Below are 57,671 nucleotides of genomic sequence, written 5' to 3' on the forward strand. Positions count from 1 at the left end.
CTTGCGAGGGGCGGCGTTTTTTTATGCCTGTCATTTCGATGCAAACTGAACCACCGCTATCGCGAGCAGGCTCGCTCCCACAGGGGATCTGTGCCTGACGCTGCTTCTATGCACACCTCGAAAAACTGTGGGAGCGAGCCTGCTCGCGATAGCGGTGGATCAGTCGACATCAATACTGCTGACTCGACGCCATCGCGAGCAAGCTCGCTCCCACAAGGATCGGGTCAGGCTGTCAGGGAATAGACCAGCGCGGTGATTGCCACCACCCCTACCAGCGTCACGAACACATTGGACGCCTGGCCGCGGTAACGGGCCATGGCCGGGACTTTCTGGATGGCGTACATCGGCATCAGGAACAGGATCGCCGCGATCACCGGGCCGCCCAGGGTTTCGATCATGCCCAGGATGCTGGGGTTAAGGGTGGCGACGATCCAGCACACCACCAGCATGAACGCCGCCGTCACACGGTCCAGGGTCTTGGCCGCCGGACGGCGACCGCTCTTGACGATCAACCCCTTGAGGCCTTCGCTGGCGCCAATGTAATGCCCCAGGAAGGATTTGGAGATCGCCACGAACGCAATCAACGGCGCGGCAAAAGCAATGGTCGGGTTACTGAAGTGGTTGGCCAGGTACGACAGGATCGACAGATTCTGCGCCTTGGCCTCAGCCAGTTGCGACGGGGAAAGCGTCAAAACGCAACTGAACACAAAAAACAGCACCATCACCACCATCAGCACATGGGCGCGCGACAGGATTTGCGAACTGCGCACTTCGGCGTTGTCACCATGGCGACGCTTCTGATCCACCGCAAACGCCGAGATGATCGGCGAGTGGTTGAACGAGAACACCATCACCGGAATCGCCAGCCACAAAGTGTGCAGCAACGCCGAAGGTTCAGGCAATGTGGACGCTGTGGTCAAGATGCCACCGTTCCAGTGCGGGATCAGAAACACCGCCAGGAACAGCAACGCTACGATAAACGGATAGACCATCAAGCTCATGGCCTTGACGATCGCCTGCTCACCGCATCGCACCACCGCCAGCAACCCCAGGATCAACACCAGCGACAGCACCACCCGAGGTGGCGGCTGGATATGCAATTGATGCGCAAGGAAACTGCCCACCGTATTGGTCAGCGCCACGCTGTAGATCAGCAGGATCGGAAAAATCGCAAAGAAGTACAGCAACGTGATCAGTGCACCGGCCTTAAGGCCGAAGTGCTCTTCCACCACTTCGGTGATGTCCGCGCCGTCACGGCCGGACAACACGAAACGGGTCAGCCCCCGGTGGGCGTAGAACGTCATGGGAAACGCCAGCAACGCCAGAATCAGCAGCGGCCAAAAGCCGCCCAGGCCCGCATTGATGGGTAAGAACAGAGTACCTGCACCGATGGCGGTGCCAAACAGGCCCAGCATCCAGGTGGTGTCATGGCGTCCCCATTGGCTAAGCGTCGTTGGGGCTGTCGTTTCAAAGCGTTCGTCGACGCCAGTGGCCTGATCATTCATCCGGTCGGATCTCCGCATTCCGGTCACATGCACCCGGCCGGGACGAGTCAGAAAACCCCGACAGGCAGCGCCCTGGCCGAAACAGGGGCGCGATTGTCCGGGATTCACGAGCAGAAGCAAAGACTTAGCTGAGGAGTGGTCGTGAAGGCGGCGCATCTGCCACAAATAATGCTGGGGAATGAAGCCGCCGGCCTATCGCCGTTTTGCGCCAGCTCCTACACTCAGAACAGATGAAACAACTGCCCGCGCACGCTAAGCCATAATGCACAAAACCCTGTGGGAGCGAGCCTGCTCGCGATAGCGATGGATCAGCCAGCCTTGGTATTGCCTGAGACACCGCTATCGCCAGCAGGCTCGCTCCCAACAGGGTTTCGTAGTCTTATAGCCCACAGGAGCACAGCATGACCGCAACCGTTCTTGTCCTGGTTGAAACCGTCAACGAGTACCTGCCCATTCTTGAGCGACAGGGCTATCACCTGGAGCTGGCTCCCACGCCTGCCGAACGCAGGACGGCGATTTATGAACATGGAGAACGGTTCAGCGCGGTATTGACCCGCGGCCCCCTGGGTCTGACGGCCGAAGAAATTGCCGCCCTGCCCAACCTGAAAATCATCTGCGTGATCGGCGCCGGCTACGAACAGGTGGACCTGCAGGCCGCCCACCAGAGCGGGGTGGTGGTGACCAACGGCGCCGGGGTCAACGCGTCGTCGGTAGCCGACCATGCCATGGCGCTGTTACTGGCGTTGGTGCGCGACATCCCCTATTGCGATGCCGCCCTGCGCCGGGGCGAATGGCCCAGGAGTGCGCGCCCTTCCCTGGCCGGTAAGCGGCTGGGTGTGCTGGGCCTTGGCGCGGTGGGCATGGCGATCGCCAAGCGGGCCGCCCTGGGCTTTGATATGAGTGTCAGCTATCACAATCGTCGGGTACGCAATGACGTGCCCTACACCTTCTGCGCCACGCCCACGGAACTGGCGCGGATCTCGGACTTCCTGATCGTCGCCACACCCGGCGGCCTGGATACCCGGCAGTTGATCAACAAGCAGACCCTCGATGCGCTCGGCCCAAAAGGATTTCTGGTGAACGTCGCCAGGGCCAGCGTGGTGGCTACCGACGATCTGGTCAGCGCCCTGGAGCAACGGCGAATTGCCGGAGCGGCTCTGGATGTGTTCGATCACGAGCCCGAGGTGCCGCAGGCGCTGAAAAACCTGCCCAACGTCGTCCTCACACCCCACGTGGCCGGTCTGTCGCCGGAAGCGACCCGCGCCATGGTAGAGCTGGTGGGCCAGAATCTGACTGCGTTCTTTTCCGGCAAACCGGTGCTGACGCCGGTGCGCTTGCCCGACTAGGAGCGTTAGAGAACGCCCAATAGCGTCCACAGACGCCTGGATTCGGCATCGGCACTGATCAGTTCGCCCAGCAGCTCGCTCAACGGTTTGTTGCCCCACTCCACGCCGCGCCGAATCAAATAGGGCACCGGGCTGTGGGGCTCGGTGCGGGCCAGGTAGCCGGCAATGACCAGTAACTGGCGATAGGCTTCTTCACGGCTGGCCGGTTCCTGAAAAACCTGGGCGACAGCGGCGCCCGCTTGCGCCGGGGCGGTTTGCGGCGTCACCGCAGGTGCCGGCACGACGGTGGGTTGCTGTGGGTTCATTGCAATGAACTCCTCTATCAATGTCAGCAAGGCCTGAATCACGTCCTGCAGGGAGGTATAGCCCGGGGCCTGATCGCCCAGGCATGCATCACTCCATGCTTCGAGTCGTTGCAGGTGTTGCAGACTCAGCATCAGGCTGCCCTGGCGATGCAGCCAGAACGACAAGGGTGTGGTGCGAATCAGTTCGCTGAGTTTTTTCTGGTCGTTGCGCGCAACTTCCGCCGAGGCCTTGGCGTTTTTACTGTCGTTGACCAACACCTGCTGGCGCTGCAAACGCTGCCAGTCGGCCAGGCAGAACCCTTCTAAATCAGGGTCCCGGCCATCGAACAAGGGCACCCGCGTCAGTAACACTTCGCTGTAGCGACGGGCCAGCCACTCCAGCGGAATCACCCGCCACGACGGGTCACCGTCATCGGCCCGGGGATACAACTGCTCGGGGTAGCGCTCACACAACCCCGCCACCAACGCCAGGCTGCCCGGCAATCCTTCCAGCCCTGTCAGGTGCAACCAGGCCTCCCCCAGCCAGGCGCTGATCATCAAATCCTTGCTGCGTTCGAGCAGCAGCGCAGTGGCAAGGCTTTCCAGTTCCGGCCATTGGGCACGCTTGATCGAGGATTGCCATACACCGGTGGGCAAGCTGGTATCGTCCTCACGGCGCAACTGGCGCAACCGGTCGAACTCCGGTTCGTAGCGCAGATCCTGGCCGCAGGGCGATTCGACGCTGATCGGCTCAAGCAACCGCGCGATGAGTTCGGGCAACGGGGATATCGGCAAGCTCACAAACCCTCCTCGCGGGTGGCGATGGCGGGGCTCGATGAGCTCGCCATGAAAGGTGAACGGGGTGCCTGGGTCGGCAGCGGCGGGATCGACAGCGGCAGCTTCGAACCCTGGCTCATCAGCGACAGACGCAGGAACATCAAAGTCTGTTGCGCCGTGGTCGCATGGGTCTGGGCCGTCACCGGCAGTTGCAGGGTCAGCGGGAAGTCGGTGTAGTCGGCATTCGGCTGGCGCTGGCTTGACACCAGTGAACGCATCAGGCGCAGCAACGACCATGGCCCCTGGTACTCCCAACCGGCCTCCAGATCGCGCACCACCAGGTCGGGTTGCAAGGGGTCGTTGGCCGGACGCTGGTAACCGTTACGGGCCCAACGCAAAGTCAAACTCACCGGCTGGCCGACCATCCAGCGCAGATTCTGTCCGGTTTCACCAGGGTAGCTGATCTGTTGATTGCCGGCGTTGAGCCCCCAGGCGATCACCTGATCCGCGCCGCGTTCCTGCTCGCGGTCGGTTCGCCAGCGCACGTCCATTTCCACGCCGAGCAGGCCGCTCTTGTCCCGCACGAACAACGGCCCGAGCCAGGCACCGGCCTGTTTCAAACGGTTGAGAAAATCCTCCGCCGCCAGTCGCTCCGGCGTTCGGCTCAGGGCCAGCCCGGCCTGTGCCTGGGGCAGCCGCGTGTCGATCAGCTCCAGCAGGCGTTGGACCCGCGCCGGGTCGGCATCGCTGGCCCGCACATCCTGGGAAAACGGAAAGCGCCCGGCGAGGTACTGATTGAAGTAATCGGCCAGGTCATTCCAGGCCATCGCCGCTTGGCTCTGTTGCAGATACAGGCACCGTTGCAAGGCGCCTTGTTGCAGGGAAACGGTGCGCACGGCCAGGTCGCCGCGCCCTCCGGGCAGGCTGGATGTTTGTAGAATCTGCGCGCAAGACGCGGTGTCCATTTCGATGAAATCGCGGCTTACCAACTGCTCCAGTTGGGCAGCCGCACTGGCCGGGTTCTGGTTTTTATATTTGAGCAGTTCGTCATTGAGCGCCATGAACCGGCTGACTTGATCGTGCTCCAGGGCCGACAGGTTATCCTGCTGGACAATCAGCCATTCCAGTGCGGGCATGCGTTGCTCGGCGATTTGCAGCATGGCGCCGAACTGCTGGTTCAGGCTCAGCTTCAGGTCTTGAGGATCAGTGGCGCCGTACAACTGCAAGCCGAAGTTCTTCGAGCCGTTCCATTGCTGGACAGCGGTGCGTTGAGTAAACAGTGGCTGGGCGTCGATTTCGTCCAGGCCACTCTGGATCTGCGCCAATGCGCGGCGGTTGAGCAGACGCTGAAAACGAATCGCCAGATCGCTGCGTTTCACGTCCATGAAGGCTTTTTGCAGGGCAACGGCCTGGGAGGTCTGCACATTGAAACTCATGCCCGGCAGCGGTTGCTCGCTTTCATCCAGACTCAGCCACATGGCCCGCGCCGCCGCGCTTTCAGCGGCCTCCATCAGCGCCCCCCGATAATCCGGCGGGATGCGCGGCAGTTCTTCATTGGCGTAGCTCTGGTAGCTGGCGAAGTAGTTCAGGGCAACGCTGAAATCGTCGCGGTCACCCCGGCCCATCGCATCGGCGCTACTGTCCGACGGTGCCTTCTGCATGGCCAACGCCACGAAGTCACGCTTGAACAGCGCTTGCACCGCGTTGTCCAGCGCCGTGACGTGCTCCTGCAGCACCAGCAACCCACTGCCCTGCTGGACCAACAGATTGTCCCTGGAGCCGGTCTGGACAACCCACTGGTCGCGAAAGCTCTGCTGCAGTTTTGCCGCCTGGCTCTCCAGATCCTGCTCAAGATCCGGCCCCAGCAGGGTGCTGTGGCCCACCTTGTCCAGCAACTGGGTGTAACCGGGCACCAGGTCCTGCCCCTTGCCTCGGCCCCAGGCCGAGTTAGTCAGGCTGACGAGCCTCTGCAGGTCATCGACCAACGCCATCAGCTCTTCAAGTTCACTCAAGGAATTGCCACCGCCGGCCTCAAGCCGTTGCAGATGCAGCTTCAGGTAACCGGCCTGGCGCACGAAGTTGTCCGCCAGGAAATACTGATCCAGCCAGCGCTGCATCAGGCCCATGAAATTATCGGTAATCACCGGGCGCGCGGCGTTCAGGTCCAGGCCCTTCAGATCGGTATTTTGGGCATCGAACAGCACCCGATTGTAGAAGCGTGCCCGACTCAAGGTTCCGGTGTTGAGGTTCAGCGACAGGGCGTTATTGCTCAGTTGCACCAGCTCGTCCAACGGCGCCTTGGGGTTGTTCACCGCCTGGCTGAACATCTGATTGTGCTGTTCCAGACGCACCGCACGTTCCACCAGATCCTTGGCCTTCACATAACTTTGCCATTGCGCCGGGTCTTCGCTTTCCACATTGCCCCGTCGCTCGGTATTGCGGATGCCTTTGAGCTGTTCGAGGTCCCAGGCCAGCAGGTCACGCAACGGCAATATCCAATGATGGCGGGCGGTCATGCGCAACCCGTTATCCAGTTGTGCGTCCACACCGGAGAACCATGACGTCGGAAACACCACCGAGACAAAACGCCAGCGCGGGGCCTTTTCCAGCACGTTCCAATAGTTCTGCACGTTCTGTCGGGTCGGCTCCAGTTGCGGTTTATCGGGGTCGACCACGACATGGTTTTTGTGCGCGCTGAGGATCAACCGCGACAACTCCTGAGCTTGCGCGACGGAATCGTGCCAGACCCAGACCATGCTCCCCAGCCAGACCACCCCGACCACCAGCGCCACTCCACCGGCCAGTCGATGCCAGCGTTGGCGCAAACGCAGCAGGCGCGGCACCGGCTGAGCCAGGCCTCGCTCGGCCACCAGCCGGCGTGACCACAATTGCCGGGCAAACACCGTTTGGCGCAACACGCGGTCGCTGGCGGACAAACCATCGCCGGTGACCGAGGGAGCCTGGCTGGCGGTGAAGTACACGCCGCGAAAGCGCGGCGCCTCGCCTTGCGCGTTGCCCTGAAAAACCGGCTCCAGCAGCAGTTGCATGGCGCGCCGCAATCCTTCGAAACGCTCCGGCAAACCATAGAGATCGCTGGTCAACTGCCCCGACAACGCGCCGATTTCGATGATCGACTGAGACAGCGCGGCGTTGACCTGATCCAGCGCCTGATCGCTCCATTGCGATTGCCACGCCGCATCGGGCGCGTAGGGCGACGACCAGCCCAGCGTCGATTCCCGGGCCTGGGCGGGCAATGCGCTGACCAGTTCCTGGAACCCCGGCAGTTCTTCCATCCCGGTGATCACCACATACACCGGCAAACTCAGGCCGAACCGTTGCAAGAGGTCGATGAAACAGCGGCGCACCTTGAGACTCAGCTCGGTCGTCTGTTCGAGGTCATCGAGCTTGCCGAACGGCACCGTCCAGATCACCGCGTCCAGCGGCCGTCTGCTGCGCAGGCGCAGTATCAGTCCCAACAGGCGCCACCAGTTGCCCCGTTGCATGTTCATGCCCTCATCGGGCAAAAACAGCGCCTGGGGCACCACCAGCACTGCGCCTTCGGCATCCGACCACCAGCGCCCGAACCACGCCGCCTTGTCTGTCGGTTGCAAGCGCCATTGAGCGCACAACTGTGCGCCATCGGCCTCGTTGCCCAGCATCAGCAACCAGGGCATCTGGTAACGGTCCCGGGTGCCCTGCTCCTGTTCCATGTGGCGCACCGCCCCATAGAAGCTGCGGATGGCCGCGCCGCCCTGGGTGCGGAGCCACCAGATCGCCGCCGCAATCAGCAGCACCGCAACCATCGCCAGCAACACCAGGGCGACGATGCTCAAGAGGCTCATGAGTCCTGCTCCTGAACCACCGACTCGTTCAGTTGCAGCACCGGCTCAAGCTCCGACCGAATGTCACGCCAGAACACCTGCCCCAACCCACTCAGCAACAACACCATCGCCAGGATCACCAGCCCCAGGCGCAACCCGTCCGGTAGCGACTGCTGGGCCGGGACGCGCACCGGCATGGCCGCCGATGGCAGCGCCAGGCGTTCGCTGACATCGACATAATCGGGCTCGTGCTGCCAAGCGTACGTGAACAGCGCCAGACGCCATTTTTCGTGCTGGACTTGACCGGGCTCGCCACGTAATCGGCCCTGAAAACCGAGAATCAGGCACTGCAGGTAAACGTTGGCCAGGTCCCGGGTGCCGGGCATCTGCTCATCCAGCAATTTCTTGATGGCAGCCGGCAACCGTTCGCCGGCCTGGCGGCTGGAATACATGCGCGATTCAAGGGGATGCTGCTGCCAGGCCAGTTGTCCCGGCCACGGGGTGAACAGCAAGGTCTCGTCCACCAGCGCCACGAACGCGTAGACCAACGCCTTGACCTGCTCGGTCGCCGCATCGCCCACGGTGGCGAATGCCACCCGCCACAAACGCTGGGCACTGCGCCCGGAGAACTCCACCACCCGGCTGACCAATACCGCGGGATCACTGTCCTTGGGCAAGTCCTGCCACTCCTGGGACCACTTCAGCCAGGCCTGACGAAACGCACTGCTCAGCGGTGCCTCATGCAGACTCCGAACCGCCCCGCCACTTCCGTCAGGCATACGACTCCCCTTTTACGATCAGGCGCTTTCACCGGCTTGCGCGACAAACAACACCACTTGCCACGGACTGCTGGCCTGATGCGAGGCCGGCGCTACGATGTGCAACGGCAATTGCCCATCGAACCATTGCCCACTGGCGGCCACGACGAACAGCCGGGTGTCGTCTCCCACGCTGTAGGCCACTTGCTCGTTGCGACTCATGGCCTGATGGGGCAGACCGCTCATGCGTTGGCGACTCAACAACGGGATGTGCGGCGCCGACGCGATGATCGCCCCGCGCAGCCACTCGGCCGCGGCTTGCTCACTGGCACCGTTGGGCATACGCAGGCCGATCACCAGGCGCTGGTTCGGCTGGTCGTCGGGCAACTGGATCGAGAACACTTGGTCATCGCGCTCGAAGGCCACGCTGCGATAACCGGCGCGGACCAGCTCCAGGGTGTTTTCCAGCCAGTCCAGCAGCGGTTCATAGCCGCGTTGCAACTCCAGAAAATCCAGCGGCGCGAAGGCCGGGACACCGGCCAGCGGATCGAGCGCCGACCAGCTTCCGGCCAGCCCCAATAACAGGCCGTGCAATGCCTGAGGCGTCGCGACTCGAGTGTTCAATGCGCCTTCGACTTCCGGCAATCGCGCCCACAACGCCGTCAATTGGCGGCGAATCTCCACTGCATCGTCCTGGTTGCCGGCCGCTTGGGCCTGCCGCAGACGCCCGGCCAGGAACAGGCACTTCTCCCGTGCCCGGGCACACAACCCGGCCACGCGCCGACCAAGAATCGATTCCGGCAACAGGATCGGCGTCGGTGGTGTGTAGGGCACTCGCAGGAATCCTCCGCCTTCCTTGCGGATACGCAACAGCGGCAAGCAGATAGAGTCGGCCTTGCTCAATTGCGTGCACAGCCGAGGGTTCGGCCGCCACACCGTAATGGACTCGGGGAATTCGCCACTGGTGAGGTCCGGCAAGGCGTCCCCCACGACCGATTGCAGGCGTCCCTTGAGCGGCAGCAATTGCCCGGCGCGCCAGAGCGGACTGATGGCCAGGAACACCGTCACCGTCGCGTCGTCGGTCTTGTTCACCGCCTCGGTGATGTCCAAATCCAGGGTCGGCCCGACCCCGGCTTGCACGTTGACCGGCAACCCGTCCGGCAAGGTGCCCTGCAGTTGCAAGAGCCGGACCTGGCCGGCGCTGAGAGCCGAGGGGTCGACTTCCAACTGGCTGACACCCCAAAACCATGGGTTGCAGGCACCGGCAAAATGCGCGGCCAGGGCCTCGGCGCGCAGCCCTTGCAATTGGAAGTGCTGGGGCAGTAGTTGCATGCCCTCGTGCCAGCAAACCGCGTCAGGTAACAGACTCATACGACTCCCTTCGACATCCCAATGACACCGCCCCAGGGCGGCCCGCGATCATTCAAGGCTGACGGGCGTTGAGCTGACCGTCATTGACGAGGGTCATCTCACGACTTTCGAACTTCAGCCAGGCCTTGCGCTGATCGTCCAGCCGAAGCCGGTGGGCTCCGGGAGTGTTATAGCTGGCGAAGACCAAAAGTCCAGCGGCGCGCCGGCCCTCCAATGGGAAGGGTTGGCGGTCGATGAATTGCCCTGGCACCAGCTCCAGGCCCCATACCGACATGAGTTGACGATAGTCGCGCTGGAACTGTTCGCGCTCGGCGAACCACTGGCGGGCGGTGATGCCCGCCAGTTGCTTGAGCAGATCCGGGTCGTTCACGGCGACAAAATCCACCGCGATGGGAGTGTCGTCATTGGCTCGCGGCGCGACATCCAGGGTCAGGCTGTCCAGGTCCACGCTAGGGGCAAAGAGCGAGCAACCGGTGAGCGCGAGGCTCAAAAAAAATCCGGAAAAAAAGACACGCAAAATGAATCTTCCTTTTCTCAGCGGTCAAAAATTGTTTTTGCTTGCTTTTTTATAGACCTGTTCTAGCGTCTTGGATAGTTCGACGCACACAGTCGAATGCACCAGGTTCGTCAAGGGAATGACAGGTCTACTGCCCTCCATTTGCAACCTGCGGATCAGCAAGGGAATGCGATGAGCGGGCCCCCCGATGCATTGCTCCCCTACATGCATCGGAGTCGGCCGCCATGGCAGAAAGTACCCAGCACAAGCTCGACAGAGTCCGTCCCCCCCGCGTCCAGATCACCTATGACGTGGAAATCGGCAATGCCATCGAAAAGAAAGAATTGCCACTGGTGGTCGGCATTCTGGCCGACCTTTCGGGCAAACCACTGGACCCACTGCCCAAGCTCAACGAGCGGCGTTTCACGGAGATCGATCGCGACAATTTCAACGAGGTACTCGCTTCCATCTCGCCTCGCGCCACCCTTCAGGTGAACAACACCCTCAGCGGTGACGACAGCAAGCTCAACATCGAACTCAACTTCCGCCACATCGACGACTTCGACCCGGTCAAGGTCGTGGAGCAGGTCACGCCCCTGCGCCGGTTGTTCGAGGCGCGCCAGCGCCTGCGCGACCTGCTGACCAAGCTTGACGGCAACGATGACCTGGACAAGCTGCTGCGCGACGTGATCGCCAACACCGAAGGCCTGCAAGAGATCAAGTCAGCCCGCCCTCAGGATGCGCAAGACCTGCCGACCGACGCCGCCAACGATGACCCAGCCCCGGCCGAACCACAGGCCTGATCGTGCTCACCACTCAAGGGAGATAAAGCCATGCCTGCTTCATCCAGCGCTCAAACCAGCGAGAGCACGACCCAGACCCTGTCCCTGCTGGACAAGATCATCGCCGAAGGCCGCATGGCCCACGACGACAGCCAGCAGGACTACGCCCGCGACATGCTGGCCGAATTCGCCACCCAGGTCCTCGACGAAGGCATGGCCATCGACAAGGACACTGTGGCCATGATCAACGACCGCATCAGCCAGATCGATCAGTTGATCAGCGCCCAGCTCAACGAAGTGCTGCACCACCCCGAGCTGCAAAAACTCGAAGCCTCCTGGCGCGGCCTGCACCTGCTGGTGCAAAACACCGAAACCAGCACGCGGCTTAAATTGCGCCTGCTCAACGTGACCCAGAAAGAACTGCAGAACGATCTGGAAAAAGCCGTCGAGTTCGACCAGAGCGCGCTGTTCAAGAAGATCTACGAGGAAGAATACGGCACCTTCGGCGGGCACCCGTTCAGCCTGCTGGTGGGCGACTACACGTTTGGTCGCCATCCCCAGGACATCGGGCTGCTGGAAAAACTGTCGAACGTCGCCGCCGCCGCGCACGCGCCGTTCATTGCCGCCGCCAGCCCCCGGTTGTTCGACATGACCAGTTTCACCGAACTGGCGGTGCCTCGGGACCTGTCGAAGATTTTCGAAAGCCAGGAACTGATCAAGTGGCGCTCGTTCCGCGAAAGCGAAGACTCGCGCTACGTGTCCCTGGTGCTGCCGCACTTTCTGCTGCGCCTGCCCTACGGCCCGGACACGCTGCCGGTGGAAGGCATCAATTACGTCGAGGACGTCAATGGCACCGACCACAGCAAATACCTGTGGGGCAACGCCGCCTGGGCGCTGTCGCAACGCATCACCGAAGCCTTCGCCAAATATGGCTGGTGCGCGGCGATCCGCGGGGCCGAAGGCGGCGGCGCGGTAGAAGGCCTGCCGGCCCATACCTTCCGCACCAGCTCAGGCGACCTGTCGCTCAAATGCCCGACCGAAGTGGCGATCACCGACCGGCGCGAAAAAGAACTCAATGACCTGGGCTTTATTTCCCTGTGCCACAAGAAAAACAGTGACGTGGCAGTGTTCTTCGGCGGCCAGACCACCAACAAGGCCAAGCTCTACAACACCAACGAGGCCAACGCGAACGCGCGAATCTCGGCGATGTTGCCGTATGTGCTCGCGGCTTCGCGTTTTGCCCATTACCTGAAGGTGATCATGCGCGACAAGGTCGGCAGCTTCATGACCCGCGACAACGTGCAGACCTACCTCAATAACTGGATCGCCGATTACGTGCTGATCAACGACAACGCGCCGCAAGAGATCAAGGCGCAGTACCCGTTGCGCGAAGCCCGGGTGGACGTGACGGAGGTGGCTGGCAAGCCCGGCGCCTACAAGGCCACGGTGTTCCTGCGCCCGCACTTCCAGCTTGAGGAACTGACCGCCTCGATCCGCCTGGTGGCGACCCTGCCGCCGCCGGTAGCGGCCTGACGGTTGAAACCTGTGGCGAGGGCGCTGTTGTGGCGAGGGGATTTATCCCCGCTGGGGCGCGAAGCGGCCCTGAATACCAGCAACCCGGTGTGTCAGGCAGATTGAGTTGACTGCTTGGAGGGCTGCTGCGCAGCCCAGCGGGGATAAATCCCCTCGCCACAGGTTCGGCGTTCGTTTTTAACGGTATCGGGCACTACCTCATTTGTCTTTTTCTGGAGTTCCACACAATGGATGCGATCATTCTCGACCTCGGCGGCGACATCAAGGGCGACAGCCTGCTTGAGGGCTTCACCGACAAAATCGAAGTCATGTCCTACAGCCACAACGTGGCGATGCAGGTCACCAACGACGTCAGCAACTCGGAACGCACCTCCGGCCGGCCCCACATTGGCGAATTCACCCTGACCAAATTCGTCGACAGTTCCACCCCCACCCTCAACGAATACTGCTGCGCCGGCAAACCGATCCCGCAAGCCGTCATTACCATCGGCCGCAACGCTGCCGAAGGCAGCGGCAAACTCATGCCCTTCATCATCTACACCCTGACCAACGTCGTGCTGTCCAATGTCAGCGTCAGTGGCGGCACCGGTGGCAAACCGGTGGAAACCCTGTCGCTGAACTTCACCAAGATCAAATGGGAACTCACCGCGCAGAAAGACGACGGCACCAAGGAAGGCACGGCGGGCACGACGTGGGACCTGGCGGCCAACAAGATGACCAAGTAAGGACGCCGCGCCCATGGCTGGTTTTGGGCTTCGCCCGCCCCTGTTCGATCGCCTGGCCAGCCCGGCGCACGACCCTGAGCGGGCGTTCGACCGGCAGGCGTTGCAGGACTCGGTGCATGCCGAACTGATGCGCCTGTTCAACACCCGACGCGGCCCAAAGGCGCTGACCGAGCCGCCGAGCATCCTGGATTACGGCATCGCTGACTGGACCGCGCTACAGCAGCAGCGCAGCGATGACCGTCGCCAACTGACCCGCGAGATCCGCCAGGCCATCAACCACTTCGAACCGCGCCTGCGGTTGGGCGAGGTTCAGGTCAACCCTGTGCCGGGTCATCCCCAGCAACTGAACATACGGCTATTGGGCGAGTTGCGCGGCGACCAGCACTCATGGCCCGTGGCATTTGTCATCGAGCCCGCCAGCGACGGCCTTGAGGTACGACATGAGCGACTCGATTGACCCGCAACTGCTGGATTATTACCAGCGTGAACTGACCTGGCTGCGGCATGCCGGGAGCCTGTTCGCCGAACGTTACCCCAAGGTCGCCAGGCGCCTGGAGCTGTCTCCCGGCGAATGCCCGGACCCGCATGTCGAGCGACTGCTGGAGGGCTTCGCGTTGCTGGCCGCCCGCTTGCAGCGAAGACTGGACGACGACTATGCCGAGTTCAGCGACGCCTTGCTCGAACAGCTTTACCCCCTGGCCCTGCGTCCTTTGCCGTCCTGCGCCATCGTGCAGTTCGAGCCCGACCCGAGCAAAGGCAACCTCAATGAAGGTTATCCCCTGCCCCGGGACACGCCCTTGTTCGTCACCACCGACAAGGGGCAGAGCATTCATTTTCGCACCACGGCCGCCGTGCGCCTGTGGCCGATCGAAGTCAGTGAAGCGTTGCTGCTGGGCAGCGATGAGGCTCAAGCGCTGACGGGAGTGGTTCAGGCGCGTTCGGCCTTGCGCCTGAACCTGCACTGCCTGGGGGAAAGCCAATGGTCGACGCTGGGGATCGATTCCCTGCGGGTACACCTGGCAGCCTCACCGATGATCAACGCCTGGCTGTATGACCTGCTAGGCGCCCATGCCGTGAAGGTCCTGGCCGGCCCACCGGGCAGCGTACCGGAACCGCTGACTGGTCTGCCTGAGATCGTCGGTTTCGCCAGTGATCAAGCCTTGCTGCCGGACGAGGACGGTGTGCATCCCGGCATGCGTCTGCTGGCGGAATACTTCGCTTTCCCCGACAAATTCGGTTTTTTCGACCTGCCACTGGCCGGGGCGACCAGCGACAACCAATCGTTGTACCTGTACATCGTGTTCGACCGTGCGCCCGTCAGCCGCCTGCCGCTCCAGGCCAGTGACATCGCCCTGGGCTGCGCGCCAGTGATCAACCTGTTCCCCAGAACATCCGAGCCGCTACGCCCCGACGGCACTCGCAGCGAATACCGCCTGGTGGCCGACAGTCATCGAGAAAACAGCGTCGAGATCCACAGCATCCGCGGCATGCGCGCGATGTCGAGCCAGGGGGTGCGCAAAGTCCCGGCCTATTACGGCAGCCAGCACGGCAATGACCAGGCCTGTTACTGGCATGCACGACGAGTCAACGGCATGAGCCCCAATCGTCTAGGGACCGACTTGATGGTCAGCCTGGTGGACACTCAGTTCGATCCCCTGGCTGACACGCGGGACTACAGCCTCACTGCGGAGTTGCTGTGCACCAACCGGCATCTGGCCCAGAGCCTGCCGTCCGGCACGGCACTGGGTTTTGAGCGTCCCGGACCGGTGGCCTGGGCTCGCCTGCGCAACCCGCCCAGCCCGCAAAGCCTGCCACGCCTGGATGGCGAATCGCGCTGGCGGCTCGTGTCGCAACTGACCCTCAATCACCTGTCGCTGGTGGAAGGTCCCCAGGCGCTGGACGCGCTGCGGGAAATTCTCGAATTGCACAACCTGCGGGACGAAGCCAGTGCCCGACGACAGATCGCCGGGGTGCTGGAACTGGCCTGTGACCGGGTCATCGCCCATGTCGGCGAAGACGCCTGGCGCGGGTGGCGCAACGGGTTGCAAGTGCGCCTGCAACTGGACCCGCAACACTTCGTCGGCAGCAGCGCCGTGCTGTTCTCCGGGGTGCTGGCACAGTTCTTTTCCCTCTATGCCACCGCCAATCGGTTCGTGCGCACCGTGCTGGTTCAATCGGACAGGGAGGTGAAAACATGGCAACCCCAAGCCGGCAAACCCCTGACGCTCTGAACCTGAGCCAACGCTTGCGCCGCGATCCGCATCGTTTCGAATGGCTTCAGGCATTGCTGGTGCTGGAACGCGAACAGCCCCAGGCCGAAACCCTGGGCAGCGGCACCGCGCCCCATGCCGAAGCCCTGCGCCTGCGTGGGCCGTTGACACCACTGTTCGCCGCCAGTGAAGTCGAAAGCCTGAAGCAGGAGCCCGGCACGGCGCCCGTTCTGACCACGCCGATCTTTGGCCTCGGCGGCCCCGACGGTCCCTTGCCCTACGCTTATCAGGAATGGCTGCAACAGCGGGCACGGGCGCGCGATCATGCGCCGGCGGAGTTTCTCGACCTGTTCCAGCATCGCCTGCTCAGCTTGCTCTACAAAGTGATGCGCAAACACCGCATCGCCCTGGGTTTTACTGCACCGGCGGCGTCTGCCGTGCAGGCACAACTGCGCGCGTTGACCGGCCTGCTGCCCAAGGCTTTGCAAGAACGCCAGGCCGCACCCGATGCTGGCGTGCTGGCGTGTACCGCGCTGTACGCCGATGGCCGGCGCTCTCTGGCCGGGTTTGCGGCAGTCGTGCGCGAACAGTTCGGGCTGCCGGTGGAACTGACCGCCTACGAAGGTGGCTGGCGTGAAATCCCCCCCGCCAGCCGCAGCCGTTTGCAGCCCGGCGGGCGCAACTTGCGCCTGGGCCACAGCGCGATAGCCGGCATCCGGGTCTGGGACGAACATGCCGGCGTGCGCATGACCCTCGGACCGCTGACCGCCGCCCAGGCCAATACCTTGTTGCCCACTGGCGAGACCCATCCGTTACTCGCCAGCCTTTACGCCTTGTACTTCGGCCCCGATCTGGACTGCACCCTGGTGCTGCTGATCCGTGGCGCCGGGCCCCTGCAACTGGTTCGCCAGGCGCCGCCACGCTTGAGCTGGAACGGTGGCCTGCAACACCAGCCGAACCTTGCCGTACAACGGATCGAAACTCGCCTTCGTCAGCCGGAGATCGCCTGAAATGGAACTGGCCAGCCTGATCGGACGCCTCAACCCGGACAACCGCCGCGCTCTGGAGCGCGCCGCGCAGCGCTGCCTGCAACGCAGCCACCACTATGTGGAGATCGAGCACCTGTTGCTGGAACTGCTGGACATTGAAGGCGGTGACTTCGCCTGTCTGCTGCCACGCTTCGGCCTGGAGCGCGACGCGGTGGCGGCAGAAATCAACAAGGCCCTGGAGCTGTTCAAATCCGGCAGTACCCGCACGCCGGCCCTGTCGACGCAAACCATCGGCCTGCTGGAAGACGCCGTGGTACAGGCCAGCGTGCTGGGCCTGGACAGCATCCGTTCCGGCTTGTTGTTGCTGGCACTGTTGGACCGAGATGAGCGTCGCAGCCTGTTGCTCAACAGTGCTTCGTCGCTGTTGCGCATTCCCCGGGAGGCCTTGCGCGCCCATTTGCTGGAATGGACCGAAAGCTCTCGGGAACAGGTCGGCGGCGTGCGCCCGGCAAAACCCGGTGAGGCACCACAGAAACAGGACCCGGTGCTCGACCAATACACCCAGGACCTGACCGCCGATGCTCGGGCCGGACGCATCGACCCCATCGTCGGGCGCGACGGTGAGATACGCCAATGCATCGATATCCTGCTCAGGCGCCGGCAGAACAACCCGATCCTGGTGGGTGCACCGGGCGTCGGCAAGACCGCCGTGGTGGAGGGCCTGGCCCTGCGCATCGCCGCAGGCGACGTGCCTCCTTCGTTGCAGGAAGTCACGTTGCGCGTGCTGGATCTGGGCCTGTTGCAGGCCGGCGCGGGCGTCAAGGGCGAGTTCGAACAGCGCCTCAAAGGCGTTATCGACGCGGTACGCAGCGCGGAAAAACCGATTATTTTGTTTATCGACGAAGCCCACACCCTGATCGGTGCCGGCGGTGCTGAAGGTGGCAGCGATGCGGCCAACCTGCTCAAGCCGGCCCTGGCCCGAGGCGAGCTGCGCACCCTGGCCGCCACTACCTGGCTGGAATACAAAAAATACTTCGAGAAAGACCCGGCCCTGGCCCGGCGCTTCCAGTTGGTGCAGGTCGAAGAACCGGACGAGCTCACCGCCGTGGAAATGCTCCGTGGCGTGGCGACCAAACTGGAACAACACCACGGCGTCCAAGTGCTGGACGCGGCCATTCACGAGGCGGTGAAACTGTCCCACCGCTACATTTCCGGGCGGCAATTGCCAGACAAAGCCATCAGCGTGCTCGACACCGCCTGCGCCCGGGTCGCCCTCGGCCAACACGATGTGCCGCCGCCGCTGGAAAGCCTGCGCCACCGGCAGAACAGCCTCAAGGACGAAGTCGAACGCTTGCGCCGTGAACAGGCCACAGGGCTGGATCACCGCGAGCGGATCACCCTCCTGGAAACCGAGTCGGGCGCCAACGTGCAGGCCATCCGCGAGTTGGAGACCCGCTGGGGCGAAGAGCGCGAAGCGGTGCGCGAACTGCTCGACACCCGTCGCGAACTGCTGGCCTTGAGCGAACGCGCCGACGGTGAAAAACCCGACACCGAGATCGATAACCGCATCGACCACCTGGCCGCCGAACTGCTGCGTCTGGAAGCCGGCCTGGATGCCATTCGCCAGGACGATCCGCTGGTACCGGAACAGGTCGACAGCAAGACCGTCGCCGCCGTGATCGCCGGCTGGACCGGCATTCCGGTGGGCAAGATGCTCGCCGATGAAGCCCACGCCGTGCGCACCCTCGGCCAGCGCATGGGCCTGCGGGTGATGGGCCAGGACACCGCGTTGAACACCATTGCCCAGCGCCTGCAGGCCTACCGCGCGGGCCTTACCGATCCGCAAAAACCGGTCGGTGTGTTCCTGCTGGTGGGCCCCACCGGCGTGGGCAAGACCGAAACCGCCTACGCCCTGGCCGATGCCCTGTATGGCGGCGAACGCAACCTGATCAGCATCAACCTTTCGGAGTACCAGGAAGCCCACACCGTCAGCCAACTCAAGGGCGCCCCACCCGGCTATGTCGGCTACGGCAGCGGTGGTGTGCTCACCGAAGCGGTCCGGCGCAAACCCTATTCGGTGGTGTTGCTGGATGAAATCGAAAAGGCCCACCCGGATGTGCTCGAAGCGTTCTACAACGTCTTCGACAAAGGCCTGATGGAAGACGGCACCGGCCTGGTGGTGGATTTCAAGAACACCGTGATGCTCGCCACCAGCAACGTCGGCGCCGAACTGTTGCTGGACACGCCGGTGGCGCAACTGGGCACCGACGCCTTCAACGAAGCCTTGCACAAGGTGCTGCTGCAAGCGTTCCGCCCGGCGTTTTTGGCGCGCATGACGGTGGTGGCGTACCGGCCGCTGGATGAAGCGACATTGGAAGGGATCGTGCTGGCAAAACTGGAAAAATTGCGCGGGCGCTACAAGGCCGCGACCGGCAAGGCGTTCGAATTCGATGCCGGGATCGTCAAGGCCGTGTTGGCCAAATGCAGCGCGGCGGGGGCACGGGATGTCGAGAATGTGTTGATGACACAGGTGACAGGGAAATTGGCGGAGTGGGTGCTGGAGTAAGGAGTACAGGGCTCATGAGAATCGCTAGCTTCAACGTTGAAAAAAATGGCAAGTCTTCCACCCTGGAAAAGCAAACCCAGGTGGACATCTTTCTCTACAACTGTTGCTCCAGCAGCTACTGGGATGCGGACATCGTTTTTTTGTGTGAGATACATTCGGCGCAAATCGACAACTACCGCTCGAACCTGGCTGCCATCTACAAGAACTACAGTGTTTATGCTTTTACTGGCGGCTATTCGAACGCCTACATCGTCATGGTCAAAAGCTTTGAGCAATTGCAAGTGATCAGCCAGGGCAGCCTGTTTACCCTGAACAGGGATTTGATTGCGGTGGAGGCCAACGGCGTGAAGGGTTATACGGGCTACGTATTCCTCGCACACTTCAAGTCCGGCCAGAATGGTGTGACCAAGAGCCAGCTCAAATCCTGTACGTCCCTGGGCGGTAAATGGGTCGCAACAGGTGACCTGAACCTGGAATATAAAAACGTAGGACAGCTCGATACGGCGGGGCTTGCCTATGAGTGTTGGAACGGCCAGCAGACCCAGAACAAGGGCGGCATTCTCGATTGGGTACTGGCATCGGTGGACGTGAAGGTCGTGCCGGTCGACATCACCGGCCTCGCCCACGTGTTCGATATGTCCGGCCCCGATCACCGCCCCATCCTTTTCGATGTGACGAGCTGAACGACAACGGTCGTCGTTTTCCACGCCCTGCCGAGGACGCTTGATGCCCCGCTCCACCGACAGCAATACCACCCTCTCCCTCGCCGCCAGCTCGCTGTCGGCGCTGTACCCCGATTCGATCTCCGGCGAAGAACGCCTCAATGCCTTGGGTTCGCACATTCTCAACGGCATCAACGACGGCGCCTCGCTGGACCTCACCACAGCCGTCGCCAGCCACGTGACCACCACGCTGCACAAGGACGCCCTGCTGCGCCCGCTGGATTGGCTGGTGGCCGAGATTCGCCAACTGCCGGCCGATGCCACCGCCGAGCGTTATCAGCTTTTGCTCCGGCCCTGGCTCTGGTGGTTGAGCCTGGCCAGCAACAACCGCGTCTTCCAGAACCTCGCCACGTCGGACATCGTCATCACGATATTCAAGGCCCATGGTTTCACCGACTTCCAGCTCAAGCTCAGTGGCAGCTACACCCCACGTGAATACTGCGTGCAATACGGCGAAACCGATCTGGCCTTCGTCTCGCGCCTGCTGGAGGAAGACGGGATTTTCTGGTTCTTCAGCCATGAAGACGGCAAGCACACGCTGGTCCTGGCCGACAGCAACGACGCCTTCTTGCCGATCCCCAATGGCCCTACGGTGAATTATCTCGGGCAGAAAATGGGTGAACGAGAACTGCACGGCATCCGCTCAGGGCAGGTGTGCCTGCAGGCGGTGGCCGGGGTTTACCAGGCCACCGATTATGAATTCACCACGCCGACCACATCGCTCTTCAGCCAGGCAGAAGCCGTGGCCGGGGCGAGTTCAATGTACGAACATCCGGGCGGCTATACCGCCAAGGCCCAGGGCGATGCACTGACCAAGCAGCGGGTGGATGGCCTGCGCAGCCAGGAGAAGCGTTTTGTCGGCGAAAGCGACTGCCGTTGGCTGGTGCCGGGGTATTGGTTCACCCTCGCCGGCCATGAAGACTCGACGCTGAATATCGATTGGGTGGTGACCTCGGTCAGCCACGAAGCCAGCCACGATAGCTACCGAAACCGCTTCGAGGCGATTCCCAAGGCCACGACTTATCGACCGACCCGCACCACGCCAAAACCGCGCATGCACACTCAGACCGCACGGGTGGTGGGCAAGGCCGGCGAGGAAATCTGGACCGACGAATACGGGCGGATCAAGTTGCAGTTTCCCTGGGACCGCACCGGCAAGAACGACGAGAGTTCATCCTGCTGGGTGCGGGTGGTGTTGCCCTGGAGCGGCAAGGGATTTGGCATGCAGTTCGTGCCGCGCATCGGCCAGGAAGTCATCGTCACCTTCATCGACGGCGATCCCGACCGACCCCTGGTGACCGGCTGCGTCTACAACGGCGACAACGCCCTGCCCTACGCGCTGCCGGCCAACCAGACCCAGTCCGGGATCAAGACCAATTCGTCCAAAGGCGGCGGTGGTTTCAACGAGTTACGCTTCGAGGACAAGAAAGACGCCGAGGAGGTTTTTCTCCAGGCTCAGAAAGACTTCAACATCAACGTGCTCAACGACACCACCGCCACGGTCGGTCACGATGAAACCCTCACGGTGCAGAACGCTCGCACTCGTACGGTCAAGGAAGGTGACGAGACCGTCACCCTGGAAAAGGGCAAACGCAGCGTGACCATCCAGACCGGCAGCGACAGCCTCGATGTGAAAGACACCCGCACGGTGACCGTGGGTTCAGACCAGAATCACAGCACCGGGGGCAACTACGCGCACAAGGTCAGCGGTAACTATGAGCTGACGGTGGACGGCAACCTGACCATCAAGGTCAGTGGCACCCTGACCCTGCAAAGCGGTGGCAGCTTCGCGATCAAGAGCGGCGCGGACCTGGCGGCCCAGGCCAGCACGTCCATCAGCCAGAAGGCTGGAACCGCCCTGAGCAACCAGGCCGGTACGTCATTGGAAAACAAGGCCGGCACCACCCTGACCAACGACGCCGGCGTCAGTCTGGTGAACAAGGCCGCCGCCGAACAGACCGTGGACGGTGGCGGCATGCTGACCATCAAGGGCGGCCTGGTGAAGGTCAACTGACAGGAGTGCGCCGATGGCCTCGAAAAAAAAACTCGACCTTGAGCGTGACGACAGCCACCTGAGCGGGCAACTGGTCGACGGCCATCTGGACGGTCCGCTGCAGATTGATGAGGCTCAGCGCCCGCAAGCCAAACTCAACTACCAACAGGGTGAACTGCAAGGCACCAGCACGCTGTATCACCCCAACGGCAAAGTCTCGGCGGTGCTGCCCTTCGTCAAAGGCAAACTGCAGGGCGTGGCGAGCTTTTATGCCGCCGAAGGCCGGCTGCAGCGTCAGGCCACTTATCGGGGTGGGTTGCTGCACGGTGAAGCGAACAACTATTTCCCCGACGGGCAAGTGGCCGAGTCCGAGTTCTATCGTGACGGTGTGCGTGACGGTCGTTATCGACGCATGCACCCCAATGGCAACCCCGCCGTCGACGCCCGCTACCTCAACGGCCAACTGCTGGAGCCGGCACACGCCTACGCCGCAGACGGGCGACCACTGGACGCTGATGGCAAGCCGATCTCCAGGGTACGCTGGTGGTTCAGGCGCTGGAATGACCCGGCACAAGCCTGAACACACCGCCCTCACAGGGGATTTGAGGCAAGCACAAAATTTGTGTCCACTGAAGATCCAATGTGGGAGCGGGCTTGCTCGCGAAAGCGGTGGGTCAGTTGCAGTGATGTTGAATGTACCGACCTCTTCGCGAGCAAGCCCGCTCCCACAGGGGATCTTCAGTGGGCATAGTCCTGCAATCATCTAAGGACAGTGTGGAATCTGCACCCATCAAGGAATCAACATCTGCACCTGCCCCGGCACGACGATCTTGATGACCCCGGCCCAGGTACACATCAGGGTGCTGTTGGCATCGATGGCCGGCATGTTGCCCAGCAGCAGGGTTGGTGGGCCGCCGGGGATCCACGGGGTTGCGGTGGCAGGAATGCACGGCATGGGGGTCAGCACGCCCAATGCGGCGGCGGTCGCAGCGGCGACGGTCGGGTTAGCCAGGCTTTGACACATGCCGAAGGTGGTGATGTTCACCAGGGGGATGTGATCCATGATATTCGCCGCCGGCATCCCGCCGGTCAGCAGACGATTGACCGGCAGCACATTGAGCACCGCCGGGGCCGCGCCGAAACTGCATTGCAAGGTTGCGGTGCCACAGACTTGCGGGCATCCCATCGCGATGGCTCCCTGAAAAGCGACAGACGCTGAAACCATAGCTCATCCACCCGGCATCAGGCCCGCTGATTATCCTGCAACACGCTAACCTATAAGACCTTGGCGTGCTTGTGACGCCCCTCACCTGCCATTAGATTAACCAATGATCGATGGCCTCCAAAATAAGCAGAAGGGATAAGCATGGCGTTTACTGATCAGTCCACCCGTGTCCGCGACGGTGAAGAACTCGATGCCAGTCTGATTGACCCGTACCTCAAGGCCCATATTCCAGGCCTCACCGGCACGCCGCAGATCAGCCAGTTTCCCGGTGGCGCTTCGAACCTGACTTACTTGCTGGAATACCCTGAACAGGAGTTTGTGCTGCGGCGTCCGCCATTCGGCCATAAAGCCAAGTCCGCCCACGACATGGGCCGTGAATTCCGCATCCTCAATCAATTGCGCGAAGGTTTCCCGTATTGCCCGAAAGCCTATGTGCACTGCACCGATGAATCGGTGATGGGGGCCGAGTTCTACGTGATGGAACGGGTCAAGGGCATCATCCTGCGCTCCGACCTGCCAGCGGAACTGGGTTTTGACGCCGCCCGTACCGAAGCCCTGTGCAAGAGTTTCATCGACCGCCTCGTCGAACTGCATCAGGTTGACTACAAGGCTTGCGGCCTGGCCGACCTGGGCAAGCCTGAAGGCTACGTGGCCCGGCAGATTCGTGGCTGGAGCGACCGTTACGAAAAAGCCCTGACCCCGGACGCGCCGAAATGGGAGGCGGTCAAGGCCTGGCTCAACGACAAAATGCCCGCCGATCACCCCACCTCCAGCATCGTGCACAACGACTACCGCTTCGACAACGTGATCCTCGACCCGGAAAACCCGATGCAGATCATCGGCGTACTGGACTGGGAACTGACCACCCTTGGCGACCCGCTGATGGACCTGGGCAACAGCCTCGCCTACTGGATCGAAGCCGGCGACCCCGCCCCGGTACAACTGATGCGCCGCCAGCCCAGCCATGCACCGGGCATGCTGACCCGTCGCGAGTTCGTCGATTACTACGCCGAACGCTCCGGGATCCGCATCGACAATTTCGACTTCTATTACACCTACGGTCTGTTCCGCCTGGCCGGCATCGTCCAGCAGATCTACTACCGCTTCTTCCATGGCCAGACCCAGGACAAACGCTTCGCGCAGTTCGTTCAGATGAACAAACTGCTGGAGCAGATGAGCCTGCAGGTCATCAGCAAATCCACGCTCTGAGCGCACCTATAACAAGGAAACAGCATGTCCAAGACTCAGTTGTTCGACCTCGACGGTAAAATCGCTTTCGTTTCCGGCGCCAGCCGCGGCATCGGCGAGGCCATCGCCAAACTGTTGGCCCAGCAAGGCGCCCATGTGATCGTCTCGAGCCGCAAACTCGAGGGTTGCCAGCACGTGGCCGATGCCATCATTGCTGCGGGCGGCAAAGCCACCGCCATCGCTTGCCACATCGGTGAAATGGAGCAGATCAGCCAGGTATTCGCCGGCATCCGCGAACAGTTCGGGCGCCTGGACATCCTGGTGAACAACGCCGCCACCAACCCGCAGTTCTGCAACGTGCTGGACACCGACCTGGGGGCGTTCCAGAAAACCGTCGACGTGAACATTCGCGGCTATTTCTTCATGTCGGTGGAAGCCGGCAAACTGATGCGCGAGCACGGTGGCGGCAGCATCATCAACGTGGCTTCGATCAACGGCATTTCGCCGGGGATCTTCCAGGGCATCTATTCGGTGACCAAGGCCGCCGTCATCAACATGACCAAGGTGTTCGCCAAGGAATGCGCGCAATTCGGCATCCGCTGCAATGCCTTGCTGCCGGGCCTGACCGACACCAAGTTCGCCTCGGCGCTGGTCAAGAACGACGCGATCCTGAAAACCGCCCTGGCGCAGATCCCGCTCAAGCGCGTGGCCGACCCAAGCGAAATGGCCGGCGCGGTGCTGTACCTGGCCAGTGATGCGTCCAGCTATACCACCGGTGTGGCGTTGAATGTGGATGGGGGTTTCCTGTCCTGATGATGTTTCCCCTGTGGGAGCGAGCCTGCTCGCGATGACGTTGGATCAGCTAGCATTGATGTCACTGATCCACCGCTATCGCGAGCAGGCTCGCTCCCACAGGGGGTAGTGCAGTGAGCGCCAACAAAAGAATATTTATTCCAACATTTGCAATATGCGAATATTTATTCCATAAAGAGCCCTTCTGAAAATAAAAACTCAAAGGGCTCTTTCTCATGCGCGAACTCGGCATCGGTCTGATTGGCACTGGCTTCATGGGCCGTGCCCATGCCTTGGCATTTCATAATGCCAAAGCGGTGTTCGACCTTCCCCTGAACCTGAAACTGGTGGCCCTGGCCGATGCCGATCCCCAGCGTGCCCGACAGTGCGCCCAGAGCTGGGGGTTCGAGACGGCCCACAGCGATTGGCAACAACTGATCGACGACCCGAAGGTCAACCTGATCGCCATCACCACGCCCAACCATTTGCATTACCCGATGGCCATGGCTGCGCTAACGGCGGGCAAGCCGGTTTATTGTGAAAAGCCCCTGGCCGTGTCCCTCGAACAGGCCGACCAGATGCAACGGGCGGCCAAGGCGGCCGGCGTGGTCACGCGGGTCGGCTACAACTACCAGCACAACCCGCTTATTCAACGGGCGCGGGACATGATCCAGCGCGGGGAACTGGGGCAGATCATCAGTTTTCAGGGCGAGTTCAGCGAAGATTTCATGGCCGATCCGACCTCACCGTGGTCATGGCGCTGCGAAGCCGCCCACGCTGGCGGCGCATTGGCGGACCTGGGCAGCCACTTGCTGGCCATGGCCCGTCATTTATTGGGCGATGTCGAGGCGGTGTGTGCCGACAGCCAGACCGTACACAGCCAACGCCCCGCCAGTGCCGGTAACACTGAGCAGCGCACCATCGCCGTGGATGACCAAGTCCACGCCCTGCTGCGCTTCACCAGCGGCGCCCGAGGCACGGTCAGCAGCAGTTGGCTCAAGCACGGCTACAAGAATCACCTGAGTTTTGAGATCAGCGGCACGCTCGGCACCCTGGCGTTCGATCAGGAGCGACTGAACGAACTGCGCTTGTGCCGGGTCGGCCAAGGAGGATTCCAACGTCTGCTGGCCGGCCCGGACCTGCCGGGCTACGCCGCATTCAGCCCAGCGGCCGGGCATCAGTTGGGGTACAACGAATTGAAGACTCTGGAGGTCCAGGAATTGATCATGGCCATCGCCGGCCAGGGCGGCAACGGAACCGATTTTGAAGAAGCCTGGGAAGTGGAACGGCTGGCGGCCGCGATTCGCCTGGCGGCGCGGGAGGGGCGTTGGGTCAGGGTCAGCGAGCTATAACCGCTCACTTCAGTGAACTTCCCTGTGGTGAGGGGATTTATCCCCGTTGGGGTGCGAAGCGCCCCTAAAACTGCCTCCTCGTTGTGTCAGGCTAAATTTGGGGGCCGCTTCGCGGCCCAGCGGGATAAATCCCCCTCGCCACAGGGGGTCCAACTTCAATCTTGGCTTTGCAACTCAACCAACCGCGCCGCCAGCGCCTTGGCCTGGCTCGCGACATCGGTCACTGCGGTGCTTTCCCACCACATCCCGCGCAAGGGTGGCCCCATGGCGAACAAGCGGTTGGCAGGCTCGCCCTGGGCATCCAGCACTGCGCCATCGGCACGGGCGGCGATGCCCAGGGCCAGTGGACCAGGCTGGATCAATCCGCGAGCCAGCAGTTGTTGGGGCAACGCTCGTGCAACCCGGCGCCAATCGTATTCGATGCCACTGGAGTTGATCAGCGCAGCGCCCTGCACCACCGTTAGATCCGCCTCACCCCGCCGCCGAATGCGAATATTTACCGTCCCCTCGCCAGACGCCGCCAAGCCCTTGAACGATGCCGCCTGAATCCGCAGCCGCCCTTGCTCGTGCAGCCGCGCCACCAGCTCGGCGCTCAAGGGCGGCGAACGATGATGATGGCTCTCCCACCAGGGCCGCACATGGCGCACGAATTGTCGGCGCTGCACATCGCTGGCCTGGCTCCACAAGCGCCCGATGTGCGCACGCACCGTATCCAGCGGGGCCTGCCAGTCGATGCCCTCGGCCTGGGCCTGACGACATTGCTCACGCAGAGCGCGCATCAATTGGCGTGGCGAGCGCAGGCTGTGATCGTCGGCGAGAAAGTCCACCCACTCAGGCGGTTGTCGACGCACATGGGGCAGCAGGCCATGGCGGGAAAACACTTCGATAGGTCCGCGATGCCCGGCCTGCTCCAGGGACACCACGGCATCCACCATGGTCAGCCCTGAGCCAATGATCAACACCGTGGATTGCGGATCGAGCCGACACATCGCCGCTACATCCCAAGGGTCCAGCGCGGCGGCATTCAAGCCGCTGGATTCGGTCTGCGGGGTGCGCGCCGCCGGGAACATGCCCGTGGCGAGCACCGCGAAACGTCCGCGCAAGGTCTGGCCATCGCTCAGCGTCAACACCACGGTGTCAGCCGCGACCTGCAGATCGACGGCTTCGCCACGCACATGCTCCGCCACCGAGCCATTGCGGGCTCCCTGCGCCCGGGCTTCAGCGAGGCGCTGCTGCACATATAAACCGAAGATTCCACGGGGCGGGAACAGTTCGCTGACCGGCACATGCTGCTGATCCGACTCGGGCCAGCCACCGGCCTCGATGAATTCGGCGAGCCATTGGGTCAGGTCATCGGCGTTGTCCGGATCGACGCTCATCCGCGCGGCGTTGCCGTTCAAGGTGTGGCCCAGCTCCACGGCACTGTAGGCCTCGCCCCGCCCCAGTTCGCTGCGCGGCTCGACAATCAGCACGCTGCGCCGGCCAGGCAGACGCAATAGCTGCGCCGCCAGCATGGCTCCGCTCAGGCCACCGCCGACGATCAAGACGTCGGCCTCGCGGGTGATGCTGCTGCCAGGTCGATCCAGCGCTGTATGCATGTCGCTCTCCAGGAATCAAATCACCACGTTGCGTACGAATCTCGTCGCCACCGGACCATCATTACGATACGCATGGGGCTGGTTGCTGGCGAACATGAAAAACTCACCGGCGCCAATCTGGCGCTCTTCGCTGCCCAGCATCAGGGTCAGGCAACCCTCGAATACATAGAGCTGCTCGCTCCAGCCATCGGCATCGGGTTCGGATGGGTAATGCTCGCCTGGCTCCAGGCGCCATTCCCAAAGTTCGACTTCGCGGCTGGCAGTGGCCTTGGCCAGCAGCACGGCTTTGCTGCCGGGGATAGTACCGGCCCAGGCCAGTTCGTTGATGCGACTCGGGTCACGCGCATCGGGGGCCTGGATCAGGTCGCTGAAAGCCACGTCGAGGGCTTCGGCGACACGGTCGAGGGTAGTCAGGCTGACATTCTTTTCGCCGGCCTCGATGGCCACCAACATGCGCCGGCTGACCCCGGACAGTTCGGCCAGGGTTGTCTGGCTGAGCTGCGCGGCGTGGCGCAGGCGGCGGACGTTCTGGCTGACGTGTTGCAGGACGGATGCCCGCTGGCCGTTTTCTTTGTGCACTATATTGCTCATCTGCTGGGGTTGCGCATTATACTGCCCACCTTCTTCGGGCGCATTGTGCGTCCGCCCCAAGTGGCGCGCAAGGTCATGGCATTGGTGAACTCCCCTCAAGCTTCCTCCCGTTTCTCCAGGTTCAGCAAGGCCGAATGCGTGCTAGTGCTGATCACCATGATCTGGGGTGGGACGTTCTTGCTGGTGCAGCACGCCATGACCGTCAGCGGACCGATGTTTTTCGTCGGCCTGCGTTTTGCCGCCGCCGCAGCGTTCGTCGCGCTGTTCTCCTGGCGTCATCTGCGCGACCTGACCCTGTTCGAACTCAAGGCCGGAAGCTTCATCGGCGTGGCGATCATGCTCGGTTATGGCTTGCAGACCGTCGGCCTGCAGACCATTCCCAGCAGCCAGTCGGCGTTCATCACCGCGCTTTACGTGCCGTTCGTGCCGCTGTTGCAGTGGCTGGTGCTGGGCCGTCGGCCCGGCTTGATGCCCAGCCTGGGCATCATGCTGGCCTTCACCGGGTTGATGCTGGTGTCGGGCCCGGCCGGGGCGTCGTTGAATTTCAGCCCCGGTGAAATCGCCACGCTGATCAGCGCCATCGCCATTGCCGCCGAAATCATTCTGATCAGCGCCTACGCCGGCCAGGTCGATGTGCGCCGGGTCACCGTGGTGCAACTGGCAAGCACGGCGGTGCTGGCCTTTTTGATGGTGGTGCCGACCCAGGAAAGCATCCCGGACTTCTCCTGGCTGTTGCTGGTCAGCGCCGTGGGCCTGGGGGCGGCCAGCGCGGCGATCCAGGTGGCGATGAACTGGGCGCAGAAAAGCGTCTCGCCCACCCGCGCCACGCTGATCTATGCCGGCGAACCGGTGTGGGCCGGGATTGCCGGGCGCCTGGCGGGCGAGCGGTTGCCGGCGATTGCGCTGGTAGGCGCGGGGCTGATCGTGGCGGCGGTGATCGTCAGCGAACTGAAGACCCGCAGCAAAATGGTCAACGAGGCGGATGAGGTGCTTAAGCGCGAACGTTAAGGCAATCGAAAAACCTCTCGAAAAGTCGTTTCTCTAAAAAGATCGCAGCCTTCGGCAGCTCCTACACACGCAAAATAGGAATACTCCACCTGCCTTGTAGGATTCTGCGACAGCCTGGCGGTTGGTGATCGAACGTCCGCCACGTATGATCCCTGACAAACTCCCGCCGAATAGAAGCCTATGTCACTGATAGTTCTATTGCTTTTGCCCTTCATCGGCAGCTGTGTCGCGGCGCTGCTGCCGCATAACGCCCGTAATGCCGAATCCTTGCTGGCAGGCCTTGTGGCCTTGGTCGGCACCGTTCAGGTGGCTTTGCTGTACCCGCAGATCGCCGACGGCGGTGTGATCCGTGAGGAGTATTTCTGGTTACCGAGCCTGGGCTTGAATTTCGTGCTGCGCCTGGACGGTTTCGCCTGGCTGTTCGCGATGCTGGTGCTGGGCATCGGCACGCTGGTGTCGCTGTACGCCCGCTATTACATGTCGCCGGACGACCCGGTGCCGCGTTTCTTTGCATTTTTCCTGGCGTTCATGGGCGCCATGCTGGGGTTGGTGATTTCCGGTAACTTGATCCAGATGGTGTTCTTCTGGGAGCTGACCAGCCTGTTCTCATTCCTGCTGATCGGCTATTGGCATCACCGTTCTGATGCCCGACGCGGTGCCTACATGGCCTTGATGGTGACCGGGGCCGGCGGGTTGTGCCTGCTGGCCGGCGTGATGATCCTCGGCCATGTGGTGGGCAGCTATGACCTGGACAAGGTCCTGGCTGCCGGCAACCTGATCCGTGACCACGCCCTCTACCCCGTCCTGCTGACGCTGATTCTGATTGGCGCGCTGAGCAAAAGCGCACAGTTCCCTTTCCACTTCTGGCTTCCCCATGCCATGGCCGCGCCCACCCCGGTGTCGGCGTATCTGCATTCGGCCACGATGGTCAAGGCCGGTGTATTCCTGCTGGCGCGGTTGTGGCCGGCGCTGTCGGGCAGTGAACAATGGTTCTACATCGTCGGCGGCGCCGGCGCCTGTACCTTGTTGCTCGGTGCCTACTGCGCGATGTTCCAGAATGACCTCAAGGGCCTGCTGGCCTATTCCACCATCAGCCATCTGGGGTTGATCACCCTGCTGCTGGGCCTCAACAGTCCACTGGCGGCGGTGGCGGCGGTGTTCCATATTCTGAACCACGCCACCTTCAAAGCCTCGCTGTTCATGGCCGCCGGGATCATCGACCACGAAAGCGGCACCCGCGATATTCGCCGGCTCAGCGGCCTGGTGCGGCTGATTCCGTTCACCGCCACCCTGGCCATGGTCGCCAGCGCGGCGATGGCCGGGGTTCCGCTGCTCAACGGGTTCCTGTCCAAGGAAATGTTCTTCGCCGAAACCGTGTTCATCTCCGCCACGGCCTGGGTCGAGCTGGCGCTGCCGATCATCGCCACCCTTGCCGGGACCTTCAGCGTCGCCTACTCCCTGCGCTTTACCGTGGACGTGTTCTTCGGCCCCCCCGCCACCGACCTGCCCCATACCCCCCATGAACCGCCACGCTGGATGCGTGCGCCGGTGGAGTTGCTGGTGTTCGCCTGTCTGCTGGTGGGCATTTTCCCGGCCCAGGTGGTCGGCTCGTTGCTGGCCGCCGCCGCGTTGCCGGTGGTGGGCGGCCCGTTGCCCGAGTACAGCCTGGCGATCTGGCACGGCCTGAACGCGCCGATGATCATGAGCCTGGTGGCGATGTCCGGCGGCATCGTGCTTTACCTGCTGCTGCGCAATCAGTTCAAACAGGGCCACATCAAGCATCCGCCGTTCATTGGCCGATTCAGCGGCAAGCGCCTGTTCGAGCGTTGCCTGGTGCTGATGATGCGTCAGGGCCGCCGGCTGGAACGCAAGATCAGCACCCGACGCCTCCAAGGGCAGTTGTTCTGGTTGGTGCTGGCCGCCGTACTGGCCGGGTTGATCCCGATGCTCAACAGCACGCTGGTGTGGGGCGACCGGCCGAAGATCCCTGGCTCCATTGTGTTCGTGACCCTGTGGCTGTTGGCAATCGCCTGCGCCCTGGGCGCGGCCTGGCAGGCCAAGTATCACCGGCTCGCGGCCCTGACCATGGTCAGCGTCTGCGGCCTGATGACCTGCGTGACCTTCGTCTGGTTCTCAGCCCCCGATCTGGCCCTGACGCAACTGGCCGTGGAAGTGGTAACCACTGTGCTGATCTTGCTGGGCCTGCGCTGGCTGCCCCGGCGGATCGAGGATGCAGCGCCGCGGCCCAACAGCGAACGACGCGCACGCCTCCGGCGCCTGCGGGACTTGCTGCTGTCCATCACCGTCGGAGGCGGCATGGCGCTGCTGTCCTACGCGATGCTGACCCGCCAGACCCCCAACGATATTTCATCGTTTTACCTCAGTCGGGCCCTGCCCGAGGGCGGCGGCAGCAACGTGGTGAACGTGATGCTGGTGGATTTCCGCGGCTTCGACACCCTCGGAGAGATCACCGTGCTGGTAGCGGTTGCCCTGGCGGTCTTCGCCCTGCTGCGACGTTTCCGGCCGCCAAAGGAAAGCATGCAGCTACCGGCACAACAGCGGCTGCTGGCACCCGACGTGGTGACCGATCTGGTCAACCCGCGCCACGCCAGTGATACCGCGCTGGGCTTCATGATGGTGCCGTCGGTGCTGGTGCGTCTGCTGCTGCCGATTTCTCTGGTGGTGTCGTGTTACCTGTTCATGCGCGGTCACAACCAACCCGGTGGCGGTTTCGTGGCCGGGCTGGTGATGTCGGTGGCGTTCATTCTGCAATACATGGTCGCCGGCACCCAATGGGTCGAGGCCCAGATGAGCCTGCGTCCGCTGCGCTGGATGGGCACGGGGCTGTTGTTTGCCACGGTCACGGGACTTGGCGCGATGGCGGTGGGCTATCCGTTCCTGACCACCCATACCTGGCATTTCGAGTTGCCGTTGCTGGGGGATATTCACTTGGCCAGCGCACTGTTTTTCGACATCGGCGTCTATGCCGTGGTGGTCGGCTCGACCCTGTTGATTCTCACCGCCCTGGCTCACCAGTCGGTGCGGGCCCACAAGCCTGGCCTGCACCCCAAACCCATTGCACAACCGGTAGCAGGAGGCACGGCCTGATGGAAGAAGTCATCGCAATAGCAATTGGCGTACTGGCCGCCTCCGGGGTCTGGCTGGTGCTGCGACCACGGACCTTTCAAGTGGTCATGGGCCTGTGCCTGCTGTCCTATGGCGTCAACCTGTTCATCTTCAGCATGGGCAGCCTGTTCATCGGCAAGGAACCGATCATCAAGGACGGCATCCCCCAGGATCTGCTGCACTACACCGACCCACTGCCCCAGGCCCTGGTCTTGACCGCGATTGTGATCAGCTTCGCCATGACCGCGTTGTTCCTGGTGGTCCTGCTGGCCTCCCGGGGCCTGACCGGCACCGACCATGTGGACGGCCGGGAGCCCAAGGAATGATGTTGACGCCTCACTTGATCGCCGCCCCTATCCTGCTGCCACTGTTCACCGCTGCGGTGATGCTCATGCTGGGCGAAAAGCATCGCCCGCTCAAAGCGCGGATCAACCTGCTTTCCAGCCTGCTGGGCCTGGGTATCGCCATGCTGTTGCTGTACTGGACCCAGGACCAGGCCCTGCCCGCCTCTATCGGCGTGTACCTGCCGGGCAACTGGCAGGCACCATTCGGCATCGTGCTGGTAGTCGATCGCCTGTCGGCGCTGATGCTGGTGTTGACCGGGATCATCGGCGTCAGTGCCTTGCTGTTTGCCACAGCCCGTTGGGATCGCGCCGGGGCGAGTTTCCATGCGCTGTTCCAGATCCAGTTGATGGGCCTCTACGGGGCCTTCCTTACGGCGGATCTGTTCAACCTGTTTGTGTTCTTCGAGGTGCTGCTGGCCGCTTCCTACGGTTTGATGCTGCACGGCTCGGGCCGGGCGCGGGTGTCGTCGGGGTTGCACTACATTTCCATCAATCTGCTGGCCTCGTCGCTGTTCCTGATCGGCGCGGCGCTGATCTATGGCGTCACCGGCACCTTGAACATGGCTGACCTGGCGTTGAAGGTGCCCCTGGTGCCGGAAGCCGACCGGGGCTTGCTGCACGCCGGGGCAGGCATCCTGGCGGTGGCGTTCCTGGCCAAGGCCGGCATGTGGCCGCTGAATTTCTGGCTGGTGCCGGCTTACAGCGCCGCCAGTGCGCCGGTGGCGGCCCTGTTCGCGATCATGACCAAGGTGGGCGTCTACACGATCCTGCGCCTGTGGACGTTGCTGTTCTCCGGCCAGGCCGGCGCCTCGGCCTATTTCGGCGGCGACTGGCTGATCTACGGCGGCATGGCCACGATCGTCTGTGCCGCCATCGCCATTCTGGCGGCCCAGCGTCTGGAGCGCATGGCCAGCCTGAGTATCCTGGTGTCCGCCGGGATCCTGTTGTCGGCCATCGGCTTTGCCCAGCCGAACCTGGTGGGGGCGGCGCTGTTTTATCTGGTGAGTTCGACCCTGGCACTCTGTGCGTTGTTTTTGCTGGCCGAGCTGATCGAACGCTCGCGCTCAGCCAATGAACCGTCGCTGGAGGACGATCTCGATGTCCTGCCTCGGCCACTTGAATCCCTGCAACCGCCCAAGGGCATCAACCTTGATGACGAACAGAAAGCCGTGGTCGGGCAAGTCATTCCCTGGACCATGGCTTTCCTCGGCTTGAGTTTCATCGCCTGCACGCTGTTGGTGGTGGGCATGCCGCCGCTTTCGGGGTTCATCGGCAAGCTGGGGCTCATGAGCGCGCTGCTCAACCCCCAAGGCCTGCAGGCAAGCATCGGGGCGCCAATATCGAATCAGGCCTGGGGCCTGTTGGCGTTGCTTATTCTCTCTGGGTTGGCCTCACTGATCGCATTCACGCGGCTGGGTATCCAGCGCTTCTGGACGCCGCAAGAGCGACCTTCACCGTTGTTGCGCCCTTTTGAATGCGTGCCGATCATTGTGCTATTGGGATTGGGCATCGCGCTCACCTTCAAGGCCGAGGCCCTGCTGCGTTACACCCAGACCGCCGCCGAAGGGCTGAACAACCCGGAACATTATGTGATGTCGGTCCTCGCCACCCGCCCAGTCCCGGGCCCGCAAACGAGCACCGCGTTGCTGGAGGTGCAGCCATGAAGCGCCTGTTCCCCGCCCCTTGGCTGTCTCTGGCGCTTGGATTGCTGTGGCTGATATTGAACCTGTCCGTCAGCCTCGGGCACCTGCTGCTGGGGGCGGCGCTGGGCTTTCTGGCACCGCTGATGCTGCGCCCGTTGCGACCGCGGCCCATTCATATCCGGCGACCGGGGGCGGTGCTGCGCCTGTTTCTGATGGTGGGTCAGGACGTGCTGATGTCCAACCTCGCGGTGGCCTGGGGCGTGCTGAACATCGGGCGCCGGCCTCCTCGCTCGCAGTTCATCAAAGTGCCGCTGGATCTGCGCGATGCCAACGGTCTGGCGGCCCTTTCGATGATTGCCACGGTGATTCCCGGCACGGTCTGGTCGGAACTGGCTCTGGACCGCAGCATTCTGCTGGTACACGTGTTCGATCTGGACGACGAAGCGGCCTTCATCGCGCATTTCAAGGCGACCTATGAGCGCCCATTGATGGAGATCTTCGAATGAGCCCGTTGCTGTCCAATGCGATTTTATTGAGCCTGTTACTGTTCTGCATGGCGATGGCCCTGACCCTGCTGCGGCTGTTCAAGGGGCCGTCGGCACAGGATCGGGTACTGGCCCTGGACTATCTGTACATCGTGGCAATGCTGATGATGCTGGTGTTGGGTATCCGTTACGCCAGTGACACCTATTTCGAGGCGGCGCTGCTCATCGCCCTGTTCGGCTTTGTCGGTTCGTTCGCCCTGGCCAAGTTCCTGTTGCGCGGCGAGGTGATCGAATGAGCGGCGAACTGTCGATGTGGGTCGAAATTCCGGTGGCGATCCTGCTGGTGCTCAGCGGCTTGTTTGCTTTGATCGGTGCCATCGGCCTGGTGCGCCTGAAGGATTATTTCCAACGCATGCACCCGCCAGCGCTGGCTTCAACCCTGGGGGCCTGGTGCGTGGCGTTGGCCTCGATCATCTATTTTTCAGCGCTCAAATCCGGCCCGGTGCTGCATGCCTGGCTGATACCGATCCTGCTGTCTATCACCGTCCCGGTGACCACCCTGTTGCTGGCCCGGGCGGCGTTGTTTCGCAAACGCATGGCCGGCGATGACGTACCGGCAGAAGTCAGCAGCCGCAGGACGGATCAGGGCGACTCACCAATGCCTTGAGAGCGAGGGGGTTATCTGCCAAGGATATCCCCCTGCCCTCGCAGCAATCGTTAAGCAACCCCTTCCGTTTCCGTCAGTGCTGCCACCACCAGAGGATGCAGGACCGCGCCCGGGTGCTCGGTTTGCCAGGCACTCAACTGGCGACGCATGGCCGGCGTCCAGAAGCTCTTGATGTGTTGGCGCACCCCGTTCACTGCCAGCGCGTGATCCGGCTCACTGGCGAAGTACTGCGCGATCTGGTTGGCCATCTTGATCAGGCTTTCGGAACTCATCGGCGCACCTCGGCTTTCTCTGCATGACGGCGCTCCTTCAGCAGGCGCCCCTGTTCGTCACTGAACGCCTGGTAACGCTTCTGCCATTCGGAAGGCTGGCTGACCCGCACGATCTCCACCGCCGTCACCTTGTATTCCGGGCAGTTGGTGGCCCAGTCGGAGTTGTCGGTGGTGATGACGTTGGCGCCCGATTCAGGGAAGTGGAAGGTGGTGTAGACCACGCCCGGTGCCACCCGCTCGGTGACTTTCGCACGCAGCACCGTCTGCCCGGCACGGCTGCCGATGCCGACCCAGTCGTCCTCGGCGATGCCACGGTTCTCGGCATCGGTTGGGTGGATTTCCAGGCGGTCCTCGTCGTGCCAGGCCACGTTGTCGGTGCGTCGGGTCTGGGCGCCGACGTTGTACTGGCTGAGGATGCGTCCGGTGGTCAGCAACAACGGATAGCGGCTGTTGACCTTCTCTTCGGTAGGCACGTAGCCGGTGAGCATGAAGCGCCCCTTGCCCCGCACGAACTGATCGATGTGCATGGTCGGCGTGCCGTCCGGCGCGGCATCGTTGCACGGCCATTGCAGGCTGCCGTGACGTTCCAGTTCGGCGTAGCTGACGCGACTGAACGTCGGTGTCAGGCTGGCGATTTCGTCCATGATTTGCGAGGGATGGCTGTAGTGCATCTTGTAGCCCAAGGCATCGGCCAGGGCCACGGTGGCCTCCCAGTCGGCCTTACCGGCCAGGGGTTCCATCACTTTGCGCACCCTTGAGATTCGGCGTTCAGCGTTGGTGAAGGTGCCGTCCTTTTCAAGGAACGAGCTGCCCGGCAGGAACACATGGGCGAACTTGGCCGTCTCGTTGAGGAAGATATCCTGCACCACCACGCATTCCATGGCTGACAGCGCAGCAGTGACGTGCTGGGTGTTCGGGTCGCTCTGGGCGATATCCTCGCCCTGGCAGTAAAGCGCCTTGAAGGTGCCATCCAGAGCCGCTTCGAACATGTTGGGGATGCGCAACCCCGGATCGGGCTGCAGGGTTACGTTCCAGGCCTGTTCGAACTGGGCGCGCACCGTCTCGTTGGAAATGTGCCGATAGCCCGGCAGCTCGTGGGGGAAAGAGCCCATGTCGCAGGAACCCTGGACGTTGTTCTGCCCACGCAGCGGGTTCACCCCGACCCCTTCGCGGCCGATGTTGCCGGTGACCATGGCCAGGTTGGCGATGCCCATCACCGAGGTGCTGCCCTGGCTGTGTTCGGTGACGCCGAGTCCGTAGTAGATCGCCGCGTTGTCAACGCTGGCGTAAAGCCGCGCGGCGGCGCGGATCTGGTCGGCGGGCACGCCACACACCGGCCCCAGGGCTTCGGGCGAGTTTTCCGGCTGGCTGACGAAGTCGCGCCAACGGGCGAAGTCCGCGGCCTCGCAGCGCTCTTCGACGAAAGGCTGGTTGACCAGCCCCTCAGTGACAATCACATGGGCCAACGCATTGAGCATCGCCACGTTGGTGCCCGGACGCAGTTGCAAGTGCAGGTCGGCACGGGCATGGGGTGAATCCACCAGGTCGATACGACGCGGATCGATGACGATCAGCCGCGCGCCCTGGCGCAAGCGACGCTTGAGCTGGGAGCCGAACACCGGGTGAGCGTCGGTGGGGTTGGCGCCCATCACCATGATCACGTCGGCCTTCATCACCGAGTCGAAATTCTGGGTGCCGGCGGATTCGCCCAAGGTCTGCTTGAGGCCATAACCGGTGGGCGAATGGCAGACCCTGGCGCAGGTGTCGACGTTGTTGTTGCCGAAAGCGGTGCGCACCAGTTTCTGCACCAGGTAGGTTTCTTCGTTGGTGCAGCGGCTGGAGGTGATTCCGCCGATGGAATCGCGCCCGTATTTGAGCTGGATGCGGCGCAATTCGCTGGCCGCGTAGGTGACCGCCTCTTCCCAGCTGACCTCTTGCCACGGGTCGCTGATGTGCTTGCGGATCATCGGCTTGGTGATGCGGTCCGGGTGGGTGGCGTAACCCCAGGCGAAACGGCCCTTGACGCAGGAGTGGCCATGGTTGGCCTGGCCGTTCTTGTCCGGGACCATGCGCACCAGTTGCTCGCCTTTCATTTCAGCGCGGAAGGAGCAACCCACACCGCAATAGGCACAGGTGGTGATGACGCTGCGTTCCGGCTGGCCGATCTCCACGACGCTCTTGTCGATCAAGGTCGCCGTCGGGCAGGCCTGGACACAGGCGCCGCAGGAGACGCATTCGGAGTCGAGGAAGTTGTCACCGCCGGCCGCCGCCACGCGGGAATCAAAGCCGCGTCCGGTGATGGTCAGGGCAAAGGTGCCCTGGATTTCCTCACAGGCGCGCACACAGCGGTTGCAGACGATGCACTTGCTCGGGTCGTATTCGAAATAAGGGTTGGAGACGTCCTTGGCTTCGGCCAAGTGATTGGCACCTTCGTAGCCGTAGCGCACCTCGCGCAGACCGACCTGCCCCGCCACCGTCTGCAATTCGCAGTTGCCGTTGGCTGCACACGTCAGGCAGTCCAGCGGGTGATCGGAAATGTACATTTCCATCACGTTGCGCCGCAGGTCGGCCAGTTTGGAGGTCTGGGTGCGTACCACCATTCCCTCGGTGACCGGCGTGGTGCAGGACGCCGGATAGCCGCGCATGCCGTCGATCTCCACCAGGCACATGCGGCAAGAGCCGAAGGCTTCCAGGCTGTCGGTGGCGCAGAGTTTCGGGATGGTCGTGCCCAGCATGGCCGCCGCGCGCATGACCGAGGTGCCGGAGGCGACGCTGATTTCGCGTCCGTCGATGGTCAGGCTGACCTGCACGTCGCTTTCACGCGCCGGGGTGCCGAGGTCGATATCGCTGCTGGGGTCGAAAATAGTGATCATTGGTCGGCCTCCGTGGTCGCCAGACCGAAGTCGGCGGGAAAGTGCTTGAGAGCGCTACCGACGGGAAAGGACGTCATCCCACCCAGGGCGCAGAGCGAGCCGTACTGCATGGTGTCGCAAAGGTCGTGCAGCAGCAGTGCCTGCTCCTGGCGTGCAGCCGCATCGGTGCTGGCGATCAAGCGGTCCACCACTTCCACGCCACGGGTGGAACCAATCCGGCACGGCGTGCACTTGCCGCAGGATTCCTCGGCGCAGAACTGCAAGGCGAAACGGGCCATATGGGCCATGTCGAGCGTGTCATCGGCAACCACCACGCCCCCGTGGCCGAGCATGGCGCCCATGGCGGCGAATGCCTCGTAGTCCAACGGCGTATCAAACTGTGAAGGCGGCACCCAGGCACCCAGCGGCCCACCTACTTGCGCGGCCTTCAATGGTCGACCACTGGCGGTACCGCCACCATAACCTTCCACCAGTTCACGCAGGCTCAGGCCGAAGGCGCGCTCCACCAGGCCGCCCTGGCGCACATTGCCGGCCAGTTGAAACGGCATCGTGCCCAGGGACCGGCCCATGCCGAAGTCGCGATAAAACTGCGCGCCCTTCTCCATGATCACCGGCACCGAGGCCAGGGTTACCACGTTGTGGACCAGCGTCGGCAACCCGAACAGGCCTTGGATGGCGGGCAGCGGCGGTTTGGCACGGACCGTGCCGCGCTTGCCCTCGAGGGATTCGAGCAGTGCCGTTTCCTCGCCGCAAATGTAGGCGCCGGCCCCCACCCGAACGTCAATGTCGAAAGCGCGGCCGCTGCCGCTCACGTTCGCGCCCAGATACCCGGCGTCACGGGCGATGCGCAGTGCATCGTTCAGGGTGCTGATAGCGTCCGGGTACTCCGAACGCACATAGATGTAGCCCATGGTCGCGCCGACGGCGATCCCGGCGATGATCATGCCTTCGATCAAAAGGAACGGATCGCCTTCCATCAGCATGCGGTCAGCAAAAGTACCGGAGTCGCCCTCATCGGCGTTACACACCACGTACTTCTGCGCCCCTGCCGCGTCGCGCACGGTGCGCCACTTGATGCCCGCCGGAAACGCCGCGCCACCGCGGCCACGCAGGCCGGAATCGAGCACGCTGGCGACCACGTCTGCGCCGTCCATCTGGATCGCCCGGGCCAGCCCGAGGAAACCGCCCTGGGCACGGTAATCGTCCAGGGACAGCGGTTGGGTGATGCCGGCACGCGCAAACAGCAGACGCTGCTGGCTTTTGAGATACGGGATCTGCTCAACCGGGCCCAAGGCCAACGGATGGCTACCAGGATCGCCTGCCAGCGCATCCAGCAGGCTGGGCACGTCTTGCGGCGTCACAGGGCCAAAACCGAGCCGGCCTTGGTCGGTATCAAGCTCCAGCATCGGCTCCAGCCAATAAAGGCCGCGTGAACTGGTGCGGCGCAGCTCAAATGGTAGTTGTCGACGCTCAGCTTCACTCGCCAACGCCGCTGCGACCTTGTCCGCGCCCACGGCACGGACCACTGAATCACGGGGGATGCAGAGCTTCAGCATGCGCCCTCCTCCAGACAACCCTTGACCAGCTCGCGCAAGCGCTCGGGGGTTAACCGTGCATGCAGCTCACCGTCCAGTTCCAGCGCAGGTGAACAGACGCAGGCGCCCAGGCAATAGACCGGACGCAGGCTGATGCTGCCATCGGCACTGGTGCCGTGATCATCCAGCGCCAATTGCTCACGCAACTGCGCAGCCAGGCCTTCGGCCCCCATGCTCTGGCAAGACTCGGCCCGGCACAGACGCAGCGTATGGCGCGCTGGCGGCGAGGTACGGAAATCGTGGTAGAAGCTGATGACCCCGCGCACTTCAGCCAGGCTGAGGTTCAGGGCATGGGCAATTTCCGGGACGGCGGTATCGGGGACGTACCCGCAGCCTTCCTGGATGGCGTGGAGTATCGGCAGCAAGGCACCGGGGGTGTCCTTTTCGCGCTGTAACACGCTATGAATCAGAGGCAGGTGAAGCGTCTCATCAGGCATAAACGTACCTCGGCATCTCGAACGACATCGCCGCAATGCGGCAGCCGTCCGGAGTCTTGGCTGCGGTGCCGGGCCACGTCACGGACGCGTGGTTGATCCAGTCACCATTCTCGCTCTCCGGCCAAGTGTCTAGGCGCACCAGGTCCGGGGCATCGTTACAGCTTGCCACTCCCGGGGGGCGGCGGTTGCACACAGACGACTTAACGTGTCCTGAAAGCGACTTGAGCCGGGAGGCGGTCAGCTCTCATAGCTTAATTCACTATTGGGTATTGGCCAGCCGATGCTACCGGTGGTGGTTGGGGGCTACATATCCTTGCGCTTAGGCGAGCTGCTCGAAAGTTGTCTTGTCGAGGTGCAAATACTTATGACTCGCGGTATTTCAATGGATGAGCTCCTGAGCGGTGGCTGCCAGTTGACGACCAACCCGATCCTTTAACGTGTCGATGAAGCGGGTGATTTTTGCATCGACAAACTGTCGTGAATTGTAGATGGCATAGACGTTGCGCTCATACGTATGGAAGTCAGGCAGAACCCGCACCAGCTTCCCGGAGCGCAAATCGTCGACGGCCGTAAAGCCGGCCAGCAACCCAATTCCAGCCCCCTCCCGAATAGCCACCGCCATCGCATCCATATCGTTCACGCTGAAACTTGGCCCGGCAGGGACAAATGTCGCGTCGCCCGCCTTGCTCTTCAGTTGCCACTCATCCCTGACATAGTCCACGGTGCCCAGCAGCAGACACTGGTGATCATCGAGATCCTTCGGCGTCACGGGCGGCGCATGTCGAGCCAGATAGTCTGGTGACGCCACCAGAACGCAATGGCTGACACCGATCTTTTGGCTGACATACGCCGAATCAGGCAGCGCTCGGGCAATCAGAATCGAGACATCGAGCTGGTCTTCAAGCAGGTTAGGCATGCGCTGGGAAAGCAACAGATCCACGGTGACGTCCGGAAAATGTTTGCGGTATTCCAGCACGGCCCCCGTGACCAGATGCCGAGCCAGTCCGGGTACACAATGCACACGGAGTGTTCCCCTGGGCTGCAAGGCCGCGTTGCTTGCTTCGGCTTCCGCACTCTCAAGATCAGCCAGAATTTTCGTGCACCGCTCGTAGAACCGCCGCCCCGCATCAGTGACCGACAGGCGCCGGGTCGAGCGTTGCAACAGACGCGCATCGAGCACGTTTTCGAGCGCAGAAACAGCACGCGATACGTTACCTACTGTGGAGTCCAGATGATTTGCCACGGCAGTGAAACTGCCCATCTCGACAACCTTTATGTAGACCGACATGTTCGAAAGCTTATCCATTGCGACCTTCCTTCAGATCTGACGCATACCCGTGACAACACGCATTTTTCCATGATGCTACACGCTCGGCCCGATGCTCGATATTACCTCTGCTGACAACAATGATTCCCTCTGGGCCGACTAAATCAACGGTGTCGCCTTCCATAGACTTGGTTGCACAGGCCGCCTCAACAGGCCTGCGGCAAAGCCACTGAGGCGCCGAGCGTCATACCAAACCCTGACAACCAAATGAAGGCCACATCATGAACACTCCCTACGACCCGCTTTATCTTTTCATCGGTGGTGAATGGATCAGTGACCAAGGGCGCGACACTGCTGCTGTCGTTAACCCGGCAACCGGACGGATTATCGGGCGCGTCCCCCTCGCCACCGCAGGTGACCTTGATAACGCCCTTGAGGTGGCTCGACTGAGCTTCGAACAATGGCGCCAGACCGTACCTGACAAACGCGCAAAAATCCTCAAACGGGCCGCCGACCTGATCATTGAACGAGCACCGCACATCGCCGCGCAAATGACACTGGAAGAAGGCAAGCCGCTGGGTGAAAGCATGGATGAAGTGATACGTGCGGCGGAATACTTCGAGTGGTTCGCCGAGAGCGCCCGGCGTATTGATGGCCGTGTGGTACCGGCCAACCGTCCTGGCGTACTCCAGCTAGTCAAACGCCAGGCCATCGGCCCAGTGGCAGCGTTCACACCCTGGAACTTCCCGGCCATTACTCCAGCCCGCAAGCTCTCGGCAGCCTTGGCCGCCGGGTGCAGCGTTATCCTCAAGCCAGGTGAAGAAAGTCCCTCCACAGCGCTGGCCCTGGCTCGTGCGCTCGACGATGCGGGCTTGCCCAAAGGGGTGCTGCAGGTGGTCTTCGGCGTACCGGATCAAGTGTCCAGCCAACTGATCGCCTCACCGATCATTCGAAAAGTCACCTTTACCGGCTCAGTGCCCATCGGTCGCCTGCTATCTGCCCGAGCTGCCGAAGGCGTTAAGCCCATCACCCTTGAGTTGGGTGGGCACGGCCCCGTGCTCGTATTCGCAGATGCAGATATTGAAAAAGCTGCAACCGAAGGTGCCGCGAATCGGTTTCGCGGAACCGGACAGGTGTGCATTTCATCCACTCGTTTTCTGATCCAGCGCAGTGCCTATCAAGCATTTGTCGATCACTTTGTCGCTGCAACCAAAGCCCTGAGAATCGGTGATGGCCTGCATCCAGACACTCAAGTGGGCCCTTTGGCCAACCCAAGGCAATTGGCAAAGATGGAAGAACTGGTGGCCGATGCCGTCGAGAAAGGTGCTCGGGTATTGGTCGGGGGCGAAGCCTTGTCACGTGAAGGTTTCTTCTTCCAGCCCACCGTTCTGGCGGATGTGCCGCTGAACGCCCGAGTCATGCACGAAGAACCCTTTGGCCCCATCGCAGTACTGATGCCGTTCGATGAATTGGCGGATGGACTGAAAGAAGCGAACCGCCTGCCCTACGGGCTCTCAGCGTACGCATTCACATCCAGTGCGCGAACCGCAATTGACGTCGCTGACGGATTGGAGGCCGGAATGATCGGGATCAACCAATACCGCATCGTCGCCACCGAGCTTCCGTTCGGCGGCATGAAAGAAAGCGGTCATGGCTCGGAAGGCGGCATTGAAGGCATCGAGCACTATCTGACCCACAAATTCATCAGCCAGGTTTAAGGGTAACTCCCATGTCCAAGATCAATTTCAGCAGTCCCCGCGAAGCGGCGCGCGCATTCACTCCCAAGCTGTCGCAGTTCGTCGACTCAACGCTTTATCCGCAGATCTGGAGCGATCCGGCATTGTCCCCCCGCGACCGCAGCCTGATCACCGTGGCCGCATTGATCGCCGGGGGCCACTCGGAAGAATTGCCCGCTCATTTACGCCGGGCGGTGGGCAATGGCGTTAACCATGACGAAATTGCAGCGGCGATCACGCACTTAGCTTTCTACGTGGGATTCCCTGGCGCCATTACCGCGTCTGCTATCGCCAACGCCACGTTTACCGAATCGGAGAACAACCAAGCATGAAAGCCATCAACATCAGAGAATTTGGTGCCGCAGACGTCCTGGAACTCGCAGAGGTTGCCACTCCTGAAGCGCGTCCTACCGACCTGCTAGTGCGTGTCTATGCCGCGGGGGTGAACCGTGCGGATCTGACTCATCGAACGGGTGGCTATGGCCATCCTAATTTCGGTGACTCCCCGATCATCGGGCTGGAGATCGCCGGAGAGGTGATTGATGCAGGCAGTGAGGTGATCGGATTTGAGGTGGGTGATCGAGTGATGGGCGTTGTTGGAGGCGGCGCCTATGCCGAACTGGCTCGAATCGACTACCGCATGGCCATGCACATCCCTGCCCAGCTGGACTATGTGCACGCGGCAGCAATTCCGGAGGTATTCGTCACCGCCCATGAAGCGATGATGCATCTGGCTCGGCTCAAGGCCAGCGACTCGGTGCTGATTCACGCTGCTGCTGGAGGCGTTGGGTCTGCCGCCGTGCAGCTGGCTTACGCCACAGGCGCCACGGTGTATGCGACAACTGAAGGCAGCAAGTTGTCTCGCGTCGAGCACTTGGGGGCAGATGTCGCGATTGACTACAAGACACAGGACTTCGCCGACGTCATTGCCGATAAAACCAACGGTAGAGGCGTCGATATCGTCATCGACTTTATCGGCGAGCCCTACTTCGCACGCAACGTCGCATCCCTTGCGCATGGCGGCCGCCTGATTCAGGTTGGCATCCTCGGCGGTGGCGGCAAAGTAACTATAGAGCTGGAGCATATCCTCTACCGTCACTTGCAAATCATTGGCACGGTCATGAAGTCCCGCACGCAGCCGGAGAAGCACGACATGATCAGGCGCTTCCGTGAGCATTGGCTTGATCGCTTCGATGGTGCAGCAAGCCTCGAGCCTGTCGTTGACAGCACGTTCCCGTTGTCACGTGCCGCCGATGCACATCGCCGGATGGAATCTTGCGAGAACGTCGGGAAAATCATTTTGACCATGCAGCCTGAAGACTTGGTTTGAGTCTGGCGGGTTGGACCACAAGCCCATGCGGCCGTCGTCAGCGTCGTTGGTCACGCCACTGCGAGCGCCGACAGCATTCGTGAACGCCTCAAGCCGGTTCACGAAGTCTGCCATCTGACGGTCGAGTTTCGATCGGCCTGACTCAGCGCCTCCCCCACCATCGCCTCGAAAGGAACCCGCAATGCCCTAGACCGCTAAGCAAGCTGCCAAAGGCAAGGAATAACCAGGTTTGCGTTCTACACCCAGAGGTCAGCCACTCCGATCAATTGAAAGACCTCATCTCCCGGGGGCTCGGCGAAGATGATGTCCAGGTTGCGGTAACCGGAGTGGTCTCCTGCCAAGCTCAGCTCGAATCGAGCCCCATTGGCGTCGGCTTCGTAGCTCTTCAAGTAAGTCAGGTTCTTGGCTTCATTGACCACCACGTCCAACGTGCCGTTGTAACCATTCCCCAGCCGGGTAAAGCCCAAGGCGGACAAATCGATAGTGTCTTCACCCGCGGTATAGTCAATCAGGCGATCAGTGTGGTTTTCAGTGGCGGTACGGTAGCTGTCGCTCAGTGCGTCGAAGCGGAACACATCGTTGTTACCGCCACCCACCAATAGGTCCCGACCCTCTCCGCCAACCAATACATCATTCCCTAACGCTCCATAAAGGCGATCATCGCCCGCCAACCCTTCGATGATTTCGCCTCGAGCGTTGCCTTGTAAACGATCAGCCTCTTCGGTGCCCATCAAACTGGCGTGCTGGAACAGGAGGTTGGTTTCATTCAGCGTTTGGCCCAAGTCACCGTCGAAGACCAATTCGAAGCGTTCCCCATCCGCGTTGGCATCGAAACTTTTGAGGTAAGTCCGCGTCCCGCTTTCATTGACCCGTATCGCCAGCGTTCCGTCATGTCCATTGCCCAGGCCGAGCAAGCCCATGGACGAGAGGTCGATCGTATCGGTGTTGGGGTCGAAGTCGGTGATTCGGTCGCTATGGGCCGTGGTTGCGGTTCGGTAGCTATCTGAGACTGACTCGTAACGGAACGTATCGGCCCCGGCACCGCCTGTCAGCAGGTCGCGACCTTGCTGGCCATCGAGCAGATCGTTACCGGCCCCGCCAACGATCGCATCATCGAATGAGTCGGTACCCAGCAAGAAGTCATCATCGCGGCCACCGTCAAGGTGGTAATAGCCGTCATCGGGGTTGCCAAAGCTGTGGTCCAGGCTACCGTCGGGGTTCAACTGAACCAAGGCAGCCAGATAGCCGTCCGCGCTCGTGCCTTGCATTGCGCCGATCAACAGCTTGCCGTCGGCCAGCACGATCATGTCGGCTACGGCGAAAGGCGCGCTTTGCGAGCCCCAACTTACCCGACCCTGATCACCGAAATCGCTGTCGAGGGAGCCGTCGGCGTTGAGTCGAATGACGCTCGCCACGCCGCCCGAGGCGCCCGCCAGCAGGATTTTGCCGTCATCCTGGATGACGAGGGCGTCTGCGTGAACATCCAGGGCCAGGCTGCCGCCGTTGGCAAAGCTGCTATCCAGGGTACCGTCCTGGTTGAGGCGGGTCAGCGTATCTCGCCCCGTGACCAATACCTTCCCGTCTCCCTGCAGCGAAACGTCGATCGTGCCGCTGGGTTGAATGCCGACGGACGCCGGTAGGTGCAGGACCCCAGCCTCTGCGAAAGACGATACCAAGGCCCCTGTCGCGTCGAAGCGGGCGATATAGATCTCCCCAGAGGGATACGCAGCGCTCGCGAAAAAGCTGCCGTCGCGCTGTACCGAGAACGACGCTTGCTGGCCTAGAGAGTCATTCCAGTAGAAAGGCACTATCGCGGTGCCGCCGTTCCCGAAACTCGTATCGAGGCTGCCGTCGGCCAAGGTACGCGTTATGCCCGACAACCAGGCGTCGCCTACTTTCACGTATTGCGCCACCAGATAGCCCCCTCCCGGCTGCACCGCAGCATTACCGCCGTCCTCGATATCGAGCGACACAGGCAGGAGGGATTTACCGTCTCCACTGTAGTTGCGGTCCAGGCTACCGTTGGCATTGAACCGGACCAGGCTGCCGGTGAAGCCTGAATCCTCTTCGCCTCCCAGCCCCAGGCGACTGTAAGCGCCCAGCCAGATAGCACCGTCCGGATCGACCGTGATACCGCCGATGTTGTCCGAGCCCCATAAGGTCGTGGCTACCATGCCCATGTTCCCCACAGCTGAAGCTGTGGGCGAGATGCTCTGACTCATGTCCATGCCTCCGATAGCAATCTGTCGCCAAAAACAATAGACACGGCTCAGTCTGGTTGCCACTTTACGAAACGAAGAAGGTTCCTGGACGACCTTCTACGCTGCTACCGATGCAACCAGCCTGCGGCAGCTGCGGAAGTTGATCGACGAGGAGTTCCGGCCAAGAGTGTGTCAAAACCCTTTTTGGATCGTTCCCACACTCCGCCTCACCTTCCAGAAGCGGAACGCGGAGCGTCCCTGCTACTCGAATCTGAGCCCGGCATCCTCTGCTCGATGTAAAGATTTCAATCTCAAGCGCGTAATTTTCTACCGCGGAAACCAGGATCGATTTTTTCAACAGAATCGGTCCATTTCATCCGATCGCATTAACCAAAATTGATCCAAAGTAAACATCGAAAACCAAGTCATGATGTGTTCGTCAGATCACTTTAACGGCACGACCAATGAACTGCACGGGTCCTGTGGGTTTGCCAGTTTGCGAGCCGTTGGGGTTCTCCAAGGTCAGTTCAAAGAGCTGGTTGGGTTCCAGCGGCGGCAATTTATTCAGAGGGACTGAAAGCGTTTGCCCAGGTTTGACCAATCCAAGGGATACCGGTCCTTGCCAGTCGTCTGCTTTGGTCCAGAACTCAAGTGCTTTGTCGGTTGGGACTTGCGCAACCCCCAACGGTATCAACTGGATTTCCTTTGGATTGCTCGCCTGAATGACCCAGCCGGGCGCTTGGTTCTGCGGAGCCACCAGAACGACCAGGTAGGTAGTCACCGGGGCGGTTCGTGTCAGAAGGATTGTTCCGAGCAACAACGTTGAGACAAGACCTGCTGCCGCAAGCCCACGCCATAACGGTACAAGGTTCCACCATGGGATCTGCTGCGCAGTGGTCGTCACCCGCAGTGCTCGCCGGTCATTGCTGTTCAAGCTACGCTCGATTCGCCCCCAGAGCAGTGGAGTAGGTGTTTGCGGTTCAGCCAGTTCGGTCAAGGCAAGCAACCGCCGTTCCCACGCATCCACAGCCGCGCGCAAATCGGCCTCCTGAGCGAGACGCTTTTGTACCTCAATGCGTTGCTCGGCTGGCAACGTGCCTAACACATACTCACTCGCCAGTTCGTCAATGCGGTCGTGGCTGTCATCCTCTGGGCTTATGGTCATCCCATGCACTCCCGCAATACCACCAGACTGCGTTTGATCCAGGCTTTGACAGTCCCCAGCGGGGCGTCCAGTTTTCGCGATATTTCCAAATGAGAATAGCCGTCTACATACGCATGAAGTATGCAGTTGCGTCGCACCGGCTCCAGTTGCTCAAGGCACCTATAGATACGCCCAGACCGAACTCGAAAATCGAAGGTGTCTACACTCTGTAGCGATATATCCATGGACGCCAACGCTTGCTGCGCCAATTCGCTGTGCTCGCTGACCTGTACCTCTCTGGCGTTATCACGCATGAAGTTGAGCGCCAAATGCCGCGTCACGCTAAAGATCCAGCCACGCGCAGAGCCTCTCGCTGGATCAAAACTGGCGGCACGGGTCCATATCCTGATAAAGACATCGTGCACGATATCTTCGGCCAGGGCGTTATCACGAGCGATTCGCCTGGCAACACCCAGAAGACGAGCACTTTCCTGCTCATACAAGTTGCGCAGTGCCTGCTGCTCGCCTCGAGCACAAGCAATCAAACAAGCTTCATAGTCAAAAAGGGGCTCAGGCAAGGACAAGTTCTTCAGCCGTCAGTAGGTAGTCAATACCCCAGCCCAAAGGCTGGGGCTCCATGGGAGCAGCGTAGACGACTTTGTGCGCTGACATCCTGCTCCGAATCGTAGACTTAATTGGCGGCCCAAAAAATATAATCGGCCTGATATTTCACTACTTCCCGTTTGCCTTTGTTTGCGGCGGAGCACTTGGTCATGGGCGCGACACCGCCTTTAACGGCCACCCGCTGGACATAACTGACGCCGCTCATCGCGCCTTTACCTTCAGCGGGGTTAGCCTTGACCAACTGATAAGGGAGGTCACCGGTACTTGAGGGGGCAACCGCCAGTTGCGTCCCGGTGATTTTAGAGCCGTCTTTGGCTTGCCATGTAGCCGGTGGCCCGAAATAAGTGCCAACCTGTTTGCCGCTGCGGTCATTCAGTACCGCTTTGGGGCCGACGAAAGTCCATTCAGTCTGGCCAACGGAGTTAGCCTTGTCGCGGCACTCATAGGTGATTTCGCCCGTACCCACGGTCTCCAGCGCGATTTTATGGCCGTCCGGGACCTTTATGCTCTCGGGCAGACCTGTTTGCGCATAGGCTGCTGGCACAGTGCCCAACAAGCAGGTAGCTGCAAGAGTAGTACTGACAATGCAGAGGAATCGTTTAGTGTTCATGCAATCTCTCCAGAAGGTGATCAGTTCAGCAGCGCTGTGGCTACTACCTGTACTACCCGCCAGAGGACGGACTGGATGCAGCCAATAGAAAAAAATATCAGCGCCACAACCACCCCATTTGATCAGCCACTCCCTACCAAAGAAAACCTTCTCATGGAAGCTGCGATGGTGTTGTCACGCTCTTCGGCTCTAGTTCAGTAGTCATGGCGCTGGAAGTACTAACTGAAAATGGTGCCTCTGGGGGCCCCCTTTAGCGTGAGGGTATTGGGCTAAAAAGCAGCCGAAATCACTCCACTGTCTGAATTCTCATGCACGGACTAACACGATAGACGTAAATGACCGCTACTGGCCGGTTTCTGTCTGTCCCACCGGCCGCTCTGGGTTAATAGTTGCCTTTCACGAAAGACCGCATCGACCCAAAGTAGGCAAACGCTTTTGCTACCCTTGCCATATTTTCTGAGGACTTCATCGCAAGGATTGCCCATGAGGCGTTTTATTCAATCAGATTAACTCTTGAGCTTGTCTTGGTTGTCGCTGATCCAGAATATGAACCATCAGGCAGGCATACAGCGTCACGAGAATGAACAGTCCCATGCGTACGGCAAACGCCGTGTAGACGTCCTTGCCTGCAATGCTGTCTTGAACCGACTGGCCCAGCAGAATAATCAGCGTGATCAAGCTGTTGAGCCAAAACCCTGGGCTTAAGCGTGTGGGGCTTAGCCCATATAGTTTGCGCGCCAGCATGAGGCCGAACAGCAGCATCCAAAGGAAGAACATCCATAGGTGTACAAAGAGGCTCAGTGCACACCAGAACAACACTGCCAGCAGGCCTCCCAACAAGGTCGAGCCAAGCAATTCGCGAGCGGCATTACGCGACGTCGTTGCGGAACTCTGCTGACCCAGGCTGACCGCTTTCAAGACAATGGGCAGGTAACTGGCCGGATCAATCAGGGCCACCAGAAACGCCGGTAATACAATCAGCGCTGCCCGCAGCGCTACCCTGTCGACGTCTTCCGCTCGCAAGGCCGTGGCCGCGGGTGGTGACGGAGTATTGGCTGACTCGGGAAACAGCCAATGACTTATCGCCAGCACCATGACGGCGAGGATCAAACCTTTAACTAATGCACCGATGATCATCATCGCCAAGTCAAAATCGACGAAGCCAGCTGAGGAGATCATGGTCAGGCCGATCACCAGAAACGTGACGATCAGGTTATTGCCGCCACGCAGACCCAAGCGAAAAACCAGGAACAGGCTCACGCCGACCAGGAGAATGCCGCTGAACGGGTAGTAGCGCAGGATTGGGATAAGCAATAGGCCTACACCGGTGGTCAACATCGCTGCCAGTGCAAGTGTCAGTCCGGCCTTGAGTTGCAACGGACGATTGAGGGTGGCGATCAAAAGTACAGCAAGCACGGGCGCGATAAAGGGAATCGGCAAGGCCACGCCGAAGCTGACCGCAAGGCACAGCGCGGTGCCTGTAGCCAGGCGTAACGCCCGCTGAGTCCTCGGCGTCCGCTTAGTAGACATAAGACAGCCAACTCATCAGCCTCAGGAATAGACGGCCCAGTGGGTTCAGCGGGTTGCTTTGAGAGGGGAAAGCCATGACCTCGGCTTGGCCACCGGCACGTATTGCGCGAGTGTCACGCAGCCTGGCCATTGATTCCTCGGAAAATTCGATGATCACTGGAAAACGCTGTGCCGGACGAAGCCAATCCCGGCTGTTCTGCACAGTTGGCAATGTACCGGGCGCCGTCGTCGGACCCACGCTGACACCGTAGCCGACACTGCGTACACGCCCGTCGAACACTTCGCCTGGCAATGCATCCAGAACGATCGCAACCGGCGTCTCGGGCTTGACCAGACCGAGGTTGTTCTCGGTCATGTCTGCGCTGATCCATACATCATGGATGGCGATCAGGGTCATGACGGGGCTGCCGATGGCTGCGAACTGCCCGGCGTCGGTGCGTAGATCGGTGATCAAACCTGCCGAACGTGCGCGAATCTGTGTATTAGCCTGATCGAGTTCAGCTTTCGACAACGCGGTGGCGGCGCTGCGCAGCAACGCGTTGTTTTCCGCACTGCCACCCTCTTGCTCGCGCGCGCGCTGGACCTCGGCACGGGCGGCGGCAACCTGGCTGACCGCTTGTTGGTAGTTGGCACGAGATACTTCGAGCAAGCGTACGGAAATGGTGCCAGGGTCTTCGCGGTACAAACCCTCGAGCCGCTGGTTATCCTGCTGCGCCTTGAGTTCATTCGCCTGGGCCGCTCGCACATTGGCTTGTGCCGCGACTATGCCGGCGGTGCTGGCACCGATCTGTCGACGGGTGGACTCAAGATCTGCACGCGCACGGTCGACGGCAATCTGATATGGCTGAGGATCCACTTCGAACAGCACATCTCCTGCCTTGACGTCCTGATTGTTCCGCACGTTGACGCGGATGACTCGACCAGCCACTTCCGCAGCCACCGGAATCACAAAGGCACCTACTCGAGCCTGTTGCGTATAAGGCGTAAAGCGGTCAGCCAACAAGTACCAGGCCAGACTCAAGGTGATTAAGATCAGTACCCACTTGATGCCTTTTGAGCCGGGTTCAACTGGCGGTTCTGGCGCCTCGGGGGAAGAGGCATCGGGGGAGGACTGCGCGGTTTCACTCATGATGGTTGACCTGTTTGGGTTCCGCTGCTGAAGGCTCATCCAACAAATTGCCCCAGTCCGTGCGCGTTTCCATTTGCTGGCGGGTGGCCGGATCAACTTTCGGTCGGACGCTGTACCAACCACCGCCCAACGCTTTGTATAGGGCAATCACATTGCTGACGGCATTGCTGCGGCTGACCAGATAATTGTCCTGTTGCTCCAGCAGCGCGCGTTGCGCGTCGAGCACCCGCTGGAAGTCCGAATACCCTTCCCGATACAGGGCGTTGGCCAGCACCAGTGAGCGCTTGGCGGCGACTTCGGCCTCACGCAGGATGGCTTCGCGCTCCAGGGACTTGATCAGTCCGTTGGCTGCGTCATCTGCCTCGCGTGCAGCTTGGCGCACCTTTTCGCGGTAACCTTCGATCAGTTGCTGCAACCGCGCATCCTGCACGCGCACGTTGTTACTGATCTGGCCATGGTCGAACAGATTCCAGCGCAAACTCGGGCCACCGATCAGGTCCAGACTCCTGGGCGTGCCATTGAGCGTATCAGTCGTCCAAACGATGCTGCCCAGCAAGGTCAGCGACGGATAGAAATCGGTTTCGGCCACACCGATCAGGGCCGACTGAGCCGCGACATTGAGCTCAGCTGCACGCACGTCGGGCCTGCGCAGCAGCAGATTAGCCGGTACATCCTGCAGCACGGTACGATCCACCAGCGGAATCCATCCTTCATTCTCGACCAGTTGCGGTAGAGCGCCGGGCGGCCGCCCAATCAGTACCGCCAACGAATTACGGGTACGCAAAACCTGATCCTCGAAGTCGGGGATGGTACTGAGGGTGCCCAGGTATTGGGTTCTGGCTTGTTGCAGGTCGAGCTCTGCATTCTGGCCGCTCTTGAATAGCCTCTCGGTTATCTCGAAGTTACGCTTTTGCTGTTTGGCGTTTTCCTTAGCCACACGCAAACGTGCTTCGGTGGTACGCAGCGAAAAGTAAGTACTGGCCAGTTGGGCGCGTAGCAGAACCAGCCCGTCTTCGAAATTGGCCTGGGCGGCGAAGTAACTGGCATCGGATGATTCAATGGCGCGACTGAAACGCCCCCAGAAGTCCAACTCCCACCCAATGTCGAACCCCGCACTGTATTGCCAGAAATGACTGTTTTGCGCATGACTCCCGCCGGATTGATTACGGTTGAAGTACAGACTGTCGGCGCTGGCTTGCTGCAGTTGTGGGTAACGCCCGCTTTGGGCGATACCCAGCTGGGCCCGCGCCTCAATCACCCGCAGACCGGCAACTTTAAGGTCTGAATTGTTGGCATCCGCCTCAGCAATCAAACGATTGAGGACCGGGTCGCCGAAAACTTGCCACCATTGACGAAAGTCCGGGGTCCGGCTGCGTTGGCTGACTTGCTCAAGGGCAGGAGTCGTCCAATGTCCTGGCCACGCCTCCCTCGGTGACTGAAAGTCTGGCCCCAGGCGCACGCAGCCACTCAAGCCGAGCACTCCAAACACTAGCAGTTGGCCCGATCGCGTCAGATGCATGCGTTTTTCCCAGTCAAGGAAGACTACAGGAGCATAGACGCCCTGATCGCCCGCAGACTGCTAAGCTCTTCAAGCATCGTCACATTTGATAAGTCCAGTCAAAAAGGTACGGCAACCATGAACGCTCCCCATACCGCTAAATGGCGATTCAAACTGGGTATAGCCATCATTTGTCTGATGCTAGGCTCCTGGTTAATGGTGCCGGTCGCGGCGGCGCTCGATGTGCCTGGTTCAAAGATCGCAGCGCTGACTGGGGTCCTGTTTATCAGCAACAAAGTCCTGCTGATTCTCGTCATCGCCGTCATGGGCAAGGCCGGCTTCCAGCAGTTGAAGCGCAGCTTGGTCGGTTACGTGTCCGGGCTTGTGCCTTCCATGGAGGACGAAGTTGGCCCGGTTCGTCATCGAATCGGCATCGTGATGTTCTGCTTGCCGTTGATCTGCTCATTTCTCGAGCCTTACGTCGATGCCTTCTGGCCAGGTCTCAGACCGAACCTCTGGCAGGCCCAATTGTTGGGTGACGTCATGCTGATTGGCAGCTTTTTTGTACTCGGGGGGAATTTTTGGGAGAAGGTACACGCGTTATTTGTGCGAACTGCACGTGTCTCAGACTCAAGTGCGATGTGAGTCGACGATAGAAACAAAGGCTTTCAACCCAATGAGCACGGTCAGTAGCCCGCTAAAAAAACCAACCCGCCTTAACCATATGCAAAACATCTGAACTCAGTACATAACATATATTTTCAATTCCCCCACCCCGGTGACTAGCATTCGCCCGGACGCTGCGTGGCCTTCTGTCTGCGGCGTCCACCTCCAATAAAAATAATCAGGAGACATCAATGCACAGGTCACCGAAGCCGCTCGCCGCGGCAATTGCGGTCGCTGCGCTGGGCGCGGGTTTGCCGGGTGTGGTCATGGCCGACTTTCTTGCCGACAGCAAGGCATCGCTGGAACTTCGCAACTTCTACTTCAACGCCGATTACCGACAGGAAGACGCCAACCAGTCGAAACGCGAAGAATGGGCGCAGGGCTTTTTACTCAAATACGAGTCCGGATTTACCGAAGGGCCGGTGGGGTTTGGTATTGATGCGATTGGCCTGCTGGGGGTCAAGCTCGACTCGGGGCCGGACCGGCAGAACTCTGGCCTGTTGCCGGTCGGCGATGACAAGGCACCGGATGAGTACAGCCAGTTAGGCGTGACTGCCAAGGCGCGTTATTCGAAGACCACGCTGTTCGCCGGCACGTTGGTGCCAAAGCTGCCGACGGTGTTGCCCAACGATTCGCGCTTGCTGCCGCAGACCTTTCGCGGCGGGATGCTGACCTCGCGGGAAATCGACGGGCTGACGCTGAATACGGGTCGCCTGACCCAGAACAGCCTGCGCAACTCCGCCGCCAATGAGGACATGCTGGTGGCCGGCAAGGGTATCAGAGGCGGTCAAGCCAGCGACCAGTTCGATTTCGCCAGCGCCAGCTATCGTTGGACGCCCAAACTGACCACGGGCTATCACTACGGCCATCTGGATCAGAACTACAAGCAGCACATCTTCAACCTGGCGCATGTGCTGGCGCTGGGCGAGGACCAGGCGTTCAAGAGCGATCTGCGCTTCGCCCGTTCCACCGAGGCAGGCAACACCAACGTCGACAACGATGCCTTCGGTGCCAAGTTCACCTATGAGCTTGGCGGTCACGCGTTCGCTGCGGCGTACCAGAAGATGCAGGGCGAAACAGGCTTCCCGCATATCAATGGCACCAATTCGTATCTGGTGAACTACGTAATGATCTCGCCGGACTTCGCCAGCCCCGGCGAGAAGTCCTGGCAGTTGCGCTACGACTATGACTTCGCAGCCGTGGGCCTGCCTGGGCTGAACTTCATGACCCGCTATGTGCGTGGCGACGGCTTCGACGGCCCTGGCGGACGTGACGGCCATGAGTGGGAGCGCAATACCGACATCGGCTACGTGTTCCAGCAAGGTGCTCTGAAGAACTTCGGCGTGAAGCTGCGCAACGGCACCTACCGAAGCACGGGCAATGACATCGATCAGACCCGCTTCATCCTCAGCTACACGTTGTCGCTGCTCTAAAACCCGCCCACACCGTACCGTTGCCCGAGCGGGCGACGGTCTCGCTGAACAGGATATTCATCATGATTCTGCACAAGACACTGCTTTCCCTGGCCGTGGCCTTCGCCCTGGCCACTCCCCATCTGAGCGTACAGGCGGCAGACACGGGCGACCTGCCCTGCCGCACCACGGCCGAATGCGCGGCCGAGGCGGCGAAGATCGGCGCGACGGTCGATCGTGCCGCGGCCAAGCCGAGCAAGCACGACAACCAGTTCACCTGGGTCAACCGGATCAACAAGGCGTCCATCGTCATGCTGACCGAAGAAAACATCGTAAGCCGCCAGCAGGGGCAAGAGATCGCCCGCGGCGTTCAGTACGTGATTGATCAGGCCGGTAAACCGGACGGCAAGAAGCCCAGCGACGTGCTGCAGATCGAGCGCATCATGATCGACAAGATCGGCCCGCAGGCCTCGCTGATCCACTCCGGCCGCAGTCGCCAGGACATGTACGCCACCTACCGTCTCGCGACCTTGCGCAGCCAACTGCTGGATTACACCGACGCGATGAATGACACCCGCGCGCAACTGCTGAAGCTGGCCAAGGATAATGTCGACACGCTGATCCCCGCCTACACCAATGGCGTGCAGGCGCAGCCGATCACCTACGCCCATTACCTGCTGGCCTACGAGGCCGCGTTCGAGCGCGACGCCCAGCGTATTCGCGAGCTGTACAAGCGTCTGAATCTCAGCCCTATGGGCACGGCGGTGCTGGCCAATTCCGGCTGGCCACTCAACCGCGAGCGCCTGGCCGAACTGCTCGGCTTCGATGGCGTGCGCGAAAACTCGCTGGATGCCGGACAGGTCTCGACCTATGACATCCCCATCGAGGCGGCCGGGATTGCCTCATCCTCGGCGATCCGTATCGGCGCGATGCTGGGCGACATCCATACGCAATATCATCAGATTCGCCCCTGGCTGCTGCTTGAGGAAGGCGCCACCTACACCAGCAGTGCCATGCCGCAGAAGCGCAACCCGGGCCTGATCATGCGCGCGCGGGAGTCGGCCACCGATGTGGTCGGTCTTGCCCAGACCGTCACCCTGCGTGCGCACAACGTCACCACCGGGATGACCGACTACAAGTTCGCCTTCGACGCGCTCGGGCTGTTCGATAATGCGCAGCAAATGTTCGTCCGCACGCGCCACGTCCTGGATGCGCTGGTGATCAATCCGCAGCGTGCGCTGGAGGAGCTGGAAGGCGAATGGACCACCTCAATGGAGCTGGCCGATACCCTGGAGCGTGAGCACAAGGTGCCCTTTCGCATCGGTCACAGTTTCGCCTCGATGGTGGTCGGTCAAGCACGCAAGGAGGGTTTCGTGCCGGCCAACTTCCCCTATGCCGAGGCGCAGCGGCTGTTCACCAAAGCGGCGCAGAAGTACAACTGGAAGACCGC

Annotated in this window: 48 protein-coding genes and 1 pseudogene (1 of these 49 running past the window's edge); 28 read left to right on the top strand and 21 right to left on the bottom strand. The window is 61.4% G+C overall.

The features are described 5' to 3' along the window. Nucleotides 1-224: 224 nt before the first annotated feature. Complete coding sequence (locus tag AAIS01_RS21995; RefSeq protein WP_343470670.1) at nt 225-1,505, bottom strand: serine/threonine transporter; 1,281 nt, start codon at nt 1,503-1,505, stop codon at nt 225-227. 401 nt (nt 1,506-1,906) lie between these two features. Between AAIS01_RS21995 and AAIS01_RS22000 the strand changes: the two genes are divergently transcribed. Beyond that, nucleotides 1,907-2,851, top strand: coding sequence for a 2-hydroxyacid dehydrogenase (locus tag AAIS01_RS22000; protein ID WP_343470671.1), 945 nt, complete (start codon nt 1,907-1,909; stop codon nt 2,849-2,851). A gap of 5 nt (nt 2,852-2,856) precedes the next feature. On the opposite strand, the gene tssA is transcribed toward AAIS01_RS22000, so the two are convergent. From tssA to AAIS01_RS22025, 5 genes are read right to left on the bottom strand one after another with little or no spacing between them, the layout of a single operon-like run. Next, nucleotides 2,857-3,936, bottom strand: coding sequence for a type VI secretion system protein TssA (tssA, locus tag AAIS01_RS22005; protein ID WP_343470672.1), 1,080 nt, complete (start codon nt 3,934-3,936; stop codon nt 2,857-2,859). Then, a complete protein-coding gene (locus tag AAIS01_RS22010; protein WP_343470673.1) occupies nt 3,933-7,754 on the bottom strand; it encodes a type VI secretion system protein in 3,822 nt (1,273 codons plus the stop codon). The genes tssA and AAIS01_RS22010 overlap by 4 nt, the downstream gene beginning before the upstream one ends. Beyond that, the gene (locus tag AAIS01_RS22015; protein ID WP_343470674.1) at nt 7,751-8,512 is read right to left on the bottom strand and encodes a DotU family type IV/VI secretion system protein; all 762 of its coding nucleotides are present in this window, start codon (nt 8,510-8,512) and stop codon (nt 7,751-7,753) included. The genes AAIS01_RS22010 and AAIS01_RS22015 overlap by 4 nt, the downstream gene beginning before the upstream one ends. A gap of 18 nt (nt 8,513-8,530) precedes the next feature. Then, the gene (gene tssK / locus AAIS01_RS22020; RefSeq protein WP_343470675.1) at nt 8,531-9,862 is read right to left on the bottom strand and encodes a type VI secretion system baseplate subunit TssK; all 1,332 of its coding nucleotides are present in this window, start codon (nt 9,860-9,862) and stop codon (nt 8,531-8,533) included. 52 nt (nt 9,863-9,914) lie between these two features. Next, nucleotides 9,915-10,379, bottom strand: coding sequence for a type VI secretion protein (locus AAIS01_RS22025; protein ID WP_343470677.1), 465 nt, complete (start codon nt 10,377-10,379; stop codon nt 9,915-9,917). A 224-nt stretch (nt 10,380-10,603) separates the two neighbouring features. On the opposite strand from AAIS01_RS22025, the gene tssB reads away from it, so the two are divergent. The 10 genes from tssB (at nt 10,604) to AAIS01_RS22075 (ending at nt 22,458) form a co-directional block, all read left to right on the top strand. Then, a complete protein-coding gene (tssB, locus tag AAIS01_RS22030; RefSeq protein WP_343470678.1) occupies nt 10,604-11,161 on the top strand; it encodes a type VI secretion system contractile sheath small subunit in 558 nt (185 codons plus the stop codon). A gap of 30 nt (nt 11,162-11,191) precedes the next feature. After that, nucleotides 11,192-12,673 (top strand): type VI secretion system contractile sheath large subunit, encoded by a 1,482-nt coding sequence (gene tssC / locus AAIS01_RS22035; protein WP_053145385.1) that lies wholly within the window; start codon nt 11,192-11,194, stop codon nt 12,671-12,673. A gap of 227 nt (nt 12,674-12,900) precedes the next feature. Further along, nucleotides 12,901-13,398, top strand: a complete 498-nt coding sequence (locus tag AAIS01_RS22040; RefSeq protein WP_046063980.1) for an Hcp family type VI secretion system effector — start codon at nt 12,901-12,903, stop codon at nt 13,396-13,398. Between the two features lie 13 nt (nt 13,399-13,411). Continuing rightward, nucleotides 13,412-13,855, top strand: a complete 444-nt coding sequence (tssE, locus tag AAIS01_RS22045) for a type VI secretion system baseplate subunit TssE (RefSeq protein ID WP_343470679.1) — start codon at nt 13,412-13,414, stop codon at nt 13,853-13,855. Beyond that, nucleotides 13,839-15,629 carry a type VI secretion system baseplate subunit TssF gene (gene tssF, locus AAIS01_RS22050; RefSeq protein ID WP_343470680.1) on the top strand — a complete coding sequence of 597 codons (1,791 nt, stop codon included), beginning with the start codon at nt 13,839-13,841 and terminating at the stop codon, nt 15,627-15,629. The genes tssE and tssF overlap by 17 nt, the downstream gene beginning before the upstream one ends. Next, nucleotides 15,593-16,618 (top strand): type VI secretion system baseplate subunit TssG, encoded by a 1,026-nt coding sequence (gene tssG / locus AAIS01_RS22055; RefSeq protein WP_343470681.1) that lies wholly within the window; start codon nt 15,593-15,595, stop codon nt 16,616-16,618. Before tssF ends, tssG begins: the two co-directional genes overlap by 37 nt. Before the next feature lies 1 nt (nt 16,619). Beyond that, complete coding sequence (gene tssH, locus AAIS01_RS22060; RefSeq protein ID WP_343470682.1) at nt 16,620-19,163, top strand: type VI secretion system ATPase TssH; 2,544 nt, start codon at nt 16,620-16,622, stop codon at nt 19,161-19,163. 14 nt (nt 19,164-19,177) lie between these two features. Continuing rightward, nucleotides 19,178-19,846 (top strand): hypothetical protein, encoded by a 669-nt coding sequence (locus tag AAIS01_RS22065; RefSeq protein WP_343470683.1) that lies wholly within the window; start codon nt 19,178-19,180, stop codon nt 19,844-19,846. A gap of 43 nt (nt 19,847-19,889) precedes the next feature. After that, nucleotides 19,890-21,899 carry a type VI secretion system tip protein TssI/VgrG gene (tssI, locus tag AAIS01_RS22070; protein WP_343470684.1) on the top strand — a complete coding sequence of 670 codons (2,010 nt, stop codon included), beginning with the start codon at nt 19,890-19,892 and terminating at the stop codon, nt 21,897-21,899. 13 nt (nt 21,900-21,912) lie between these two features. Next, nucleotides 21,913-22,458, top strand: coding sequence for a toxin-antitoxin system YwqK family antitoxin (locus AAIS01_RS22075; protein WP_343470685.1), 546 nt, complete (start codon nt 21,913-21,915; stop codon nt 22,456-22,458). Between the two features lie 210 nt (nt 22,459-22,668). Here the strand turns inward: AAIS01_RS22075 and AAIS01_RS22080 are convergent, their stop codons facing one another. Next, complete coding sequence (locus AAIS01_RS22080) at nt 22,669-23,064, bottom strand: DUF4280 domain-containing protein (protein ID WP_047225728.1); 396 nt, start codon at nt 23,062-23,064, stop codon at nt 22,669-22,671. Nucleotides 23,065-23,244: 180 nt separating this feature from the next. On the opposite strand from AAIS01_RS22080, the gene AAIS01_RS22085 reads away from it, so the two are divergent. The 3 genes from AAIS01_RS22085 (at nt 23,245) to AAIS01_RS22095 (ending at nt 26,435) form a co-directional block, all read left to right on the top strand. Next, nucleotides 23,245-24,312 carry a phosphotransferase family protein gene (locus AAIS01_RS22085; RefSeq protein ID WP_343470687.1) on the top strand — a complete coding sequence of 356 codons (1,068 nt, stop codon included), beginning with the start codon at nt 23,245-23,247 and terminating at the stop codon, nt 24,310-24,312. 24 nt (nt 24,313-24,336) lie between these two features. Next, complete coding sequence (locus AAIS01_RS22090) at nt 24,337-25,104, top strand: SDR family oxidoreductase (RefSeq protein WP_092396815.1); 768 nt, start codon at nt 24,337-24,339, stop codon at nt 25,102-25,104. A gap of 215 nt (nt 25,105-25,319) precedes the next feature. Further along, on the top strand, nt 25,320-26,435 hold the full coding sequence (locus tag AAIS01_RS22095; RefSeq protein ID WP_343470689.1) for a Gfo/Idh/MocA family protein: 1,116 nt from the start codon (nt 25,320-25,322) through the stop codon (nt 26,433-26,435). A 155-nt stretch (nt 26,436-26,590) separates the two neighbouring features. Here the strand turns inward: AAIS01_RS22095 and AAIS01_RS22100 are convergent, their stop codons facing one another. Continuing rightward, nucleotides 26,591-28,033 carry an FAD/NAD(P)-binding protein gene (locus AAIS01_RS22100; protein WP_343470690.1) on the bottom strand — a complete coding sequence of 481 codons (1,443 nt, stop codon included), beginning with the start codon at nt 28,031-28,033 and terminating at the stop codon, nt 26,591-26,593. Nucleotides 28,034-28,048: 15 nt separating this feature from the next. Further along, nucleotides 28,049-28,612, bottom strand: coding sequence for a helix-turn-helix domain-containing protein (locus AAIS01_RS22105; protein WP_343470691.1), 564 nt, complete (start codon nt 28,610-28,612; stop codon nt 28,049-28,051). Between AAIS01_RS22105 and AAIS01_RS22110 the strand changes: the two genes are divergently transcribed. The 7 genes from AAIS01_RS22110 (at nt 28,607) to AAIS01_RS22140 (ending at nt 35,897) form a co-directional block, all read left to right on the top strand. Further along, nucleotides 28,607-29,632, top strand: coding sequence for a DMT family transporter (locus AAIS01_RS22110; protein WP_343470692.1), 1,026 nt, complete (start codon nt 28,607-28,609; stop codon nt 29,630-29,632). The genes AAIS01_RS22105 and AAIS01_RS22110 overlap by 6 nt on opposite strands. A 180-nt stretch (nt 29,633-29,812) precedes the next feature. After that, nucleotides 29,813-32,740: a monovalent cation/H+ antiporter subunit A gene (locus tag AAIS01_RS22115; protein WP_343470693.1), complete on the top strand. Its 2,928-nt coding sequence runs from the start codon at nt 29,813-29,815 to the stop codon at nt 32,738-32,740. Next, nucleotides 32,740-33,084, top strand: a complete 345-nt coding sequence (locus tag AAIS01_RS22120; RefSeq protein ID WP_047225720.1) for a Na+/H+ antiporter subunit C — start codon at nt 32,740-32,742, stop codon at nt 33,082-33,084. Before AAIS01_RS22115 ends, AAIS01_RS22120 begins: the two co-directional genes overlap by 1 nt. Next, the gene (locus AAIS01_RS22125; RefSeq protein WP_343470696.1) at nt 33,081-34,766 is read left to right on the top strand and encodes a monovalent cation/H+ antiporter subunit D; all 1,686 of its coding nucleotides are present in this window, start codon (nt 33,081-33,083) and stop codon (nt 34,764-34,766) included. The genes AAIS01_RS22120 and AAIS01_RS22125 overlap by 4 nt, the downstream gene beginning before the upstream one ends. Further along, entirely contained in the window at nt 34,763-35,251 is a 489-nt protein-coding gene (locus tag AAIS01_RS22130) for a Na+/H+ antiporter subunit E (RefSeq protein WP_343470697.1), read from the top strand. Before AAIS01_RS22125 ends, AAIS01_RS22130 begins: the two co-directional genes overlap by 4 nt. Then, the gene (locus AAIS01_RS22135) at nt 35,248-35,526 is read left to right on the top strand and encodes a K+/H+ antiporter subunit F (protein ID WP_214912127.1); all 279 of its coding nucleotides are present in this window, start codon (nt 35,248-35,250) and stop codon (nt 35,524-35,526) included. The genes AAIS01_RS22130 and AAIS01_RS22135 overlap by 4 nt, the downstream gene beginning before the upstream one ends. Beyond that, a complete protein-coding gene (locus AAIS01_RS22140) occupies nt 35,523-35,897 on the top strand; it encodes a Na+/H+ antiporter subunit G (protein ID WP_214912126.1) in 375 nt (124 codons plus the stop codon). Before AAIS01_RS22135 ends, AAIS01_RS22140 begins: the two co-directional genes overlap by 4 nt. Nucleotides 35,898-35,947: 50 nt before the next feature. Here AAIS01_RS22140 and AAIS01_RS22145 read toward each other — a convergent pair whose 3' ends face one another. The 5 genes from AAIS01_RS22145 to AAIS01_RS22165 form a co-directional block, all read right to left on the bottom strand. Further along, a complete protein-coding gene (locus AAIS01_RS22145) occupies nt 35,948-36,169 on the bottom strand; it encodes a formate dehydrogenase subunit delta (RefSeq protein WP_214912125.1) in 222 nt (73 codons plus the stop codon). Continuing rightward, nucleotides 36,166-39,042: a formate dehydrogenase subunit alpha gene (fdhF, locus tag AAIS01_RS22150; RefSeq protein ID WP_343470698.1), complete on the bottom strand. Its 2,877-nt coding sequence runs from the start codon at nt 39,040-39,042 to the stop codon at nt 36,166-36,168. The genes AAIS01_RS22145 and fdhF overlap by 4 nt, the downstream gene beginning before the upstream one ends. Beyond that, nucleotides 39,039-40,598: a formate dehydrogenase beta subunit gene (locus AAIS01_RS22155; protein ID WP_343470699.1), complete on the bottom strand. Its 1,560-nt coding sequence runs from the start codon at nt 40,596-40,598 to the stop codon at nt 39,039-39,041. The genes fdhF and AAIS01_RS22155 overlap by 4 nt, the downstream gene beginning before the upstream one ends. Further along, nucleotides 40,592-41,074 (bottom strand): formate dehydrogenase subunit gamma, encoded by a 483-nt coding sequence (locus AAIS01_RS22160; protein ID WP_343470701.1) that lies wholly within the window; start codon nt 41,072-41,074, stop codon nt 40,592-40,594. Before AAIS01_RS22160 ends, AAIS01_RS22155 begins: the two co-directional genes overlap by 7 nt. A gap of 379 nt (nt 41,075-41,453) precedes the next feature. Beyond that, nucleotides 41,454-42,380, bottom strand: coding sequence for a LysR family transcriptional regulator (locus AAIS01_RS22165; protein WP_343470702.1), 927 nt, complete (start codon nt 42,378-42,380; stop codon nt 41,454-41,456). A gap of 242 nt (nt 42,381-42,622) precedes the next feature. Between AAIS01_RS22165 and AAIS01_RS22170 the strand changes: the two genes are divergently transcribed. The 4 genes and pseudogenes from AAIS01_RS22170 to AAIS01_RS25750 form a co-directional block, all read left to right on the top strand. Then, nucleotides 42,623-44,059 carry an NAD-dependent succinate-semialdehyde dehydrogenase gene (locus AAIS01_RS22170; RefSeq protein WP_343470703.1) on the top strand — a complete coding sequence of 479 codons (1,437 nt, stop codon included), beginning with the start codon at nt 42,623-42,625 and terminating at the stop codon, nt 44,057-44,059. Nucleotides 44,060-44,070: 11 nt separating this feature from the next. Continuing rightward, the gene (locus AAIS01_RS22175; RefSeq protein ID WP_047225708.1) at nt 44,071-44,409 is read left to right on the top strand and encodes a carboxymuconolactone decarboxylase family protein; all 339 of its coding nucleotides are present in this window, start codon (nt 44,071-44,073) and stop codon (nt 44,407-44,409) included. Next, a complete protein-coding gene (locus AAIS01_RS22180) occupies nt 44,406-45,407 on the top strand; it encodes an NAD(P)H-quinone oxidoreductase (RefSeq protein ID WP_343470704.1) in 1,002 nt (333 codons plus the stop codon). The genes AAIS01_RS22175 and AAIS01_RS22180 overlap by 4 nt, the downstream gene beginning before the upstream one ends. Then, a pseudogene (locus tag AAIS01_RS25750) lies at nt 45,408-45,548 on the top strand (cation transporter); the annotation flags it as partial. It abuts the gene before it with no gap. Nucleotides 45,549-45,643: 95 nt separating this feature from the next. On the opposite strand, the gene AAIS01_RS22185 reads toward AAIS01_RS25750, so the two are convergent. The 7 genes from AAIS01_RS22185 to AAIS01_RS22215 form a co-directional block, all read right to left on the bottom strand. Next, on the bottom strand, nt 45,644-47,581 hold the full coding sequence (locus tag AAIS01_RS22185) for a M10 family metallopeptidase C-terminal domain-containing protein (protein ID WP_343470705.1): 1,938 nt from the start codon (nt 47,579-47,581) through the stop codon (nt 45,644-45,646). Nucleotides 47,582-48,047: 466 nt separating this feature from the next. Further along, nucleotides 48,048-48,773, bottom strand: coding sequence for an anti-sigma factor (locus AAIS01_RS22190; RefSeq protein ID WP_343470706.1), 726 nt, complete (start codon nt 48,771-48,773; stop codon nt 48,048-48,050). After that, nucleotides 48,770-49,336: a sigma-70 family RNA polymerase sigma factor gene (locus tag AAIS01_RS22195; RefSeq protein WP_343470707.1), complete on the bottom strand. Its 567-nt coding sequence runs from the start codon at nt 49,334-49,336 to the stop codon at nt 48,770-48,772. Before AAIS01_RS22195 ends, AAIS01_RS22190 begins: the two co-directional genes overlap by 4 nt. A gap of 107 nt (nt 49,337-49,443) precedes the next feature. After that, complete coding sequence (locus AAIS01_RS22200; protein ID WP_343470708.1) at nt 49,444-49,986, bottom strand: DUF3455 domain-containing protein; 543 nt, start codon at nt 49,984-49,986, stop codon at nt 49,444-49,446. 501 nt (nt 49,987-50,487) lie between these two features. Continuing rightward, on the bottom strand, nt 50,488-51,516 hold the full coding sequence (locus AAIS01_RS22205) for a DUF2955 domain-containing protein (protein WP_343470709.1): 1,029 nt from the start codon (nt 51,514-51,516) through the stop codon (nt 50,488-50,490). Further along, entirely contained in the window at nt 51,506-52,645 is a 1,140-nt protein-coding gene (locus AAIS01_RS22210; RefSeq protein ID WP_343470710.1) for an HlyD family secretion protein, read from the bottom strand. Before AAIS01_RS22210 ends, AAIS01_RS22205 begins: the two co-directional genes overlap by 11 nt. Beyond that, a complete protein-coding gene (locus AAIS01_RS22215) occupies nt 52,638-54,164 on the bottom strand; it encodes a TolC family protein (protein ID WP_343470711.1) in 1,527 nt (508 codons plus the stop codon). Before AAIS01_RS22215 ends, AAIS01_RS22210 begins: the two co-directional genes overlap by 8 nt. A gap of 117 nt (nt 54,165-54,281) precedes the next feature. On the opposite strand from AAIS01_RS22215, the gene AAIS01_RS22220 reads away from it, so the two are divergent. The 3 genes from AAIS01_RS22220 to AAIS01_RS22230 all read left to right on the top strand — a co-directional run. Then, nucleotides 54,282-54,788, top strand: a complete 507-nt coding sequence (locus tag AAIS01_RS22220) for a transporter suffix domain-containing protein (protein ID WP_343470712.1) — start codon at nt 54,282-54,284, stop codon at nt 54,786-54,788. 212 nt (nt 54,789-55,000) lie between these two features. Next, nucleotides 55,001-56,242, top strand: coding sequence for an OprD family porin (locus AAIS01_RS22225; RefSeq protein WP_343470713.1), 1,242 nt, complete (start codon nt 55,001-55,003; stop codon nt 56,240-56,242). 62 nt (nt 56,243-56,304) lie between these two features. Next, a protein-coding gene (locus AAIS01_RS22230; RefSeq protein ID WP_343470714.1) for an argininosuccinate lyase crosses the window boundary here: on the top strand, nt 56,305-57,671 show its 5' portion. The gene runs 229 nt beyond the window's last position; the window shows 1,367 of its 1,596 coding nt (coding positions 1-1,367); it begins with the start codon at nt 56,305-56,307; its stop codon lies off the right edge, out of view.

Source organism: Pseudomonas halotolerans (assembly GCF_039581215.1).
In the GTDB taxonomy this organism is placed as follows: domain Bacteria; phylum Pseudomonadota; class Gammaproteobacteria; order Pseudomonadales; family Pseudomonadaceae; genus Aquipseudomonas; species Aquipseudomonas tehranensis.

Bases quoted from the DNA above. Each gene is read 5' to 3' on its own strand.
- AAIS01_RS22190 (WP_343470706.1), bottom strand. From the start codon at position 48,773: ATGACCATAAGCCCAGAGGATGACAGCCACGACCGCATTGACGAACTG.
- AAIS01_RS21995 (WP_343470670.1), bottom strand. From the start codon at position 1,505: ATGAATGATCAGGCCACTGGCGTCGACGAACGCTTTGAAACGACAGCC.
- AAIS01_RS22175 (WP_047225708.1), top strand. From the start codon at position 44,071: ATGTCCAAGATCAATTTCAGCAGTCCCCGCGAAGCGGCGCGCGCATTC.
- AAIS01_RS22145 (WP_214912125.1), bottom strand. From the start codon at position 36,169: ATGAGTTCCGAAAGCCTGATCAAGATGGCCAACCAGATCGCGCAGTAC.
- tssE (WP_343470679.1), top strand. From the start codon at position 13,412: ATGGCTGGTTTTGGGCTTCGCCCGCCCCTGTTCGATCGCCTGGCCAGC.
- AAIS01_RS22080 (WP_047225728.1), bottom strand. From the start codon at position 23,064: ATGGGATGCCCGCAAGTCTGTGGCACCGCAACCTTGCAATGCAGTTTC.
- AAIS01_RS22205 (WP_343470709.1), bottom strand. From the start codon at position 51,516: ATGTCTACTAAGCGGACGCCGAGGACTCAGCGGGCGTTACGCCTGGCT.
- AAIS01_RS22140 (WP_214912126.1), top strand. From the start codon at position 35,523: ATGAGCGGCGAACTGTCGATGTGGGTCGAAATTCCGGTGGCGATCCTG.
- fdhF (WP_343470698.1), bottom strand. From the start codon at position 39,042: ATGATCACTATTTTCGACCCCAGCAGCGATATCGACCTCGGCACCCCG.
- AAIS01_RS22225 (WP_343470713.1), top strand. From the start codon at position 55,001: ATGCACAGGTCACCGAAGCCGCTCGCCGCGGCAATTGCGGTCGCTGCG.
- AAIS01_RS22165 (WP_343470702.1), bottom strand. From the start codon at position 42,380: ATGGATAAGCTTTCGAACATGTCGGTCTACATAAAGGTTGTCGAGATG.
- AAIS01_RS22185 (WP_343470705.1), bottom strand. From the start codon at position 47,581: ATGGTAGCCACGACCTTATGGGGCTCGGACAACATCGGCGGTATCACG.
- AAIS01_RS22120 (WP_047225720.1), top strand. From the start codon at position 32,740: ATGGAAGAAGTCATCGCAATAGCAATTGGCGTACTGGCCGCCTCCGGG.
- AAIS01_RS22170 (WP_343470703.1), top strand. From the start codon at position 42,623: ATGAACACTCCCTACGACCCGCTTTATCTTTTCATCGGTGGTGAATGG.
- tssH (WP_343470682.1), top strand. From the start codon at position 16,620: ATGGAACTGGCCAGCCTGATCGGACGCCTCAACCCGGACAACCGCCGC.
- AAIS01_RS22000 (WP_343470671.1), top strand. From the start codon at position 1,907: ATGACCGCAACCGTTCTTGTCCTGGTTGAAACCGTCAACGAGTACCTG.
- tssI (WP_343470684.1), top strand. From the start codon at position 19,890: ATGCCCCGCTCCACCGACAGCAATACCACCCTCTCCCTCGCCGCCAGC.
- AAIS01_RS22075 (WP_343470685.1), top strand. From the start codon at position 21,913: ATGGCCTCGAAAAAAAAACTCGACCTTGAGCGTGACGACAGCCACCTG.
- tssB (WP_343470678.1), top strand. From the start codon at position 10,604: ATGGCAGAAAGTACCCAGCACAAGCTCGACAGAGTCCGTCCCCCCCGC.
- AAIS01_RS22220 (WP_343470712.1), top strand. From the start codon at position 54,282: ATGAACGCTCCCCATACCGCTAAATGGCGATTCAAACTGGGTATAGCC.
- AAIS01_RS22095 (WP_343470689.1), top strand. From the start codon at position 25,320: ATGCGCGAACTCGGCATCGGTCTGATTGGCACTGGCTTCATGGGCCGT.
- AAIS01_RS22215 (WP_343470711.1), bottom strand. From the start codon at position 54,164: ATGCATCTGACGCGATCGGGCCAACTGCTAGTGTTTGGAGTGCTCGGC.
- AAIS01_RS22010 (WP_343470673.1), bottom strand. From the start codon at position 7,754: ATGAGCCTCTTGAGCATCGTCGCCCTGGTGTTGCTGGCGATGGTTGCG.
- tssF (WP_343470680.1), top strand. From the start codon at position 13,839: ATGAGCGACTCGATTGACCCGCAACTGCTGGATTATTACCAGCGTGAA.
- AAIS01_RS22155 (WP_343470699.1), bottom strand. From the start codon at position 40,598: ATGCTGAAGCTCTGCATCCCCCGTGATTCAGTGGTCCGTGCCGTGGGC.
- AAIS01_RS22210 (WP_343470710.1), bottom strand. From the start codon at position 52,645: ATGAGTGAAACCGCGCAGTCCTCCCCCGATGCCTCTTCCCCCGAGGCG.
- AAIS01_RS22085 (WP_343470687.1), top strand. From the start codon at position 23,245: ATGGCGTTTACTGATCAGTCCACCCGTGTCCGCGACGGTGAAGAACTC.
- tssC (WP_053145385.1), top strand. From the start codon at position 11,192: ATGCCTGCTTCATCCAGCGCTCAAACCAGCGAGAGCACGACCCAGACC.
- AAIS01_RS22115 (WP_343470693.1), top strand. From the start codon at position 29,813: ATGTCACTGATAGTTCTATTGCTTTTGCCCTTCATCGGCAGCTGTGTC.
- AAIS01_RS22180 (WP_343470704.1), top strand. From the start codon at position 44,406: ATGAAAGCCATCAACATCAGAGAATTTGGTGCCGCAGACGTCCTGGAA.
- AAIS01_RS22125 (WP_343470696.1), top strand. From the start codon at position 33,081: ATGATGTTGACGCCTCACTTGATCGCCGCCCCTATCCTGCTGCCACTG.
- AAIS01_RS22200 (WP_343470708.1), bottom strand. From the start codon at position 49,986: ATGAACACTAAACGATTCCTCTGCATTGTCAGTACTACTCTTGCAGCT.
- tssG (WP_343470681.1), top strand. From the start codon at position 15,593: ATGGCAACCCCAAGCCGGCAAACCCCTGACGCTCTGAACCTGAGCCAA.
- AAIS01_RS22130 (WP_343470697.1), top strand. From the start codon at position 34,763: ATGAAGCGCCTGTTCCCCGCCCCTTGGCTGTCTCTGGCGCTTGGATTG.
- AAIS01_RS22040 (WP_046063980.1), top strand. From the start codon at position 12,901: ATGGATGCGATCATTCTCGACCTCGGCGGCGACATCAAGGGCGACAGC.
- AAIS01_RS22100 (WP_343470690.1), bottom strand. From the start codon at position 28,033: ATGCATACAGCGCTGGATCGACCTGGCAGCAGCATCACCCGCGAGGCC.
- AAIS01_RS22160 (WP_343470701.1), bottom strand. From the start codon at position 41,074: ATGCCTGATGAGACGCTTCACCTGCCTCTGATTCATAGCGTGTTACAG.
- AAIS01_RS22015 (WP_343470674.1), bottom strand. From the start codon at position 8,512: ATGCCTGACGGAAGTGGCGGGGCGGTTCGGAGTCTGCATGAGGCACCG.
- AAIS01_RS22090 (WP_092396815.1), top strand. From the start codon at position 24,337: ATGTCCAAGACTCAGTTGTTCGACCTCGACGGTAAAATCGCTTTCGTT.
- tssK (WP_343470675.1), bottom strand. From the start codon at position 9,862: ATGAGTCTGTTACCTGACGCGGTTTGCTGGCACGAGGGCATGCAACTA.
- AAIS01_RS22065 (WP_343470683.1), top strand. From the start codon at position 19,178: ATGAGAATCGCTAGCTTCAACGTTGAAAAAAATGGCAAGTCTTCCACC.
- AAIS01_RS22135 (WP_214912127.1), top strand. From the start codon at position 35,248: ATGAGCCCGTTGCTGTCCAATGCGATTTTATTGAGCCTGTTACTGTTC.